Annotated in this window: 43 protein-coding genes; 15 read left to right on the forward strand and 28 right to left on the reverse strand. The window is 44.2% G+C overall.

The window, feature by feature from the left end:
- Positions 1-266: 266 nt before the first annotated feature.
- The 11 genes from AS194_RS03480 to AS194_RS03530 all read right to left on the reverse strand — a co-directional run bounded on the left by AS194_RS03480 (position 267) and on the right by AS194_RS03530 (position 14,486).
- Positions 267-875, reverse strand: coding sequence for a BLUF domain-containing protein (locus tag AS194_RS03480; protein ID WP_058024086.1), 609 nt, complete (start codon positions 873-875; stop codon positions 267-269).
- 357 nt (positions 876-1,232) lie between these two features.
- Entirely contained in the window at positions 1,233-1,967 is a 735-nt protein-coding gene (ispD, locus tag AS194_RS03485; protein ID WP_058024087.1) for a 2-C-methyl-D-erythritol 4-phosphate cytidylyltransferase, read from the reverse strand.
- A 130-nt stretch (positions 1,968-2,097) separates the two neighbouring features.
- Positions 2,098-2,406 (reverse strand): septum formation initiator family protein, encoded by a 309-nt coding sequence (locus AS194_RS03490; protein WP_058024088.1) that lies wholly within the window; start codon positions 2,404-2,406, stop codon positions 2,098-2,100.
- A 161-nt stretch (positions 2,407-2,567) separates the two neighbouring features.
- Positions 2,568-3,884 (reverse strand): phosphopyruvate hydratase, encoded by a 1,317-nt coding sequence (gene eno / locus AS194_RS03495; protein ID WP_058024089.1) that lies wholly within the window; start codon positions 3,882-3,884, stop codon positions 2,568-2,570.
- Positions 3,885-4,209: 325 nt separating this feature from the next.
- The gene (locus tag AS194_RS03500; RefSeq protein ID WP_058024090.1) at positions 4,210-6,567 is read right to left on the reverse strand and encodes a heavy metal translocating P-type ATPase; all 2,358 of its coding nucleotides are present in this window, start codon (positions 6,565-6,567) and stop codon (positions 4,210-4,212) included.
- Positions 6,568-6,912: 345 nt separating this feature from the next.
- The gene (locus AS194_RS03505; RefSeq protein WP_058024091.1) at positions 6,913-7,137 is read right to left on the reverse strand and encodes a heavy-metal-associated domain-containing protein; all 225 of its coding nucleotides are present in this window, start codon (positions 7,135-7,137) and stop codon (positions 6,913-6,915) included.
- A gap of 232 nt (positions 7,138-7,369) precedes the next feature.
- Entirely contained in the window at positions 7,370-7,624 is a 255-nt protein-coding gene (locus AS194_RS03510; RefSeq protein ID WP_058024092.1) for a heavy-metal-associated domain-containing protein, read from the reverse strand.
- Between the two features lie 27 nt (positions 7,625-7,651).
- Positions 7,652-8,527: a 3-deoxy-8-phosphooctulonate synthase gene (gene kdsA / locus AS194_RS03515; protein WP_058024093.1), complete on the reverse strand. Its 876-nt coding sequence runs from the start codon at positions 8,525-8,527 to the stop codon at positions 7,652-7,654.
- Positions 8,528-8,760: 233 nt separating this feature from the next.
- Positions 8,761-10,395: a CTP synthase gene (locus AS194_RS03520; protein ID WP_058024094.1), complete on the reverse strand. Its 1,635-nt coding sequence runs from the start codon at positions 10,393-10,395 to the stop codon at positions 8,761-8,763.
- 192 nt (positions 10,396-10,587) lie between these two features.
- A complete protein-coding gene (locus tag AS194_RS03525) occupies positions 10,588-11,676 on the reverse strand; it encodes a porin (protein ID WP_058024095.1) in 1,089 nt (362 codons plus the stop codon).
- Between the two features lie 611 nt (positions 11,677-12,287).
- A complete protein-coding gene (locus AS194_RS03530; protein WP_058024096.1) occupies positions 12,288-14,486 on the reverse strand; it encodes a malate synthase G in 2,199 nt (732 codons plus the stop codon).
- A gap of 725 nt (positions 14,487-15,211) precedes the next feature.
- On the opposite strand from AS194_RS03530, the gene AS194_RS03535 reads away from it, so the two are divergent.
- Entirely contained in the window at positions 15,212-15,868 is a 657-nt protein-coding gene (locus tag AS194_RS03535) for a tRNA-(ms[2]io[6]A)-hydroxylase (protein WP_058024125.1), read from the forward strand.
- Here AS194_RS03535 and AS194_RS03540 read toward each other — a convergent pair whose 3' ends face one another.
- From AS194_RS03540 to mtgA, 6 genes are all read right to left on the reverse strand, one after another.
- A complete protein-coding gene (locus AS194_RS03540) occupies positions 15,869-16,099 on the reverse strand; it encodes a hypothetical protein (RefSeq protein WP_058024097.1) in 231 nt (76 codons plus the stop codon).
- A gap of 71 nt (positions 16,100-16,170) precedes the next feature.
- Positions 16,171-16,545 (reverse strand): hypothetical protein, encoded by a 375-nt coding sequence (locus AS194_RS03545; RefSeq protein WP_058024098.1) that lies wholly within the window; start codon positions 16,543-16,545, stop codon positions 16,171-16,173.
- Between the two features lie 58 nt (positions 16,546-16,603).
- A complete protein-coding gene (locus AS194_RS03550) occupies positions 16,604-16,849 on the reverse strand; it encodes a hypothetical protein (protein ID WP_058024099.1) in 246 nt (81 codons plus the stop codon).
- Between the two features lie 69 nt (positions 16,850-16,918).
- Positions 16,919-17,089 (reverse strand): hypothetical protein, encoded by a 171-nt coding sequence (locus AS194_RS13760; RefSeq protein ID WP_167337591.1) that lies wholly within the window; start codon positions 17,087-17,089, stop codon positions 16,919-16,921.
- Between the two features lie 360 nt (positions 17,090-17,449).
- On the reverse strand, positions 17,450-19,594 hold the full coding sequence (gene ppk1, locus AS194_RS03555; protein WP_058024126.1) for a polyphosphate kinase 1: 2,145 nt from the start codon (positions 19,592-19,594) through the stop codon (positions 17,450-17,452).
- 212 nt (positions 19,595-19,806) lie between these two features.
- A complete protein-coding gene (gene mtgA / locus AS194_RS03560) occupies positions 19,807-20,493 on the reverse strand; it encodes a monofunctional biosynthetic peptidoglycan transglycosylase (RefSeq protein ID WP_058024100.1) in 687 nt (228 codons plus the stop codon).
- A gap of 289 nt (positions 20,494-20,782) precedes the next feature.
- Here mtgA and AS194_RS03565 point away from each other — a divergent pair, with 289 nt between their 5' ends.
- The 4 genes from AS194_RS03565 (at position 20,783) to AS194_RS03580 (ending at position 24,468) form a co-directional block, all read left to right on the forward strand.
- Entirely contained in the window at positions 20,783-21,094 is a 312-nt protein-coding gene (locus AS194_RS03565; RefSeq protein WP_058024101.1) for a glutaredoxin family protein, read from the forward strand.
- Positions 21,095-21,132: 38 nt separating this feature from the next.
- The gene (locus AS194_RS03570) at positions 21,133-22,320 is read left to right on the forward strand and encodes an alpha-hydroxy acid oxidase (protein WP_058024102.1); all 1,188 of its coding nucleotides are present in this window, start codon (positions 21,133-21,135) and stop codon (positions 22,318-22,320) included.
- Between the two features lie 106 nt (positions 22,321-22,426).
- Positions 22,427-23,518 (forward strand): rhomboid family intramembrane serine protease, encoded by a 1,092-nt coding sequence (locus tag AS194_RS03575; RefSeq protein WP_058024103.1) that lies wholly within the window; start codon positions 22,427-22,429, stop codon positions 23,516-23,518.
- 134 nt (positions 23,519-23,652) lie between these two features.
- On the forward strand, positions 23,653-24,468 hold the full coding sequence (locus AS194_RS03580) for a MipA/OmpV family protein (protein WP_058024104.1): 816 nt from the start codon (positions 23,653-23,655) through the stop codon (positions 24,466-24,468).
- Positions 24,469-24,699: 231 nt separating this feature from the next.
- Here AS194_RS03580 and AS194_RS03585 read toward each other — a convergent pair whose 3' ends face one another.
- From AS194_RS03585 to fumC, 3 genes are all read right to left on the reverse strand, one after another.
- Positions 24,700-25,173 (reverse strand): hypothetical protein, encoded by a 474-nt coding sequence (locus AS194_RS03585; protein WP_058024105.1) that lies wholly within the window; start codon positions 25,171-25,173, stop codon positions 24,700-24,702.
- Positions 25,170-25,403, reverse strand: a complete 234-nt coding sequence (locus AS194_RS03590) for a hypothetical protein (protein WP_058024106.1) — start codon at positions 25,401-25,403, stop codon at positions 25,170-25,172. The genes AS194_RS03585 and AS194_RS03590 overlap by 4 nt, the downstream gene beginning before the upstream one ends.
- A gap of 295 nt (positions 25,404-25,698) precedes the next feature.
- The gene (gene fumC, locus AS194_RS03595) at positions 25,699-27,102 is read right to left on the reverse strand and encodes a class II fumarate hydratase (RefSeq protein WP_058024107.1); all 1,404 of its coding nucleotides are present in this window, start codon (positions 27,100-27,102) and stop codon (positions 25,699-25,701) included.
- A 207-nt stretch (positions 27,103-27,309) separates the two neighbouring features.
- On the opposite strand from fumC, the gene AS194_RS03600 reads away from it, so the two are divergent.
- Positions 27,310-27,975, forward strand: coding sequence for a 5-formyltetrahydrofolate cyclo-ligase (locus tag AS194_RS03600; protein ID WP_227511570.1), 666 nt, complete (start codon positions 27,310-27,312; stop codon positions 27,973-27,975).
- Positions 27,975-28,232: a hypothetical protein gene (locus AS194_RS03605; RefSeq protein WP_058024109.1), complete on the forward strand. Its 258-nt coding sequence runs from the start codon at positions 27,975-27,977 to the stop codon at positions 28,230-28,232. The genes AS194_RS03600 and AS194_RS03605 overlap by 1 nt, the downstream gene beginning before the upstream one ends.
- A gap of 100 nt (positions 28,233-28,332) precedes the next feature.
- On the opposite strand, the gene AS194_RS03610 is transcribed toward AS194_RS03605, so the two are convergent.
- On the reverse strand, positions 28,333-29,694 hold the full coding sequence (locus tag AS194_RS03610) for a Na+/H+ antiporter family protein (protein ID WP_058024110.1): 1,362 nt from the start codon (positions 29,692-29,694) through the stop codon (positions 28,333-28,335).
- A gap of 413 nt (positions 29,695-30,107) precedes the next feature.
- Between AS194_RS03610 and lon the strand changes: the two genes are divergently transcribed.
- From lon to AS194_RS03625, 3 genes are all read left to right on the forward strand, one after another.
- Complete coding sequence (lon, locus tag AS194_RS03615; protein ID WP_227511571.1) at positions 30,108-32,717, forward strand: endopeptidase La; 2,610 nt, start codon at positions 30,108-30,110, stop codon at positions 32,715-32,717.
- Between the two features lie 143 nt (positions 32,718-32,860).
- Positions 32,861-33,913, forward strand: coding sequence for an META domain-containing protein (locus AS194_RS03620; protein WP_058024111.1), 1,053 nt, complete (start codon positions 32,861-32,863; stop codon positions 33,911-33,913).
- A gap of 195 nt (positions 33,914-34,108) precedes the next feature.
- Positions 34,109-34,666 (forward strand): superoxide dismutase family protein, encoded by a 558-nt coding sequence (locus AS194_RS03625; RefSeq protein WP_058024112.1) that lies wholly within the window; start codon positions 34,109-34,111, stop codon positions 34,664-34,666.
- Positions 34,667-34,746: 80 nt separating this feature from the next.
- Here AS194_RS03625 and topA read toward each other — a convergent pair whose 3' ends face one another.
- Both topA and AS194_RS03635 read right to left on the reverse strand, forming a co-directional pair.
- Positions 34,747-37,413 carry a type I DNA topoisomerase gene (gene topA / locus AS194_RS03630; protein ID WP_058024113.1) on the reverse strand — a complete coding sequence of 889 codons (2,667 nt, stop codon included), beginning with the start codon at positions 37,411-37,413 and terminating at the stop codon, positions 34,747-34,749.
- A gap of 253 nt (positions 37,414-37,666) precedes the next feature.
- The gene (locus AS194_RS03635) at positions 37,667-38,269 is read right to left on the reverse strand and encodes a hypothetical protein (protein WP_058024114.1); all 603 of its coding nucleotides are present in this window, start codon (positions 38,267-38,269) and stop codon (positions 37,667-37,669) included.
- Positions 38,270-38,669: 400 nt separating this feature from the next.
- On the opposite strand from AS194_RS03635, the gene AS194_RS03640 reads away from it, so the two are divergent.
- Positions 38,670-39,203, forward strand: a complete 534-nt coding sequence (locus AS194_RS03640; protein WP_058024115.1) for a DUF2799 domain-containing protein — start codon at positions 38,670-38,672, stop codon at positions 39,201-39,203.
- Positions 39,204-39,396: 193 nt separating this feature from the next.
- Here the strand turns inward: AS194_RS03640 and AS194_RS03645 are convergent, their stop codons facing one another.
- The 3 genes from AS194_RS03645 to AS194_RS03655 all read right to left on the reverse strand — a co-directional run bounded on the left by AS194_RS03645 (position 39,397) and on the right by AS194_RS03655 (position 41,624).
- The gene (locus AS194_RS03645) at positions 39,397-39,798 is read right to left on the reverse strand and encodes an ExbD/TolR family protein (RefSeq protein ID WP_058024116.1); all 402 of its coding nucleotides are present in this window, start codon (positions 39,796-39,798) and stop codon (positions 39,397-39,399) included.
- A gap of 50 nt (positions 39,799-39,848) precedes the next feature.
- Positions 39,849-40,535, reverse strand: coding sequence for a MotA/TolQ/ExbB proton channel family protein (locus AS194_RS03650; RefSeq protein ID WP_058024117.1), 687 nt, complete (start codon positions 40,533-40,535; stop codon positions 39,849-39,851).
- 108 nt (positions 40,536-40,643) lie between these two features.
- Positions 40,644-41,624: an energy transducer TonB gene (locus tag AS194_RS03655; protein ID WP_058024118.1), complete on the reverse strand. Its 981-nt coding sequence runs from the start codon at positions 41,622-41,624 to the stop codon at positions 40,644-40,646.
- 558 nt (positions 41,625-42,182) lie between these two features.
- On the opposite strand from AS194_RS03655, the gene AS194_RS03660 reads away from it, so the two are divergent.
- The 4 genes from AS194_RS03660 (at position 42,183) to AS194_RS03680 (ending at position 46,443) form a co-directional block, all read left to right on the forward strand.
- Complete coding sequence (locus AS194_RS03660) at positions 42,183-43,220, forward strand: siderophore ABC transporter substrate-binding protein (RefSeq protein WP_058024119.1); 1,038 nt, start codon at positions 42,183-42,185, stop codon at positions 43,218-43,220.
- Positions 43,221-43,302: 82 nt separating this feature from the next.
- Positions 43,303-44,397: an ABC transporter permease gene (locus tag AS194_RS03670; RefSeq protein ID WP_152978596.1), complete on the forward strand. Its 1,095-nt coding sequence runs from the start codon at positions 43,303-43,305 to the stop codon at positions 44,395-44,397.
- Positions 44,398-44,511: 114 nt separating this feature from the next.
- Complete coding sequence (locus AS194_RS03675) at positions 44,512-45,597, forward strand: iron chelate uptake ABC transporter family permease subunit (protein ID WP_083499584.1); 1,086 nt, start codon at positions 44,512-44,514, stop codon at positions 45,595-45,597.
- Between the two features lie 75 nt (positions 45,598-45,672).
- On the forward strand, positions 45,673-46,443 hold the full coding sequence (locus AS194_RS03680) for an ABC transporter ATP-binding protein (protein WP_058024122.1): 771 nt from the start codon (positions 45,673-45,675) through the stop codon (positions 46,441-46,443).
- Between the two features lie 93 nt (positions 46,444-46,536).
- Here AS194_RS03680 and AS194_RS03685 read toward each other — a convergent pair whose 3' ends face one another.
- Both AS194_RS03685 and AS194_RS03690 read right to left on the reverse strand, forming a co-directional pair.
- Positions 46,537-47,874 carry a PepSY-associated TM helix domain-containing protein gene (locus tag AS194_RS03685; protein ID WP_058024123.1) on the reverse strand — a complete coding sequence of 446 codons (1,338 nt, stop codon included), beginning with the start codon at positions 47,872-47,874 and terminating at the stop codon, positions 46,537-46,539.
- Between the two features lie 161 nt (positions 47,875-48,035).
- Entirely contained in the window at positions 48,036-50,123 is a 2,088-nt protein-coding gene (locus tag AS194_RS03690; RefSeq protein ID WP_058024124.1) for a TonB-dependent receptor domain-containing protein, read from the reverse strand.
- Positions 50,124-50,446: the final 323 nt, after the last annotated feature.

Raw genomic sequence — 50,446 nt, forward strand, 5'->3', positions numbered from 1 at the left:
TGGCGTCACTTGTTAGCATCCAATAAGACTAACAATGGTACCACCGAAACCCCTACTCATAATATGTTATGAGTGGGGGTTTTTTATGTCTGCTCTTAATATCCAAGCTAGTTGTTTAATTAGAAAAAGCCAGCATTGATTCAATGCTGGCTTTTTCTTGTTTGTCTGCTCAACTAGATATAATTAGTATTTAGCTCGATGAGCAATCGTATGAACATACTTAAAATCATAAGAGAATTAACGCCTATAACTATATTATTTATCGATTACAGTATTAGCCATAGCAATGTGGCAGCTATCATCAAGCCGAGTACCGTCTGAATTAAAAAGAATGCTTGGTGTTGACCAACGACCTTACTCAACGTCACCCCTAGCGTACTGTATTTGACAGGAGGCGTATCAACGTTACCTGTTCTCGTTTGCTCTTCATAGTAGCCCTGCAATATTTCCAAGAACTTCTGCCACTCATTAGAATCCCACTCATACGGCTTAAATGGCATTAACTTTTTAAGTTCAGGCTCTTTAGTCATCCAACGCTCAAGGGTAATTGAACGTAATGACCAACTGGCAAAACGACGTTTGGTAATCTCAGAAAAATCTAAAACCTTCAATTCTTTATGTCGATCATCTATCAACAAACGATTTTTTAGGTTGGTTAGTGCCTGCTCTGAGCCTTCGACACACTGCAAAAAGTAGCCATTGCCATAGCAAAGAATACCCGTGATATTATCTATTTGATTGCGTTCGACCGCGGTCTCTGAGATATCATTAAGCGTGCTAGGACTTGAAAGACCAGTAGAGGTAATCCGGCTTATATATACAAGCTGGCAGAGATCTGTCGTTACTGGGTTTGTTGAATCGTTGATTGTTGACAATCAGCTTCTCCCTATTATCAGGTAAATGTCGCTAAAACAATCATACTAACTTCAGAAAATATAGAGACAAAATAACTAAGCGTAATGAATCGGTCTGATATATTATTGATTTTATAAGTTTTTATATTAATTGTATTAAGTTAGTTACATCATAGGTTAGATTGGTCATCAAAGCAACCTTTTATTAATTAATAGTCTTGCTTATATACAAAAAACATGTCTTAAATATATATTATATATTAGATTAATATATATTAACTTTTATTGAATCTAAAACTTGCCGTGAAATTGATGCGATATTGACAGTCATTACCTTGAGCTATCTGATATAAATACGAAGCAAATCTATAAATTTGATTAATGTGAGAATTGGATATCAAGAATTGCTGCCAGTAATATGGCATCATCAGGATACGTAAGCTTGATGTTTTGTCGACTACCCGGCACCAAACGTATAGGTAGCGCTAAGTGCTCAAAAGCACTGGCTTCGTCTGTGATGCTAAGCTGATGTTCAGACACATAGCGTAGGACGCGTTTCAGCTGACCTAAACGAAAAACTTGCGGGGTTTGTGCTTGCCATATGTTGCTACGGTCAATAGTGCATTTCACATAAGAAATGAGTCTATCTTCCTCAGTAGGTGTGATTTTCTGATAGGAGCTCTTCAACGTATCGGCCGCCGGTGTCGCTAAGATAGCACCATAAGGCTCCCTCATCGCCGCTTTAATAACTCGATCGATATCCACACTCGGTACAGCGGGACGTGCCGCATCATGAATGAGTACCAAATCCGAATCATCGGCGCCTGACTCACTGATGGCCTCTACCCCTGCCTGCACTGATTGCCAACGCTCGGCCCCACCAACTGCGTAATATATAGGAAGCTCAAACTCTAGCTCCTGCGCTGTGCTGTCGTCTGCTGCTACGACCAATAGGCATTTATTAATATAATCGCTATGACCAAGCCTAGCCACGCTGTGCTGCAACAACGTCTGCTCTTGTAGCATTGTGTATTGCTTGGCGATAGACGCACCAAAACGGCTGCCGCGACCAGCTGCGACGATCATGGCGTGTATATTAGGGGTTTTATTCATAGTGTGATACTCATGGTTGAACCCATGACGATATATTTAAAGAGAAATAGTGAAAATGATAAGAATGACGGATGGCTTTATAATAAATGATAATGCTTGATATCACATCATACAGACCGATAGCTATAGCTTAATAGCTACTATGCGTCGTTGGTGCAGTTGATACTTGGACAAAAGTTTCATTTGGTTTGATTAAGCCCAAATCTAATCGAGCGTGCTCTTCTACCGCCTCAAGTCCAGTTTTTAGATCTTGCACATCGGTACGTAATAGATTGTTTGCTGCCACTTGGTTATCATTTAAGCGTTGTTGCTCTTCAATTTGAGCCGTCAACTTGTTATGTTCAAAATGGCCATTTTCCCCCAGCCAATACTGATATTGCAATCCCAAAAGCACTGCAACGGCTAGAGCAAGTAGTATAAATTGGCTAAAATATTTCATAAGGTGACAACGCCAAACAACATAGAAAGAATGATATAAGAGTTTTAAGATGATTAGGCGATACACAAATGATTATATATCGCCTAGATTTAATGATAAGTTCGGCTTTTGAGCTTAGACTTTTTGACGCATATTACGCGTTAAAAAGCCAAGTCAGTCTGTTAACCACGTAGACCGATAAACTCTTCACGGCCACGGTAGCTTGCACGTACTTGCTGCTCGATGCGTAGCAATTGGTTGTACTTAGCAACACGGTCTGAGCGGCATAGTGAGCCTGTTTTGATCTGACCGGCAGCGGTACCAACTGCTAAATCTGCAATGGTGCTGTCTTCGGTTTCGCCTGAACGATGCGAGATGATGGTTGCATAGCCATTTTTCTTCGCCATATAAATCGCATCTAGCGTTTCTGACAATGTACCGATTTGGTTGAACTTAATCAAGATAGCATTGGCAATATGCTTATCGATACCTTCTTGCAAGATTGTAGGATTGGTCACAAATAGATCATCACCGACCAACTGGACTTTATCACCAATCTGCTCGGTCAGATACTTCCAACCATCCCAATCTGACTCATCAAGACCGTCTTCGATAGAGATAATAGGATACTGACGCGTGAGCCCAACGAGATAGTCTGAGAACCCTTGGCTATCGAAAGCTTTGTTGCCTTCGCCTGCCAATACGTATTGACCGTTCTTGTAAAATTCACTAGCCGCACAGTCTAGCGCAAGATGAATGTCTTCACCCGCTTTGTAGCCGACTTGTTCGATCGCCTGCATAATAACCGTGATGGCTTCTTCGTTGCTACGTAGATTTGGTGCAAAACCACCTTCATCACCAACAGCGGTATTTAAGCCTTGTGATTTCAATACAGACTTTAAGCTGTGGAAAATCTCTGTACCAGCACGCAGCGCTTCTGAAAAGCTGGTAAAGCCAACTGGCTCAATCATAAACTCTTGAATATCAACGGTATTGTCCGCGTGCTCGCCACCATTTAGGATGTTCATCATTGGCACAGGCATGGTCAATGACGTCTGATTACGCAAGTTAGCAATATACTGATGCAATGGCAGATTCTGCGACTTGGCAGCCGCTTTGGCCGTCGCAAGTGACACCGCTAGCATGGCATTCGCACCCAAGCTCTCTTTGTTTTCTGTGCCGTCTAGCGCAATCATGGCATCATCAATACCCTGCTGTTCAGTCACATCTTTATCAATCAAAGCACTGCGAATCTGACTGTTGACGTTGGAAACGGCTTTTTTGACGCCTTTACCCATATAGCGAGATTTGTCGCCATCACGTAACTCAAGCGCTTCACGTGAGCCTGTTGATGCGCCACTTGGCGCCGCAGCACGGCCGACAGTGCCATCAGCTAAGATCACATCAGCTTCGATGGTTGGGTTGCCGCGCGAGTCTAAAATTTCACGAGCGCGAATGTCTTTAATTGCGGTGACGTTGTTGGTTTCTTCAGCGTACATAATGTCTGTTAATTCCTTTGGTCATGCCAAGTTTGTGAGATAAATAACGGCAGCTAGCATACAAAAAAGATAAAGCAAAATATCATATAGCCAATACATCTAGAATCCCTTCAAGCCTTTCTGCCATATGACTATATTTGCATATGATGGAAGGCTTATTGAACAGATTAACGGTTGGCTATCGTGCTTGGCATCATAGCATATATTTTATCAAACTTCCCTTATCTTACACTGACTTGCGGTCATAAATATCATCATAGATAGGTATATCTCAAATACTCGTTTGGTCTGCGTTGATGAAATATCAGTGCTAATACAGCAATTATTATTTCGCTAAACGCGTTTCATTGGTGTGCGGGGCAGATACCGTATTATCTAGCTCAACCTCTGTTTTAAAGCGTGTCAATCGTAGCGCATTCATCAAGACTGAGATAGAACTAAGCGCCATAGCAGCAGCCGCAATCATCGGATTCAAAAACCCAAACGCAGCAAGTGGAATACCAAGACAGTTATAAATAAAGGCAAAAAATAAATTTTGCTTGATATTGCGTAGCGTTGCTTGCGCGATTTTTTGCGCCGCATCAATATGCATGAGCGACTCGCCCATTAGACGGGCAGAAGCGCTGTGCTGTGCGACATCTGTTCCTTCAAACATTGCAAAGCTGGCATCGGCAGTGGCCATCGCTGGCGCATCATTGACCCCGTCTCCTGCCATCGCCACCTTATGACCAGCAGTTTGCAGTCGTGCAATTTGTCTGGCCTTATCGCGTGGACTCATTTTGCCGTAAGCTTTTTCAATACCCAGCTGCCCTGCCACATGATCGACGACCGACTGCTTATCACCACTCATCAAGATCACATTAATACCCGCATTTTGTAGCGCAGTGATTGCTTGCGGGGTATCCGCTTTCAAGTCATCTGCCAAGGCAAATGCGCCTAGTGGCTCATCATTGATACTAATGGCAACGGTACTGGCAATTTGCCATACTTTTGGCATCAGCTTAGGTAACGTCATATTAGCAAATTCAGCCGTCCCGACGTTTACTCGTCCAAGCCCTTCGATATTCGCTTGTATACCAGCACCTTTTATCACACTGATATCAGTCACGTTGAATAGAGACAATTGACGGTCTTTAGCAGTATTGATCAGAGCTGTTGCTAGTGGATGACTGGCGTGCGCCTCGACACTGGCTGCAATTTGCAATACATCATCAACGGCCAGTGACTTATCCACCATGACCTGATCGACGATAGTCGGCTTACCAATGGTCAGCGTGCCTGTCTTATCGAGCACCACTGTATCAATATTGCCTGCCGCCTCGAGACTTTGCGCGTCTTTGAACCACACGCCATGACGCGCAGCAACCCCCATACCTGCCATAATGGCTGCTGGCGTGGCCAAACCAAGCGCACAAGGACAAGCAATGACCAATACTGAGACGGCATGCATTAAGGCCGTATCGACCATACCAGTCAGCCACCATGTTAGGCCAAAAGTAACCAACGCAATAGTGACCACGATTGGCACAAACACAGCAGTCACTCTATCCGCCAATCTTGCCAAGTTAGCTTTTGAGCCTTGTGCCTCACTCAATGCTTGCACCATATCGCCAAGCTTGGTGTCACTACCCTTGGCACTGACGCGATAGAGCAAACTGCCATTCTCCACCAAAGCACCTGCCAGTAATCCATCGCCCGCTTCTTTTTTGAGCGCTATTGACTCACCTGTTAAGTGACTCTCCACGCACCAGCCGCTACCATCTGTGACGATGCCATCGGTCGCGATACGGCTGCCTTGCTTGGCCCGCAAAATATCACCTACTTGTACATCAGACAGTGCAATATTATGAAAATCACCATTTGGCTGCTGCTGCTCGACTTCATCTGGCGTTAATGACAATAATAAATCAATGCTGTTGAGGCTATGCTTCTTGGTACGTTCCTCTAAGTATTTACCAGTCCGCACAAACGCAATGACCATCACCCCTGCTTCAAAATATACGGCTGGGCTATTGCTAGCACCGTGTCCGCCCATATGTCCACTTTGCAAGAGGCTCCCCAAAGTGCCATCGCCATGAGTAAGCCACAGATAAGTCGAATATGCCCATATCGTCACGGTACCAATCACCACCAGTACATCCATATTGGCAAGACCGCCTTTGATGGATGCCCATGCGCTCTTATAGAATGGTAACGCAAAGCCAAACTGTACAATCGTCGCTAAAATAAACTGAATCCAAATGGGCGGCATCCACGCCATCCCAGCACCCACCAACATGCCTGCCATACCCACCAAAAATGGCACCAAACACAACCATAAACCAATCAATCGCCATGGATATTTGGTGGCTGTGTCTTCATCTGTTTTTGCAAATAAACTGTCGCTGGCCTGTAGATTGGCAACAAAACCCGTCTTGTTTACCCATTCTGTGACCTGTTCTGGCGTCGTTTGCATCGGATCATAATCTACATTTGCCGTCTCACCAGCAAAATTCACACTCACTTCATACACCGAAGGCTTTTTATTCAGCACCTTTTCGATTCGTGAAGCACAGGCCTGACACGTCATGCCATCAATCGCCAATTGCAGATGCGCACGTTGCGGTGCAAGTGGCGTATTTGATTGAATGTCAGTCTCGACATCGTAGGATTCATCACTAGTGGTACGGGTAGTATCATTCATAAAAATAACTCTTTATAGCGTCCATATACTCATAGAAGCCGTAATAAAATATCAGTGGATTGACAAAAAAATCAAATAAAACAAGTAAAACACGATAACAATCAGTATGAATACGCTGTTTAGGCTATCCAGTTATTATAGACAGACATATTGCAATATATTCAGGTAGCGCCTATTAGATGGTCACAACCATCATCTATTCAAGTAAGCCTCAATCATTTAGTAAATAGCAGCAAACTAGGACAGCCATGGACGTAATCTATAATCAGAATTTTTAACCATTAAAAAACCAGCTATCATGCCAGTAATAACATGGTAGCTGGTTTTGTAGATAGATGACGACATTTATGAATTAGCGACAGTCGCCTCAAATCCAGCATCATCAATAGCCGAAGCAATCGCTTCTGCACTGGTTTTGCTATCATCAAAGGTGACCGTCGCTAGATTGTCAGCTAGATCAACGGTGATCGTATCTAAACCGTCAATGTCGGCAGTAGCAGTATGTACACTTGCCACACAGCCGCTGCAAGTCATGCCATCAATTTGAATAATACGTGTTTGGCTTGCCATGGTTGGCTCCTTATTTTTATTAGTGAAAAGTAGCCTTGATAGCTGTTCTTCAATATTTACTTCTCAAAACCTATCAAAGTACCACTAAACAAGCATAAGCCCTATTATCAGCGACAGCAAGACACTTTGGTTGTTACTTTATTAACGAGATGCTATTAACAAGACAGGAACTTCTTAATAAAAACCTGAACGCTACTCATTGCTTATGTAGCATTCAGATCGTCCATATGTTTTAGTCTTTATGATGCGGATTTTGCGGCGCATCGATAGGAAATGGCTGAGTCACATAATCAACCATACTAATCGCCGCCGTCAAAGCATGAATACTCGTATCCGTATCATCATAACTGACCGTTGCAACATCATGCACAGGATCTAGATCGATAGCAGTCACGCCTGAGATATTTTTAAGAGCGGTCATTACACTATCTAGACCATCTTCATCGTCGATATTTTCTATACTGACTTGTGCGGTTTGAATCGCCATTGCATCACCCTCTTATCATTTATAATATCAATGAGTATCTAATGTCTCAAAGCCTTTGACCAGATCATCAATCTGCTTAAGCTGACGCAAAAACGGCTCTAGCTGGCTCATGCGCAGCGCACATGGCCCATCACATTTCGCCGTTTCTGGATTTGGATGTGCTTCTAAAAACAACCCTGCCAATCCTGTCGCCATACCAGCACGTGCCAGTGTCGTAATCTGCTCACGGCGCCCACCTGCACTGTCACTGCGCGCACCTGGCTGCTGTAGGCTATGGGTGACATCAAAGAATACCGGGATGTCCATCTGCTTCATGGTATCAAAACCGAGCATATCCACGACCAGATTGTTATAACCAAAAGCACTACCTCGCTCACACAGTATCAGCTTATCGTTGCCGCCCTCCAAACACTTATTGACAATATGACGCATCTCATGCGGCGCTAAGAACTGCGCTTTTTTGATATTAATAATGGCATCCGTTTTTGCCATGGCATGGACCAAATCTGTCTGACGTGACAAAAACGCTGGTAGCTGAATAATATCCGCAACCTCAGCCACTGGCGCGGCCTGATGTGGTTCATGCACATCGGTAATGATGGGTACATGGAATTTTTCTTTGATTTGCCCGAGCCAATCGATACCTTGCGCGAGTCCCGGCCCTCGGTATGAATGCAGGCTTGAGCGGTTGGCTTTATCAAAACTCGCTTTAAACACATAGCCGATACCCAAGCGCTCACATATCTCAACGTATTGCTCAGCAATCTCAAACGCCAACTCTTTAGATTCTAAGACGTTCATCCCACCAAATAATACAAAGGGTTGATCATTACCAATGTTGATCGTCTTATTATTAGGCGTGTTAAGTGCAATGTGTGATTGCGCCGTTAATAGGTTTTCCATTTAGCCACTACCTCTTATTTTGTTATTAATATCTCCATCCCATATTGTAACCGATAGCCTGATTAAAAAAAGTATGCAAGCGTAATTAGAGATTATTAATGAGGATATTGACTCGTTAATAACAACAAACAACCTGAGTTGAGCAAAAAAAAGACCAATCCGAAGATCAGTCTTTTTTATAATAAATACTTTTACTTTACACTACATTATATAGAGTTACTCTATTATGAAGACTATTTTGCTTCGCTATGGTTCTTCGCCGCTTTGACAAAACTATTAAACAGTGGATGACCACCGCGTGGTGAGCTAGTAAATTCAGGATGGAACTGTACAGCAACAAACCATGGATGCTCGCTAATCTCTACCGACTCTACCAAATGCTGTTTGGCAGAATAACCAGATATAGTCATACCCGCTTGCTCTAATGGCTCAATATAACGGTTATTCATCTCATAACGATGGCGATGGCGCTCAGTGATATTGTTAGCACCATAAATCTGAGCAAGCTTGCTACCAGAAACCAGCTCTGCTTGCTGCGCGCCTAGGCGCATGGTACCGCCGAGGTCTGAGTCATCGCTACGAATCTGTAGCTCGCCGCGCTCATCTAACCATTCGGTGATAAGCCCAATGATAGGCTCAGCTGTCTTACGATCAAACTCAGAAGAGTTGGCATTGATATTCAGTACATTGCGCGCATACTCAATCACAGCCAACTGCATACCAAGGCAAATACCTAGATACGGCACATTATTTTCACGAGCATAGGTGATGGCTTTTATTTTACCCATCGTACCGCGCTCACCGAAACCGCCTGGTACTAAAATAGCATTGGCTTCTTTTAGCTGCGCTAGTAGAGTGTCGTCATCTTCTAAACGCTCAGCATCGATGTAGTCGATTTTGACATCGACTTTATGCGTGATACCTGCGTGTAGCAATGCTTCGTTGATCGATTTATAAGCATCTGGTAGCTCAACGTATTTGCCAACCATCGCAACTGTCACTGTTCCTTCAGGATTTAGCTGGGCTTCAACCACTTTATCCCAATCGCTCAAATCCGCTTCGGGCACATCAAGACCGAAACGCTCACAGATGAGATCATCAAGGTCTTGCTCATGTAGCGTGCGCGGGATCTGATAGATACTTTGCGCATCTTCACACATGATAACGGCACGCTCTTCTACATTGGTGAATAGCGCAATCTTGCGACGGTTATCTTGTGAGATATGATGATCAGAGCGGCAGATTAAGATGTCAGGCTGTAGACCGATTGAGCGTAGCTCTTTTACAGAGTGCTGTGTCGGCTTGGTTTTGGTCTCACCGGCACTGGCAATATAAGGTACTAAAGTAAGATGCATCAGCATGGCACGATTGCGCCCCAGCTCTACTTGCATCTGACGGACAGCTTCCATAAAAGGAAGGGATTCGATATCACCGACGGTACCGCCAATCTCAATAATAGCAATATCATATCCTTCGCCGCTCGCGAGGATTTTGTTTTTGATTTCATCGGTAATATGCGGAATAACCTGTACCGTACCGCCTAGATATTCACCGCGACGTTCTTTATTTAAAACGTTCTGATAAATACGGCCGCTGGTGAAGTTATTACTTTTACTCATTTTTGAGTGACGTAAAAAACGCTCATAATAACCCAAATCTAGATCAGTCTCTGCACCATCTTCGGTGACGAACACCTCGCCATGCTGAAACGGACTCATCGTACCTGGATCGACGTTAATATACGGATCCATTTTGGTCATCGTGACAGTCACGCCACGTGCTTCTAAGACCGCTGCAAGAGAGGCTGCGGTGATACCTTTTCCTAGTGAGGACACTACCCCACCGGTCACGAATATAAACTTGGTCATAGTACTCTGTCGGTAATTGGTAAAGAAGGATTTTACTAAAAATACGCTATAAAATATAGGGCAAAAATGCAAACTATCTGAAACTCTTATTTTTCACGCTGATAATAAACATTTTTCTGTTATTCGTACTCTATACAATAAAAAACTCACCCCGAAGGATGAGTTTTTTTTAACTACATGGTAGCGTTGGTATTAGAATCTGTATTCTAGACCAGTACCCAGTACGAATACTTCTGTATCGCCGATAGTATCGAACATTGCATCATCGCCATTATCATCGATACCGGCTGCTTGAGTACTTACATTGTCAGCTTTGTTCAAGCCAGCGTAAGCGTGCATGATGACGTTGTCTTTAAAGAAGTACTTACCACCAACAACAATCTGATCTGAGTCTGAATTTTCGTTACCATCCAAGCTTTCAGTATTGTTGTACTGAACGTATACGTTTGCTGGACGAGCAAAGTTGTTTAGATCCATGTTTGCACTTAGTACCAGACCTTTTTCGTCTTCTGAAGAGTAGTCAAAGTCAGCTTGCTGATATAACGCGCCCAACTGTACTGGGTATGCCATGTATTTACCTAGATCTACAGTAGCCGTACCACGGATGATCTCACCTGAGATGTTTTGGTCTTTGTCATAAGCAACACCTAGCGTAAAGCCAGTACCTTGGTCAAAAGTTAGTGCTGCACCGTAGCCATCATCATTATCACTAGCGCCATTGTCTTCATTAGCGTCAGAGCTATACATTACCGCTAGGTTTAGTGGTAGGTTGTTGTATTGAGGGGCTTTCCAAATGATAGAGTTGTTAATACGACCACTATCAGCCATGTTTAGACCACCAAGTTTCTGGTTGCTTTCTAGGTTGCTGTCACCTAGGTTATCCCAGTAACCTTCGTTTACGATGACGTTGTTGATGTAGTCTAGGGTAGATTGGTTACGACCTGCGCGGATTTCACCGAAGTCTTTGTTTACTACACCAAGATAGGTATCACGGCTTTTGAAAGTACGATCTTCACCATCAACACGGATGCCATACTCTAACTGATAAACAACATCAGTGTTGGCAGTCATTGCTTCAGAGCCTTTTAGACCAATACGTGAGCTGTATGAGTTAATTTCTACGGTATCTTCATCACGATCAAAAGCATCATTAACGTTTGAATCAAATTCACCATTGACATAATCAGCACTTAAAAATGCTTTACCATAAACGGTTGGTGCTGCATTGGCTGCTGATACAGATAGGGCTGCGATTGCTGTAGCTAAAAGTAGTTTTTTCATGGGGTATCTCCACTTTACAATTGTAGTAATGAGCAAGCTGTTATTAGCTGGCGCCCATAATGGTATCGTCACAAATCCTCAAAGATATAATGTGTAACTGGCTACCGAGATTAGTCAGAAACAAGTGTGGCGAAGTTCTATTACAGTAAGATGAAAAAAACAATAATTTACATGACTGGGATTAAGAGCGTAACTGCTGTGTAACCTGTTGTCTTTATCACTCCATTGCGTAACATCCGTTACCAAACTCATACTTCGAGTACAAGCATAACAACTTTGACATAATTTGCAACATATTTTTTCGCTTTTTCGATACCCCCAGTATCAAATGACAAGTCACCTATAAAATCCAAATAGCTACAAAAAAAAGCGCTATCTACTCAAGCAGATAGCGCTTTTATTGATTAATATCATTACTTATAGTATTAAAATATTTTAATAAAAACAAAATAATTGCCCAAGAAATAGCGCTATCCATTGATAAATAAATAGCGCTTATGAAGAATCGACCAACGTATTTATGACATATTTAGCGTTACAAACGAGCAAGATTAGATACTACACCTTAGACTTCAGCATACGCTAAAATACCCATTGCTAAGCCGGCCTCTCTAAGCATTGGCTTTTAGATCAAGGCGCGCTTGATGCAACAATGGTTCAGTATAGCCGCTAGGTTGCGCGCGTCCTTTAAAGACCAAATCACAGGCTGCTTTAAATGCATAAGAGTTATCAAAGTTATCTGCCATTGGCTGGTAATCACTATCGCCTGCATTTTGCTCATCGACAACTTTTGCCATACGTTTCATTGTGTCCATCACTTGCTGCTCGCTTACCACATCATGATGTAACCAGTTGGCAATATGCTGGCTAGAGATACGTAAGGTAGCACGATCTTCCATCAAGCCAACATCATTGATATCAGGTACTTTGGAACAGCCTACGCCTTGGTTTACCCAACGTACCACATACCCTAAGATACCTTGAGCATTGTTTTCAAGCTCTTGCTGCTTCTCTTCCTCTGTCCAATTGGTATTTTTTGCTAATGGAATGGTCAAAATATCATCTAAGCTCGCACGCTCACGTGATTTTAGGCTATCTTGTACATCGGCCACGCTAACTTGATGATAGTGTATGCTGTGCAAGGTAGCGCCCGTTGGTGAGGGTACCCAAGCCGTACTGGCACCAGATTTCGGATGAGCGGCTTTTGTATCCATCATCTCTTTCATCTCATCAGGTTTTGCCCACATGCCTTTACCAATTTGAGCATGACCTTGCAGACCAGTCTCTAAGCCGATATCAACGTTCCACTGCTCATACGCAGGTAGCCATGCTTGCGACTTCATGTCGCCTTTTGGCACGAATGGACCAGCATTCATACTGGTATGCATCTCATCACCCGTACGATCTAAGAAACCTGTATTAATAAAGATAACACGCTCTTTTGCTTGGCGAATCGCTTCTTTCAGATTGACTGTGGTACGGCGCTCTTCGTCCATGATACCGATTTTGAGCGTATTACGCTCTAGACCCAATAAGTCCTCTGATGCATTGAATAAATCATTGGCCATTTTAACTTCTTCAGGGCCATGCATTTTTGGCTTCACAATATACATTGAGCCTTGGCGGGAGTTTGATAGCTCGTTTTTGCCTTTGATATCATTGAGTGATAATAATGGTGTGATTAAACCATCCATTAAGCCTTCAAATATTTGCTCTTGGCCATTGCCTAAATCAACCAAAATTGCGGGGTTCTGCATGAGATGACCCACGTTACGAATCAAGAGTAGCGAACGACCTGGCAAAATCAGCTTACCGCCATCAGGTGTATTATATTCACGATCTGGGTTTTGTTTGCGAGTACGGGTTTTGCCACCTTTTTCAAAGGTCTCTTGTAGATCGCCGTTCATCAAGCCAAACCAATTGCGATAGACTTCCACTTTTTCTTCTGCATCTACAGCAGCGACCGAATCTTCACAATCTTGAATCGCAGTCATGGCTGACTCAAGTAGCACGTCTTTGATATTTGCTGGGTCATCTTTGCCAACTGGATGATTACTATCGATCTGAATCTCAGCATGCAAGCCGTTGTTCTTTAACAGTACACCTGTAGGAGCTTCAGCGTCACCGACGAAACCGACAAATTTGCTAGTATCTTTTAACTCTGTGCTGCCATCACCCTGTACGACTTCAAGCTTGCCATCGATCACTTTAAAACCATTCACATCATTGTAAGAGCCTGATGCTAGTGTGAAGTGCCCATCTAGGAACGCTTTGGCATAAGCGACAACAGCAGCACCGCGAGTAGGATTATAGCTACCACCCGCTTCTTGACCATTGTCACTACTGATAACATCGGTGCCATACAACGCATCATATAGGCTACCCCAACGTGCGTTGGTCGCGTTAAGCGCATAACGAGCGTTACGTACTGGTACGACTAGCTGCGGCCCTGCGATATGAGCAATTTCATCATCGACATTTTCTGTACTGACCGTAAAGTCATCACCTTCTGGCAGTAGATAACCAATCTCTTGCAAGAACGCCTTATAGGCTGGATAATCGATTTCGCCATCTTTTGCAGGGTGTTGTAGGTGCCACTGGTCAATCTGTGCTTGAATCTTATCTCGAGTTTCTAGCAACGCTTTATTACGTGGCGTAAACTCCTTGATAACCTTCTCAAAACCTGACCAATAACTGTCTGAATCAACACCAACTTTTGGCAGCACTTCGTTTTCAATAAAGTCATACAACTGTTGGTCGATGGCAAGAATGCCTTTTTGAATGCGATTGGCGTTAGAAGACTGGCCCATGTCGTTATCCTTATCTATTGGTGAGGTATATTAATATTAACTTGCTATAACTATTATTCAACGTTGATTTTAAATCAACAATTATTCATACAATAAAAGATATCATTGCTACCTACGACAACCTATGGTATTTAATGCTGATAAATAATTATCCATTAAAGAGTTTTTCATCAGCCCTAAAATAGACTGTATAAATCTTCTGTTTTCATACAAGAATTGTCATTGGTATAATGCTTGCCATTCTCTACTAAGTGCTATTGATAGCAAGACACTGTGACTAAAGAGCAAAATCTCATCCTACTATCAAATAATAAAATAAACAAGCAAACGCCATTTAGAAAATAAATATTGGGGTTGTATAATAATGATATCGTATAAGATGTAAGCCTCACAGACCATGAATACTATCTAGAAATTAATGAATGCTCAGTTAAGACTAAACTGTAAGTAATCATTACCATCTATAGTTACACTTAAATGCTGTCCATTATCCAGACAACTTACTTAGCCGTAGTAACTGCAGCCCATTATTTTGAAAGCATCTACAAATTAGCTGCTTTAAACTCTCATTTATAAAAAAGCCCTTTTAGATTATGACTATAAACCAGCCCGACCTCTCGTCCTTACAATCATCAGCGCATGGTACTGATCACTACGATATTCATAAGGATAACCTCGAAAAAGAAGCGCCCCTTTCACCAGAAAATGTCGTTGACGAAAGCAGTATGGACGTAGGGGAAGACAGCGTCGATATCACTCACCTGCGCACACCTATAAAAGTTGATCTATCCCCTATTTATAATTTTTTGGGTGCGCGCACGACGCAAGCTTGGGTAGATGCGGCTATAGATAACCTACCACTCATCATTCAAGACCATGCCAATTGCGAAAAAAAAGCCGCAGGCACTGCGATGAATTTGATATTTCGGTATGAGTTCTCTTATGATTTGCAACGTAAATTGGCACAGCTCATACGTGAAGAGATGCTGCATTACGAGCAGGTGCTTGGCATCATGAACGAACGTGGCCAGGACTGGAAGTATTTGAGTGCAGGTCGCTATGCCAAGGGCATGCTGAAACATAAACGTACTTATGAGCCAGCAGCGATGGTCGATGTACTGATCATTGGGGCGTTCATTGAAGCGCGCTCTTGTGAGCGTTTTGCAGCGTTGGCGGAAGTCATTGATGATGCGCGTCTAGCAAAATACTATCGCTATCTACTAAAGTCAGAGAGCCGCCATTTTGAGGATTACCTTGCGCTTGCCCAGTCATTATCAGATGATAATATCGATGAGCGCGTTGCGTTTTTTAAAGAAGTAGAAGCAGAATTAATAGATAGTCCAGACGCGGAGCTACGCTTTCATAGTGGTACGCCTGCTTAACTATTTATTGTCTTCCATCAGAGGGCTATCGTACTGTTTATGGTCTTTGGCGACGTGATGCGGGTCGTGATCATCTGTGACACGCTCTGCAGCCGCAGGATTGGCTTTTTGCAGCGCATCATCAGGCACGATACCATCATTGTCGTCAGCATCTTTTAGTTCATGCTGCTGGTGTCTTGGTGACTGCGCTGCCTCTGCTGGTTTTAATGAGTGATTATTGGGATTATTCATAGCATTTCCTTATGATAGAAAGATCAAAGTAAATAAAGTGAATGAAGGATGTGCCCTAGATCATAAAAAAACTATCTGTCTTTTTTATGATCTTTTTCGTCAGGGTTTAGCACCCGTGTCTGGGCATTATCGACAGTGGCATAGCGATTTTTATTGTTAATCTTATGGCTATCAGGCCCTTCGCTTGCAACGGTGCTTTCATTGATATTATCATCAAAGCCATTACCTGGTTGATCGCGGCGGTCGGGCTGTCGAGCAGGATTGTCACCATCATTGACGTGCTCAGACTCTACTATACCCTCTTCAAAAGTGTCGGTACCTTTATTTTCATTGACGTTTTCTTCGAGCTCCTCATGGTTTTTCACCGTTTGAGCACTGTCTAAAGTTTCATGCGTGTCCGTTTCTGCGATTCGAGTTTTACTTAAAGCAGGATCTCTGGTTTCCATTGTTTTGTCCTTATTATAATTATTGTTTGTATCGATAACATATTGTGCTTATCATTTGTTAGTCGTCTCGACTCAGATCATAAGCATTTAGGTCCGATACGTTTTTGCCACCCGCAGGCAGATCTTCTTCTTTGCGCGGGTCGACATAGACCTCGTCTGTCTCCTGTGAGGCTTGTTCCGGCCCGTCTATATTTGGCTGGTACTTTCGGCCTTCGTAGCTGTCTTGAGGATTTTCTTGCGTCGTAACGGCTGGATCCTCTACAAGGAATTTTTCTTCAGTATTGTTTTTTTCTGGCATGGTCATGGCGTCTCCCTCGCATTATTTATTATCGTTATCTGATTAGTGCTTTGGATGTATGCTGCAAACACACTCTTATTTGTCAGTGCGTAGGTCATCCTCAATGAACGCTGTTTGCTCTTCTTCACTTAGTGACTCAGGCGCATCGACTTTTTTGTTGTCTTCTAGATTTTTCTCAATCTCTTGACCGTTTGCTTGCTCTGCTGCTTTTTTGATGTCTGAGGTATCATTGTTCGTCGTACTCATGATTTATTTCCTATTTTTATTGTTGACTGAATTTAGAGTTTCTCCGGTGCGGCATCATTATGTACTCAGCCACTTTTAGTCAGTTGCTTTTGTTCAGTTACTTTTAGATAGATGAGTGATGAGGTTTTTGATAAAAATAATAAACTGCACCAGAACTGATATTAATTATAGGTAGGATACTGTGAGATTCACCAGTGTACTGCCGTATCAATATGTGAATAAATGTGAGGTTACAAGACAGTTTGTAACTTTTACAGCGCATTAACCAGAAAAACCAAGCACTGGCATGTACCAATACTTGGTTAAATAGTGTTTGACTAAATAGTGCTTGGTCAAATGATGAAGATAGCCCTCAATCAGTTAGCTGGACTCGTCGACACCATTGATCACTTTTAGTAGGTGTTCTTGAGCAACGTGTGGCACCTCCCCTGCTGCTGGCTGAAGCTGCTGCCAAACGCCTGTGCCATCCAGTGCCCACGCTTGCGTGTTGTCTTGTAGATAGTTTAGTAGCCCATCCTGATAAATTTGCTTAAACAGCTTTTTGTTTTCAATCGGGAACGCAACTTCGACGCGATGGAACAGGTTACGATCCATCCAGTCTGCGCTGCCGCAATATAAACGCTCATCACCGTCATTATAGAAGTAATAAATACGGGTATGCTCCAAAAATCGGCCAATAATAGAGCGTACAGTGATGTTTTCAGATAGTCCTTTTACTTGCGGACGCAAGCAACACATAGAGCGCAGGATCAGCTCAATTTTGACGCCTGCCTGCGACGCATCATACAATTTGTCAATCAGGCGACGCTCAGTGAGCGCATTGGCTTTGACGATAATATGAGCGCGCTTGCCTGCTTTAGCATGAGCAATCTCATCATCGATAAAGCTCATTAGTTTTTCGTGCAAGGTAAATGGTGCATGTAACAGTTTTTTGAGATTGGCAGGTTTGCCCATACCAGTGAGCTCTTGAAATATCTTATGCACATCTTCTGAGATATCAGGATCGGCACTGAATAAGCCATAATCTGTATAGACCTTGGCATTGGCCGCATGATAGTTGCCTGTGCCTAGGTGGATATAGCGGCGGATTCGATCTTCTTCACGGCGCACGATGAGCATGAGCTTGGCATGGGTCTTGTAGCCGACGATGCCATAAACCACAACCGCACCTGCTTCTTGTAAATAGTTGGCGACAGCAATATTGGAAGCTTCGTCAAAACGCGCACGCAACTCAATGACGGCCGTGACTTCTTTGCCGTTACGGGCGGCAGCGGCTAGTGCCTTAACGATCTCTGAGTTGGTACCTGAGCGGTATAATGTCTGCTTGATCGCCAACACTTTGGGATCGCTAGCTGCCTGCCAAAGCAGATTAATAATGGGTGAAAATGCATGAAACGGATGATGCACGAGCACATCGCTTTTGCGCATAGCGGCAAACATACTGGATGATTTATCTGATTTATCCATCTCTCGGCGAAAGGCTTTTGGCACGGCATGAGTAAATGGCTGATAACGCAGTCCCGGAATATTAAAATCAAACAATAAGCGCGTCAGATTCACAGGGCCATTGACGCGGTACAGCTGATTGTCATGCAACTCAAACTCATTGAGCAAATACTCACTGATGTGCGCTGGGCAGTCAGTTGTCACCTCAAGACGGACTTTGTCACCGAAGCGGCGGTTTTCAAGCTCGCCCTCGAGTGCCTTGGCGATATCCTCTACATCATCCGCCAGATCCAAATCTGCATTACGTGTCAGTCTGAATTGGTGACAACCCGTCACACTCATACCAGGGAACAGCTCACCGATATGCTCATGAATGATGGCGGACAGCATCACATGATGCTCTTTACCACCCGTTAGCTCATCTGGCAGACGAATCACACGCGGCAGACTGCGCGGCGCTGGAACAATCGCCAAATTAATGTCGCGGCCAAAAGCATCTTTGCCTTCTAAAGTGGCAATAAAGTTTAAGCTTTTATTCACCAAACGCGGGAATGGATGCGCAGGATCAATGCTAATCGGTGTCAATACTGGTACAACTTGCTCGGTAAAATAACGCTTCATCCATGCAGACTGCTCGGCATTGAGCTCATCACGTTTTAGGTAGCGGATATCTTCGAGCGCAAGAGCGGGCAAAATATCTTCATTCAGAATACGATATTGCTCATTGATAGCGTCGTGAGTGATCGCAGAGATCTCGTTTAACACCTCGCTTGGGCGCATACCGTGAGCACTGGTCGATACGTCACCGATATTGAGCTTTTGCATGATACCAGCGACACGTATCTCAAAGAATTCATCGAGATTCGATGAAAAAATAATGAGAAAAAACAATCGCTCAAGCAGTGGGTGACGAGGACTGGCTGCCTGCGCCAGTACACGCAGATGAAACTGTAATAAAGACAAATCTCGATTGATATAACTGCTGGGTGAATAGCTGCCGTCTTCTGAGCGTTGCCAATCGATGTCGGTCAGATCATTATAGTTACTGCTTACGCTCATATTTTTATTAACGTTTTCGTTGCCATCTTCACTCACACTATTAACGTCGATCATCTCGTTCATATCACCGCTGTTCTGATTATTATTTATCTCTACCACGTTACTACTCCTTTTGCGTTATCGATACGCCGTCGTCTTTATACTATCGTCTTAAAGGTTATTAACTATTATTCTTTCCCGTTATTCTTGTTGTTAAGGCTTCTTTTAAAAGATTAAGACGCTTGCGGTAATACCGCATTTTTCATACGTTTCTTGATAATACGTTGCTTGTTGCGCAAGCCTCTGTCACCTTGATTGTCTTCATAATACTTCGGATTGGTAAGCATCCCAATGAGGAGCGCTGATTCGTCTCGGTTCAGATTGGCCGCAGATTTATCAAAATAATGATGCGCGGCGGCATCGATACCATAGATACCGTTACCAAATTCTGCCACATTAAGATAAGCGGTCAAGATACGCTGCTTGTCCCACAGCGTTTCTATCATGACAGTAATGACAGCCTCTTCTGCCTTACGCACATAAGAGCGATGCGAAGTCAAAAATAGGTTTTTTGCTAGCTGCTGCGTAATGGTTGAGCCACCAGCGGACATTTTGCCCGTTTCTTCATTTTTCTTTTGTGCCGCTTTGATACCTTTAATATCAAAGCCATTGTGCTGGCTAAACGTGGAATCTTCACTCACGATCGCTGCTTGTTTGACAGACTTGGCGATGGCATCGTACTCAGCCCATGTCTGCGTGACCGTGCCACCCGTTAGGCGATGCGTCAACATAAACATGCTGTTGTTAATCGGCTGCGTTTTCCAGATTAGTAGTAGTCCGGTGACCAAAATATGGAATGCGACAACCAATAACATAATAGCCAATAACAGACGTTTGATGAACTTGCCAAAACTTGTCATGCGCGATATCCGAGTGATTAAAAAAGTAATAAGATAATATAGGTCATCTGCTAATAACTAAAAACAGCAACTATGAACCAATAGTCCTAAAATAGCTGTCATTGCCTTTTATTAACAGGCAGTCATTAGTAATGACCAGTAGCAGGTCATCTTACCTAATCTCACAATCGCTGTCATTATTTACACCACTTCTTTATGATGTAATAATAAACCAACTATTTTTTACTTTTTATCAAAATAGCCTAATAGTCAGCATTTTTCGGCATACTTTAAGCTCAGAGATCTCACCATGCATAATAATAGTATAGAAGTATTACGAGCGCGTGTTATTGCCGCAAGCCCAAACCTCAATACCACTGAAAATAGCAATCAATGGTGGCTACTAGGGACCTCTGGCTGTCATTTATGTGATATCGCTGAGCAAATACTTGCACAGTTTCAGTCGGTACAACCAATCACTTACCAAAATGTCGATATTGCAGACTTTGATGAGGCGCTTATGATGGATTTTGCCACGTCTATCCCTGTGATTTTGACTCCATCACAGCGATTAAATTATCCGTTTTCAGTGATGGATTTGCAGCAACTGCTTACGTCATAACATCAAACCGTCTATACATTATTTGTAGTGAGGATCCTATGATAAATCTAGAAAAAATGACCGATATTGAAGATCTGCGCCGTGTCGCTGAGCGTAAAGTGCCGCGTATGTTCTATGACTATGTCGATTCAGGCTCGTGGACTGAGACCACCTATCGTAATAATGAGACTGACTTTGACCGTATCAAGTTGCGCCAACGAGTATTGGTCGATATGGATAACCGCAGTCTGGCAACGAGTATGATCGGTGAGCCAGTCAAGATGCCTGTAGCCATCGCCCCAACGGGGTTTACCGGCATGATGTGGGCAGATGGTGAGATACATGCCGCACGCGCCGCTGAAAAATTCGGCGTGCCCTTTTCACTATCGACCATGAGCATTTGCTCTATCGAAGATGTCGCCACTCATACTAGTAAGCCGTTTTGGTTTCAGCTGTACGTGATGCGAGATCAAGACTTTATGGCCAATCTGATTCGCCGTGCAAAAGAGGCCAATTGCTCAGCACTTATCTTGACCGCCGACTTACAAGTGCTTGGACAACGTCACAAAGACATCAAAAATGGTCTATCCGCACCGCCTAAGCCAACACTAAGCAATATGATCAACCTCATGACCAAGCCGCAATGGTGTATGAATATGCTGGGCACCAAACGTCGCACGTTTGGTAATATCGTCGGTCATGCACAAAATGTTGAGGATCTGTCATCACTCTCTGCTTGGACGGCAGAGCAATTCGATCCGCGTCTGAGCTGGGACGATGTGGCGCGTATCAAAGACATGTGGGGCGGTAAACTTATCATAAAAGGTATCATGGAGCCTGAAGATGCTATTATGGCGGCTCGCAGTGGCGCGGATGCCCTAGTCGTCTCAAACCATGGCGGTCGTCAGTTGGATGGCGCGTTATCTTCTATCTCTGCCCTCGCAGACATCGTACAGGCAGTACAAGCCGAAAACAGCGATATCGAGGTATGGCTAGACAGTGGCGTTCGCTCTGGTCAAGATGTACTAAAGGCTATCGCATTGGGCGCAAAAGGCACGATGATCGGTCGCGCTTTTCTCTACGGATTGGGAGCGTATGGTGAAGACGGGGTGCGCCGCGCGCTTGAGATTATCTATAAAGAGTGTGATATATCTATGGCATTCTGTGGTCATACCGATATCAATACTGTCACGGATAATATCTTGGTAAAAGGCACGTATGAAAACCTCAAAGTGGGTCGTTTTTAGAGCGGCTGATTGTAGAACAATCAACGTTTAAAACTGGCTATACATAACATAATTTGCTCATACCCTTTATACTGTCTCTATAACATTTTGATGACAGTTAGCCTTTATGACCATTCAACAATTATTAAAAACAGCGCCCGTCACTACCCTGCTATTAGCCTGCTTTATTGGGCTATTTGTCATGCAGATAGTCACTGGCGTCGATGCCAATAACCCGTCAACTGAAGCGTTAGTTAAATGGGGTGCCAACGCCTTACCCTTAACGATGATGGATGACCCATGGCGCTTGGCCAGTAGTGCGTTTTTGCACATTGGTCTCATGCATCTACTATTTAATGGCTTTGCCATGTATTTCTTTGGCCAGATTGCCGAGCCGATGTTTGGCTCAGCCAAGTTTTTGGCATTGTTTTTGTTGGCAGCCATCGGTGGCAACTTGCTCAATAACTATGTCACATGGCAAAGTATCATAGAAGGAACAGGACAGCCCGGCCTATCAGCGGGAGCTTCTGGTGGTATCATGGGTATCGGTGCGGCGTTACTGATCGCTGCCCTGTTTAAAATATCGGTCAATGGCATGATGCTCAATCTCAAGAGCTTGATCATCATCATGGCGATCAACTTGGTTTATGGCTTTGCCGTACCGGGTATCGATAATGCTGGTCATATCGGCGGCGCGATCACAGGGCTTGTTATTGCCTTAGCTTTTGCGATTGGTTACCGTCAGCGTCTCGCGGTCGCTATGCACAATGCCGCTACTCAGCAATCGCAGCGTCTCCACCCTTATCAAACCACCTATCACTGCGGTGACCAAGGCAGCCATCAACATAATAGTCAGTATAATGAGCCACTCGATAACTCAGGCCATCATGGCAGCAGTCCTATCGATCAATCATTTTCCCTCAATACTGATTCGATCAAGCAAAATGCTGAAGTGGATAACAATGACTCTAGACTGGATAACCGCAATATAAATACGCCAGATATGCACGGCAGTGATGTGGAAAAAGTTACTGCTGTAAATTCAGCTTTGAAAGACAATGCAACTCACAGCACAGTCGAGTCTAAAGACCCTATTAAACCTTCGTTTATTTGGCAACTATTGCCATGGCTTGTGATGCTGATTATTAGCATTGGCTTTGTCTGGTGGTGGCAAGATATTCATCAGCAAATCCTACAAGTGCTAAAAGCCATTGAGTAAATGCTCATACTTATCTATCATTGCTAAATAACTACCAATAACAGCCGAATTATTTAGATTATTTATTCGCTTTTTGCTCGTTTTTTACCTAATCTTACTACCCCGTTATTTATACTCACTTACGAGACCCAATTATGTCAAAACTTGCAGCGCAACCTCACTTCTCTACGCGAGCCATGCTGAGCACGTTAACCGCTACGGCATTACTCAGTGTGTCTAGCCTGTCTAGTGCCATCCCTTTTCTTAATAAAAACCTACCGACTGACAAAGACGCCGAATTGAGCGTTGGGGTCAATGTCATGGCGGTCAAATCAGCCTACGATCTTGAAGACAGCACTGAAGTGCGTGTGCTACCGGGCATTTTTTATGATAATAATAGGATCTATGCGCGCGGTGCTCAAGCGGGTGTGTACTTGATCAATGATGGGGTCAATCAGCTCTCTGCTTACGCGCAGCTCGCAGGGAATTCGTTTGATCCTGATGATGCGAATGGTGCCCTGCAAGGTCTCGATGAGCGCAAACTATCTGCAGAAGCAGGTATAAGCTACCAGCGTCGCACGCCTATCGGTGCGTTTCGTGGTCAGTTTGCGACCGATGTGTTGGACGAAAGTGGCGGCAATACGGGGCGCTTAACCTACCTTGCAAAGATCACGAGAAACAAGCTGACGGTCTATCCAAGCATCGGCTTTGAGTATCATGATGCGGCCTACAATGAATACTACTATGGCGTCAGTGAAGAAGAGTCAGCGGAGACAGGCGTTGCCGCTTATAAATCTAACTCAAGCTTGAATCCATATGTCAGCGTTAGTGCCAACTACGACTTCAATGATAAATGGGCAGGGTTTGCCAATCAAAGCGTGAGCTATGTACCCAATGAGCAGTATGATAGCCCAATGGTCGACTCACGTACTGAAGCAGCGACCACGCTTGGTTTGCTTTATAAGTTTTAATTGAAATTAGAATTTTGATAACAAAAAGACCTTGCCGCGTGATGTGGTAAGGTCTTTTTTCAGCTTTGAATGTAGATAAAAAGCGTACCCAACGAGCCTATGAATTATATGCTATTAGAACATATACCTGTTATATATTCCTATAAAGCAGTATCAATGAAAAAAACTATACTCTAGTTCAAACTTATACGTAAAGAAAATCGACTTGAAAAACATACATGATCGTATTTATCACAAAGAAGTCCAAAATATCTCCTCATATTTTTTACCACTTACGTCTTCCCAACTCACCATAGACTGATATTTGCTAGGACTATTCATATGTAAAGAGGCTAAAAGCTTAATTCTTGAACTTGGTTTCATTTCTTGGTAAGGAAATATTTCTGATAACTCGGCATCAAATAGAGGACTGTCTTCGCAGTCAATCAATTCAAAATGAACATTATATGCACTACCCTGTCCTGTATTAGAAATATAGAAATTGTAAGTCTTTCCTAACTTAGTCAGGCTCACATTAAATTTAGGTTTCGTTTTTTCTGTTTTTTGTTCAGTAATACTTTTTATCTGAAGCCGAGATAACTCTGCAGTTACTCTTTCAAGTTCTAACTGTTCCTTAGCTAGCTCTCTTGTACGAACTAAAGAAATAGTTGAAATTATTGCTGCTATAATAGATATTGCTAGACTTAAAACTTCAAATTTGCTCATTTGAAGCCCTTAAATAAATTTTTAACTAATTTCTCAGCTTCTGCTTTCATTTCAGGTATAGCCACATCTTTCGCTTGCTCAAACCCTACTTCTTTTAAATCAGTAAGCATGATTTCAAAGTGACAGTTATCGCATTTAACAAAATCATTTTCTTGTAAGTTTTCTGGATGCTCAAACTCATTGTGACCACATTGAGGACATTTTATTTCTATACGATCAGTTTTAGCCATCTTAGTTCCTTGTTAGCATAATAATCAGTCTTTCTAGAATAATAGCACTTACATCACGTATTTATAAACACCAATCGAGTAGTAAATCCACATAGATTAATAAGTACAAGCAAAACATAGCATTAACCTTAAAAGCGCAAACAAAAAAAAGACCTTGCCACGTGACAAGGTCTTTTTATTTCTAACTTCTCAGTGGAACAAATATGATGCTGCTACCAGAAAGACGAGTGCAAATGGTACTTATCGTACATTAAGCAAGTCTAACGCCGTAGCAGGTCATTATTTGGTCTACTGCTTACTTAGGATGTACCATATCAGCAGGAATGACCCACTCATCGAACTGTGCTTCAGTTAATAGCTCCAGCTCAACCGCCACTTGCTTCAACGTTTTGTTTTCTTTATACGCGGTCTTAGCGATTTTCGCTGCATTTTCATAACCAACATGACGGTTTAATGACGTCACTAGCATCAATGAGTTATGCAAGAAGTCATCGATTTTGTCTTTTACTGGCTCGATACCAACGGCACAGTTTTCGTTGAAGCTATTGCACGCATCGCCCAGCAGTTTGATAGATTGCAATAGGTTGAAGGCAATCACAGGCTTATACACATTTAGCTCAAAGTTACCTGACGCGCCTGCCATGCTGATAGTCGTGTCGTTACCCATGACCTGAGCGACAACCATGGTCATTGCTTCTGACTGCGTTGGGTTTACTTTGCCTGGCATGATAGAAGAGCCTGGCTCATTTTCAGGAATCGTCAACTCGCCCAAACCACAACGAGGACCTGATGCCAACCAGCGTACGTCGTTAGCGATTTTGTTCAAGCTGCCCGCTAGTGTTTTTAGTGCGCCTGAGGCAAATACTTCGGCATCACGAGCCGCTAATGCTTCAAATTTATTTGGGGATGTGACAAATGGCAAGCCAGTCAAAGTCGCTAGTTGCTCAGCTGCTTTTACTGCATAGTCAGGATGGGCGTTTAGACCAGTACCAACCGCGGTACCACCTAGTGGCAATTCATATAGACCTTGTAGCGCGTTGTCGATACGAGTCAATGAATGATCAAGTTGGCTCACATAGCCGCTGAACTCTTGGCCTAGGGTCAAAGGCGTAGCGTCTTGTAGATGCGTACGACCGATTTTTACGATACTATCAAATTCTTTTGCTTTTGCAGCCAATGTATCGCGTAGTGCTTGTACCGCTGGGATCAATAAGCTGTTGATCTGACGAGCAGCCGCCACACGAATCGCCGTTGGGAAGCTGTCGTTGGTAGACTGTGCATGGTTCACATGGTCATTTGGGTGAATAGGCGTGTAGCTGCCACGCTCAGAACCCGCAATTTCATTGGCACGGTTGGCCAATACTTCGTTCATGTTCATGTTTGACTGCGTACCAGAACCTGTCTGCCATACGACCAACGGGAACTGATCGACCAGACCACCATTGATGATTTCGTCAGCGGCTTGTACGATGAGATCACGCTTGTCGCCTTCGATACGCTCTAGGCTTGCATTGGTAATCGCAGCGGCTTTTTTGACCAGTGCCATCGCTTCAATCATCGGACGCGGCAAAGTCTCGCCACCGATTTTGAAGTTTTCGCGGCTACGCTGAGTTTGCGCGCCCCAATAAGCATCAGCTGGAACTTCTACGTTGCCCATGGTATCTTTTTCGGTACGAGTTGCCTGATTCTGTGTCGACATAACTACCCTCTTTACTGGTTTGTTGTTTTATGACTGCTCTAAAAAGTGCAACATCTGCTGCACATAAAGGAGAATACGATATAAAGTGGCGTTATGATAGCATGACTAGGACGTGTTGAATATTCACAAATCGCTTTGGTCAACACCTAAAAACGAATGTCTAAAAGCGCCCCTCATCAATCTGATATGTCATTGGATAAGATACCTATGCACTCTGAAACCATGCCCACTGAGCCAAAAATTCTTAACTCACAAGAACCTACGTTAAGCAATCCGCCCAGACGGCACTTTACTCGCCAGCGTCGTCAATTAAGTGATGGCGCGCGTAGAAATTTGGCGCAAGCAGCGAGCTTGCATTTGAGCAAATTACAGCAGCGGCTATCAAAAAATGCGCGTATTGGCCTATATTATAACGGCTTTGGTGAGTTGCCCACTCAGCCACTGCTGGATTGGTGTAAATGCTTAGGCTATTTACCTTATTTACCTGTCGTTGGCTCACTCGGTCGTACTAGTAATGGCAGTGATGATAAACGATTGCGTTTTGTGCCTGTTTATCATTCAAAATTGGTCAATGTCCCCACTCGCATTCATCAGCTCGGCATGAAACAAAATCACAGCCGCGCTCTGCTCTGGGCATCAGAATTAGACGTTATTATCTGTCCGTTAGTCGCGGTAGATAAACACGGCAACCGCATGGGCATGGGTGGCGGCTTTTATGATACAACGCTTGGCAAAAGCTATCGATCAGGGGCTTCAAGGCCGTTAAAGATAGGCTGGTGTTATGATTTTCAGGTAGTTGAACAATTAGCGCATCAACCGTGGGATGTGCCATTAGATGGCTTAATTACACCAAACGGGATAAGGTGGTTTTGATGAAAGATAACCATAAAAAGTCTAAAAAAAATTCTAGCGCTGCTGATTCCAGTGCAGACAATGTGGATGAATATTTACAGACATTAGGCAATGAGGAAGCTAGAGAGCGACGTTACTACAGCCAAGAGCAGCCGTTTAGCGCTGATGAAATGACACGGCTCGTTAATGAAGAACGCTTAAATGTGCTGCTTGCGCAAAGTGATGCGTTTTTGAGTAGTTTGAATGGTGAGTTGAGAGATTTTGATGATGAGTATTAAAAAGTATATCGATTAAATAATGAATAAAAACGAAAAAAGGCGAGCATAGCTTATAGCTATACTCGCCATTTATATCAAACCTAGTCATTCAAATTATTTACTAAAGCACCATCGCCGCAATCCAACCAAATGCGAGTAGCGGAATGTTGTAGTGCAAGAATGTCGGTATCACACTGTCTTTAATATGGTCATGTTGACCATCGATATTTAGACCAGACGTTGGTCCCAATGTCGAGTCTGACGCAGGCGAACCCGCATCACCTAGTGCGCCAGCAGTACCAATAATCGCTACAGTAGCCAACGGCGAAAACCCTAAAGAGATACATAGCGGCACATAAATCGCAGCCAAAATAGGAATGGTCGAGAATGACGAACCGATACCCATGGTCACAATCAAACCAATGAGGAGCATGATAAAGGCCGCCATCGCTTTATTACCACCGAACAGTGACGCCGCCCCATCAACGAGTGGCTGAATCTGCTCAGTGGCTTTCATCACTTCAGCGAAGCCTTGCGCGGTAATCATGATAAAGCCAATCATCGCCATCAGCTTGATACCGTCATTGAATACGCCATCCGCATCACGCCATTTCACCACGCCTGTCGCCATAAACACGCCAAAGCCAAACATCGAGCCAAGTAATAGCGAATCAGTGTATAGCTGCACGACGAAAGCCGTCACGATAGCAGCCAATGCAACCAGCGTCTTTAGCTTGCTTTGCGACTGAGCGCCAGCGGCGGTTTTACTTAATGCATCGCCTTCTACGACGGCATCATGCGCTTGCTGATCTATCGCAATCTGCTGATACTCGCGCGGCTTACGGTAGCTTATAAATACCGCAACCAGCAAACCAATTAGCATACCTAACGCAGGAATCGCCATGGCTTGCACCACAGAAATATTGGCAACATCAATACCCGCTTCACCCACGTTTTTTAGCATAATCTGATTGAGATAGATATCACCAAAACCATAAGGAATAAACATATAGGTGGTGACCAGTCCAAAAGTAATCAGACAAGCAATCAAGCGTCTATCAATCTGCATTCGATTAAATGCCAATAATAGTGGCGGTACAAGCAGCGGAATAAAGGCAATATGAATGGGGATTAAGTTTTGGCTAAAGCAGCTCATGGTAATGAGACCTGCAAACAGCATGTACTTAATCATCCCGCTCGTGCCAGCGGCGTCAATGCGTCTAATCACTGTCCCTGCCAACGATTGCGGCAAGCCCGAATGCGCAATCGCTACCGCAAAAGCCCCCAGTAAGGCATACGATAGCGCAATCTGTGCGCCATTACGGATACCTTCTTGAAAAGCATTGAGCGTATCGGTAATACCCAGACCCGCTAACAGACCACCTGCCAGCGCCCCGATTAATAAACTGAGCACCACGTGCACGCGCGAAAGTGACAGTCCTAGCATAATAATAACTGCCAGCAGTACCGCATTGATGGCCATGTATTGCCCCTTGCTCTTTATAACTTGGTCTCATTGAGACTGATGAATAGTAACACTGATGAATAGCGCTATGATGTCTAAAATACTGCCCTAACAACCCCTGTTTTTAGACGGGCGTCAGTTTACCTTATTTTGGGTATAAAGCCCATGCATAGAACCGATTAGACACCCGCATCTCACACACGCTCTCGCTATCTAATGGTGAGATTTTACTTATTTAATCCAGACACAGCATTTTTAATCCAACTTTTTAATCCAATAACCGCATTGAAACGTCGGCGTTTGTCGCACTATTTAACAAAGATAACTGTGCATCTTTGCCAATGAGACTTGCAATTTTATATGCGGACACCATTTATCTAGACATGAACCACGAACTTGACTTTACAAGTCTGGGGAACGAGGAAAAATATATGAGTGAACATAAAATTACCCAAGACAATATCGACATTGATGTCGACGTTTCAACGACTGACGTAGAAAACAATGAGGTAGACACCTCGTCAACTGATACACGAGAAGCAGCAACAATTGATGTCAAAGATACTGATCTTGATGACAGTACGCTTACTGATACTGACAACAAAAAAGCAAGCGATGATCAAGATGAAAGCTACTTGCCACTCTTGGCATTACGAGATGTCGTCGTCTATCCACACATGCAGATCGCCTTGTTTGTGGGACGCGCGCCATCGGTCAAAGCCGTTGAGCTGGCACAAGCTGAGTATGGCAACAAAGTACTGGTCGTCGCCCAAAAAGACTCATTGACCGAAGACATTGATCAAGACAACTTGTATCAATACGGTACGGTGTGCCGCATCGTCAGCACCATGCCGCATGACAGCGATGAGAACTGCATCAAAGTACTCATCGAAGGTCAATATCGCGCCCGTGTCGACAATATCGAAAGTCATGACGACTTATTGATGGCGAGATTTGAGCGTGCTGATCTTGATGTCAGCATGGATGAGAGCCAGAAGAAAAACACTATTCAAGCGCTGACTACCCTGTTTGAAGGCTATGCGGATGCGCGTCTGCGTAATGCCCGTGAGCTGACCCGCGTGGCCAAACGTATCGATGATTTGCTTGAGCTTGTGTACTTTATCTCAACCCGCGTCTCGATGGACCTTGATATCAAGCAGTCGTTCTTAGAAGAAAACGATGTCAAAACGCACATCAACACCTTGACGGAATATCTGGTCAAGCAAAGTGCTGAGCAAAATATCGAACAAGATATCCAAGATGCCGTTCGTCAGCAAATGGAAGACAATCAGCGCGAATACTTCTTGAATGAAAAAATGAAAGCGATCAAAAACGAGCTATCAGATCTCAATGATGGCGCGTTTGATGGCGAAGATGATGTCGCTGAGCTAGAGCAGCGTCTAGAAGATGCTGACTTGCCAGACGATGTGCGCAAAAAAGCAGAGCAAGAGTTTAAAAAGCTCAAAATGATGCCACCTGCATCAAGCGAATCGTCAGTGGTACGCAACTACATTGAGTGGATTTTGGATACGCCGTGGAATGCGACGACCAAAGTCTCAATCAATTTAGATAAGGCAAAAACGGTGCTGGACGAAGATCATTATGGCTTGCAAGATGTCAAAGACCGCATCTTAGAATATCTCGCCGTACAATCTCGGATGAAAAAACTGCGTGGCCCGATTCTTTGTTTAGTTGGCCCTCCAGGTGTGGGTAAAACTTCATTAGGTGAGTCGATTGCTCGTGCAACGGGTCGTAAATTTGTCCGTATGGCACTGGGCGGTGTACGTGATGAAGCTGAGATTCGCGGTCATCGCCGTACCTATATCGGTGCGATGCCGGGTAAAATCGTGCAGTCATTGGCAAAAGTAGAAGTCAAAAACCCGCTGTTCTTATTGGATGAAATCGATAAGATGGCGCAAGACTTCCGCGGTGATCCAGCATCAGCATTGCTTGAAGTATTAGACCCATCACAGAACGACACCTTTAACGATCATTATTTAGATATGGACTTAGACTTGTCGCAAGTGATGTTCATCTGTACGGCTAACAGCATGGATATTCCACCTGCGCTACTTGACCGTATGGAAGTCATTCGTCTGCCGGGTTATACCGAAGAAGAAAAGGTCAATATCGCACAGAAATACCTCGTGCCAAAAGCGATCAAGAATAACGGCCTTAAAGAAGGTGAAATTGAAATCGTTGAAGCGGCCCTACACAGTATCGTACGAAGCTATACGCGTGAAGCGGGTGTGCGTAACCTTGAGCGTGAAGTCAATAAAATCTGCCGCAAAGTAGTACGCGGTTCGGTTGAGACTCATGGCGCGCGCGCTCCGAAAAAAGCGGAACGTCAGCTAGTGACCGTCGATGACAAGAACATCGATGACTATCTAGGTGTACATCAGTACGACTACGGTCTGGCGGAAGAAGAGCCTGAGATTGGACGTATCACTGGTCTTGCGTGGACACAAGTGGGCGGCGAGCTGCTTACTATTGAAGCGGTCGCTATGAAAGGTAAAGGTGAGCTTAGCTTCACCGGCTCACTTGGCGATGTGATGAAAGAGTCGATTCGTGCGGCGATGAGTGTGGTGCGTGCTCGCGGTGACAGTCTTGGCATTGACTATGAGACAGTCAAAACCACAGATATCCATGTGCACATGCCAGAAGGCGCCACGCCAAAAGACGGTCCTTCTGCTGGTGGTGCATTGACGACTGCACTGGTCTCTGCCTTGACAGGTATTGCCATTCGTCCAGATATCGCCATGACAGGTGAGATCACCTTGCGCGGCAAAATCCTACGTATCGGTGGTCTCAAAGAGAAGCTACTGGCAGCGCATCGCGGCGGTATCAAGCATGTCTTGATTCCAGAAAGTAATGAGCGTGATTTGGCCGATATCCCTGATAATGTCAAAGAAGGCTTGACTATTCAGCCAGTTGCGACGATTGAAGAGATTTTAAAGGTTGCTTTGGTAGATATGCCAAAACCGCTCAAGCCTGCAAAAGTGACGGTTGATAAAACGGCAGGCAAAGCGCTACACAACTAATTGAGTATTCGTTAGTCAATGCTTAAAACATAAAAGCCGCTCATCACTATGATGGGCGGCTTTTTTTTGGCAATAATAAACAACAATCTCTCTAGAATCTTGTGATATATTTTAGACAAATGTTTATTTATTGGAAAGTTATAATGTCAAATAATTTACAGATGCCTTTAGCGATAATAAGCGCCTTATTACCTCTCGCCCTACTAGGTTGCCAAACAAACAACCTCAATCATTCAGCGCAAACCAGTACCGTCATTGACGATAAAAACTGGTCAGCTGATACGCCAGTACCTAGGCTACTTCAAACGCTCACCAAATATGAATGGCAATTGACTCGCGTCAGTAATGACGATGAAAAAATCAGCCCTTTTAATTATAAGGCACCATTGGTCATGAATGTGCGTCCCGATACTTTGTTATTCCAAGAAGGCTGTCACCGCTATAAAGGTAATTTTAAGGCTTTGCGCCCACTACCTTATCCTTACTCGCTGCCTGATATGTCAGATATGTCTGATAATTGTGAGGTAGCGACGACCAGCTCAGGTAAAAGCAACTCAAATAAAGGCGAGGTTCAGCAAGCTTTAGATATCGTATTTGCGCGCTATTCGAATTCTTACTTTAGATTTGACCCTATATTACCAAACGATCCGCTTTTCTCTAAAAAAGTATCGAAACAAATGAGGTTGACTACAGATAAAGGCAAAGTATTTATTTTTTCTGGTAGAGCAAAACCTATTAAACAGACCTCAGGATTAGCTATCACTAATGAGTTATTAGAGCGCTATGACTGGCACCTTATACGCGCAACTGATAATGCCAATACTTTGATTCATGAGCTTAATAATCCCAATGTACCTATCACCGCAAGCTTTCGGCTTGATACTCATGACCAAGGTGTTAGCTTTTTAACTGGATGTAATGGCGTTGGTGGGTCTTATTCTCTATCGACTAACCATATATTGCTAATCGGTGCATCACCATCAACATTGATGGGATGTGGTGAGTTGGTGAATGGTATTGAGGACTACCTTGATCGTATTATGCATAACAGCACTAGCCACCTAACCTTGACTCATACCGATAATAACCCGATAGCTAATTCTGTTAATGAGATAAAATCTAGCTACTTACTCACCCAAACCCTAGATTCTAGCGAAACCTTAATTTGGAAAAATGAGCCAAAGAAAATCCCTTAATACATTTTCAATCCTATACGTTACTTACATTTATTAACCGATTGTTGCGCATTTAATGAATAACTATAGGGTTTGCTTGGCTATACTGACGATGACGTTAACGAATATCGATACGCGCTCTAACAGAACAATAAATACAGATATTTGTGACTTTAACCACGTTCTAAATAATGAATAAAATAACTGGAGATAATAATGAATAAGACAATGCTTGCAAGTGCCCTACTATGCGGATCAGCGTTAGCCATGACTGGTTGCCAAACGGTCGAAGGTCAAATGCAAACAGGCAATCCTGTCAATCAGCCAGCACTAAAATCTACCATCAAAGCGGTGAGCGGTGATAAGAACGAAGTCGGACAGATGTTCCTGCGTCCTGTCGATGGCGGTGTACAAGTCTACGGTAAGCTCATGAATCTACAGCCGGGCCAAACGGTTGCACTACATATTCATGAGACAGGTAGCTGTGCTGATATGGGTAAAGCGGCAGGCGGTCACTTCAATCCTGACAACAAACCACATTCTAATCCCGATGACATGAATGGTCATGCAGGTGACCTACCTAACCTGACAGCAAACGAAGATGGTGTCGCTACTATCAATTATGTAAACAAAAAAATCACTGCTGATGAAGCCGGTAAGTATAGTGTGAATCGCCTAGCCTTTATCGTCCATGCAGGCGCAGATGATTATACTAGCCAGCCTTCAGGCGCATCAGGCGATCGCGTTGCTTGTGGTATTATCGAAATGAACTAATACTATATATATTAGCCATAAAAAACCTCTTAACTATTGTATATGGTTAAGAGGTTTTTTTATGACCGGTAGAAAAGTGGTTACTCTTCTACCCACTCGCCTTTACGCCAGTACACACCCCAACGGGTGGCCTTGCCGTTTTTCTCAGAGCCGATATACTGCTCTTTTTTCTTACGTGACCAGCGCAAGATGGTTGGGTTACCCTCAGGATCTTCATCTGGTCCCTCAAACAGATATTGGAACTTGTCTTCCATTTTATCTTTTATTTCACGTAGCTCAGCGAGCTTGGGCGCACGAGTCTCACGCACCTTTGGAAATTTAGAAGCCGCTAAGAACATGCCAGCCGCCCCTTCACGCAAAATGAAGTAATCATCATGCTTGGTCGATTTTAGCTCTGGCAGATGTATGGGATCCATACGCGGCGGTGCAGCTTCACCGGTTTTTAGCACTTTACGGGTGTTGTCACACTGCTGACAGGCAAAGTAAGGACCAAAGCGTCCGGTCTTTAGCTCCATTTGTCCATCGCACTTATCACAATCAATGGTTGGCGCATCTGAGCCTGGTACTTCAAACTTACCTTCTTCTAGAATATAACCGTCACAATCAGGGTTATTACCGCAGATGTGTAGCTTGAGACCACCATCGACGATATAACCATTCATGGCGGTGCCGCATTTCGGGCAGCGTTTTTTCTCCATCAAATCTTTGACTTCTGCCGCTTCGTCATCACCTTCTGCATCATCTAAGTTGGCAAACGCTTCGACTGGCATTAGATTTTTGGTGCCTTTACAGCGCTCTTTCGGCGGCAAGTTATAGCCAGTACACCCTAAGAATACACCTGTTGAGCCTGTACGCAGCTGCATCGGACGATCACAAATATCGCAATGCACATCTGGCACATCGGTTGGATCATTCGGACGCATACCATCTTTGCCTTTGGCATGCTCAAGGGTGGTTTTGAACTCACCATAGAAATTATCGAGCACGTCTTTCCAGTCTTGCTCACCCTCTGCCACGTGATCGAGTTTGTCTTCAAGCGCAGCAGTAAAGGTGTAATCCATCAAGTCTGGGAAGCTAGCCGTCAATCTATCGGTGACAATATCGCCCATTTTTTCGGCAAATAGTCGCTTGTTCTCAAGCTTCACATAACCGCGATCTTGAATGGTCGAGATAATTGACGCATAAGTCGATGGACGACCGATACCTTTTTTCTCAAGCTCTTTTACTAGGCTTGCTTCAGTATAGCGAGGCGCAGGCTTGGTAAAATGCTGACTTGGATCAAGCTTGTCTAAGTTTAATTTGTCGCCTTTTTTGACATCAGGGAGTAAGGTATCATCGGTCTTGGCTGGTGGCATGACTTTTGTATAGCCATCAAACACCATGGTGCGACCGCGCGCTTTTAACTCGATATCGCTTGCACCGACAAACAGGTTCACTGATAGATATTTGGCAGGCAACATCTGACACGCCACAAACTGACGCCAGATCAGCTCGTATAAACGAATAGCATCACGCTCAACACCTTTGAGCTGCGTTGATTTCATGTTGACATTAGAAGGACGAATCGCTTCATGCGCTTCTTGAGCACCTTGCTTATTGCCATAGAAATTTGGCTTTTCTGGCACGTATTTTACGCCATAGTTGTCTTCGATATGACCACGGACAGCCGCGAGCGCATCACCAGACAAGAACGTCGAATCGGTACGCATATAAGTGATGTGACCCGCTTCATACAGACGCTGCGCCAAAATCATGGTCTTTTTAACAGAAAATCCCAAACGTGTACTGGCGGCTTGCTGCAAAGTTGAAGTAATAAAAGGCGCGCTTGGACGCGACTGCGTTGGCTTTTCTTCACGCTCTTTAACGATAAAGTCACTCGCTTTGAGTATCTCTAAGACTTTATCGGTCTGCTCTTTATTGCCAAGCTTTAGCGTTTTACCGCCTTGTTTGGTCGCCTCTAAACGGATACCGATTTGCTCCGCATCTGAAGTTTTTTTGGCTTTACCATTAGCAATGTGCGTGTCTGCATGGATTTGCCAGTATTCTTCTGGAATGAACGCGCGAATTTCATGCTCACGCTCAACAACCAGACGCATGGCGACTGACTGTACGCGGCCTGCTGATAGTCCGCGAGCAATCTTTTGCCATAATAGTGGCGATACCATAAAGCCAACGACACGGTCCAAAAACCGACGAGCTTGCTGCGCGTTCACGCGGTCAATGTCTAATTTTGAAGGCTGCTTAAAGGCGCTTTGAATGGCTGATTTGGTAATCTCGTTAAAGACCACACGTTGATACTTGCTATCAGGCCCACCGATAACTTCTTTTAGATGCCAAGCGATCGCTTCCCCTTCTCTATCCATATCCGTTGCCAGATAGATTTTGTCAGCGTCTTTGGCCAGTGCTTTGAGCTCTTTGATGACCTTGGTTTTGTTTGGCAGTACTTCATAGACGGCCGCCCAATCATGCTCTGGATCTACGCCCATACGGCGCACCAGTGCTTGCTGTGCTTTTTCTTCTTTGGTCAGACTGTCATCTTTTTTAGCGGTCGTTGTCTTCTTTGCACTTTTGCTCGCACTGACCGGCAAATCACGGACGTGGCCGATACTTGAGCGTACAATAAAGTCATCGCCAAGATATTTATTAATCGTTTTTGCCTTGGCTGGTGATTCTACAATCACCAAAGACTTGCCCTTTGGGCTGTCAGCAGCTGATGCTGCGGCTTTTTTGGTTGTGGTTTTTGCCATATTCGACGACACCATAATATAGGTAAATTAAAAAATATAAGTAAACTAAAGGAGAAATTACAGTCAGCAGTAAAGTGATTTATAGTAATAATGGCTGCTGATAAAAAAGGTTATAAAACAAATTATAACCATAAAATAAAGATATAGTTATAAAGACGTTACACTGCTAAGCGTTAAACTGTCAACTTTAAATAAATTGAATATGAAAAACTACTTGCATATCGCCCTTTAATGGAGACAAAAAAGCGCTTTACTAGCCTTTCACATCTTTTTGCATTTGTATCGCCCACTTCTCAAGGTTTGTTTTGAGCACTAACAGATCTGCCTCAATCCGTTGCTGATGATACGTGGGATTAGAGTTTGGGCGCACGTAAGCAATGTCTTCCCAATAGATGATAATGCTATTTGCCTTGGTCATCAGCCCTTTAACAAACGGCTCAATGCTCACTGGTAGCTCTAATGGCGCTTTGTCCAAGCTAAAATCGGTTTTTTTCACCGTCACATTATTGCTGCTTTGCGTAGAGCGAATGGCACTTGGAATATGGAGTGTTTTCGCATCATCGCTGGTATCAACAAAACTGCTATCTGGTCGCCATTGTCCATCGATCACTTGATAGCGTGTGTGCGGCAGTTTGGTCTCTTCTAATATCAGACAATACTGTCCAAGCATACCGCGGCCATATTCATTATCACGACCTTTGATCCAATCAGGGCAAGCAACGAGCTTTGGATTAAGCTGCAAACGGCGTGCGGTCATACGCAGCTTGTCTAAACGCTGATCGATACCATTCGGTTTGAGCGCCATCATACTCCCTAAGACGAATAGTACAATGATAACGCCAATCAATGTTCCCATGATGCTCTGGCCTTTTAACTAAATAAAAATGATGCTAAACAATATTAATATAACTGCCACGGCTGATAACCGCTGTCTACGCTAACAGTAAAAATAACGGCTTTATAAATAACTATCCTATAAATCGTTAACGTGAACTGGCTGCTACTCACATGACAGATAACGATATAGCAAGACTTATAATGAGCTCGAACCCGCAAAAATCAAGCACTGCCACTCAACTACTATTCAAAAACTGGCAGTATGGCTCACTCTTTATTTGTCAGTTATACTGTTAAATCAGACATTTAGCGTGCCTAATCATCAGTAGCATAGCCACATACAAAAACCAGATACAAAAAGTGGTCGGCGTAAAAAAGTGCTATGATAAACCATAATTTTAAACGCGCGCAGGTTTATTATGAATTATCTTATTAAGTCAAACTCATCAAGCGCTTATATCGCTAGCAAGCTGACAGGTAAACTCCTGAGCAACACTGGCATAAGCTTATCATTACTTGGCGCAATCGTGCTAACAGTGTCAGGCTGTGCCACCACCCAAAGCCTGACCCCGCAGCAATGTCAAAGCAGTAACTGGCAAGAAGTCGGTTATGCCGATGGTCTACAAGGTCGTTCAGGGGCTTACTTTGGGCACTATACCAACAGCTGCGCCAGTGTCGGCGGCGCCAGTCCTAACCGCATACAGTGGGAGCAAGGACGACAGCAAGGTCTCAAAAACTACTGTACCGAGCTGAATGCTTATAAGCTCGGTCGCGAAGGCTATGACTGGCAGCCAGTCTGTCCATTAGAAGGTATTGAGAAATTAGAAGAAGCTTACTCTCAAGGACGCTACTACTATATCCGTCAGCGCGATCTGGATTACTTGCGCTCGCCTTATCCGTTTGGTTACGGACATCTGGGCTTTGGCTACCGTCCATTTGGGTATGGCTGGTAAAAAGAAAACCTCAGTGATGACTTAATTTGAGGTTTAAGTCGTCACTGAGGTCGGAGAAAAGCTTATTATTTTAATCGTTCTTATTATTGTTATGGCGCTCGTGCTATTCATTGGCTTATTGATTTATATCGCCAATTTTTTGCTGTAACGGACGTTGCATTTCGCTACTTATTACTATCGTTTATCGCTGCTATTATTCATTGACAAAGGCAATCTTGGTGAGTCCTGCTTGACTGGCAGCCGCCAAGACCTGAGCGACCGTATCATACTTACCTTCTTTATCGGCGCGCAGTTGCACTGAAGGATCTTTGCCGGTTGCGCCTTGCTCTTGCAGACGCGCCTCTAGCGCTTCCATGCTGATGGGATCGCTGTCCCAAAATATACCCGCGTCTTTATCAATACTGATTTGAATGGCTTCTGGCGGCGTTTGATTGACCTCAGCATTAGTCTTTGGCAAGTCTAAAGGAACCGTCGGATTCAGCACGGTCGCTGTCAATAAAAAGATAATCATCAATACCAGCATGATATCGATAAGCGGAATGAGGTTCATCTCATTCATACCTTGAATGTCATCATCACCCAGTTGAAATGCCATAATTATTCTCAATACTTGTGTTTGTTGTCATGCCGCCAAGAGGTGCTTTTTTATTCTGCCACAGAGCTGCTGTAGTGGCGCGCTTGCTGCGTGTCTACTGCTGCATCGATAGTATTTGAGCGATTGCCTTTAACCGCCTGCACCGATGTTGCGCCCGCATTCGGGCTAGTAGACGATGGCACAGGCTCAGCAGACCCGGACAACAGATCATGTGCTCTATCATTGGCTTGATACATCACACGGCGATTGATACGTACTGCTAGGTTGTAAAACACCACAGCTGGAATAGCCACAGCGATACCAAGACCCGTCATAATTAGTGCCTCACCAACGGGGCCTGCCACTTGTCCCAATCCTGCCTGTCCACTCATACCAATATTATGCAGCGCGTGGAAAATGCCCCACACTGTGCCAAATAAGCCGATAAATGGCGCGATCGCTGCCGTCGTTCCAAGAATAGGTAAGCCGCGCTCGCTCGCAAAACGATATCGTCCTATGTGCTTGAGTAACGTCTGTTCAGTGACCAAACGACGAGCGGCAGCATCGGAGCCGACCAAATCGGCCTGCTTTGCTTTTAGTTGTTGACTCAAGTCATCTGCCACACTGGTCGCCAGTTTGCGACTTTGCAATACGCGGACGATACCTGTCACCCAAGAGAGAATAGATAACGCAAGTAACGAAAAGAATAACGTCTTTGTCACCATGTCGCTGATCTGCCAATATTGCATAAAGTCCATATCAGACTCCTTAATGTTTTATGCCATCACATGCTACTAAAATGAGTATCATGCCTTGTCTTATTATGAAAGATTATCAATAAATACGTTGTTATAAAATACAAATACTTAAGGAACCGCATAGCTGATCGGCAAGGTCACATTGCCCACTACTGGTGCGCCATTCTTGGTAAAGGGTTTGAACTTGCCAGAGCGTACTTGACGCTGGGCTTCTTTATCCAGCAAAGTATTGCCTGAAGACTGCGCCACTCGCACGCTATCGATACCACCTTGTTTATTGACACGCAATACCAATACCACGTTGAGCGTATCACCTGAACGCGCTCTGCGTGCCGCACGATCAGGAAAGCTAAAGTTTGGCGCAGAGGCCCAATTGGCAGCGCTCGCAGTAAAGCTCACAGGCTCATTACTCTGTGCTCGAGCAGCAGCTTCCGCAGCTGCCTCAGCTGCTTCTCTAGCGGCTTGTGCTTGGGCGGCGGCTTCTGCTTCTCTAGCAGCTTTTGCTTGTGCCGCAGCCTTAGCATCCGCGACTCTTTTAGCTTCTTGCGCTGCTCTGTCTTGTGCTTCTTGAGCGGCTTTTTTGGCTCGAGCAGCAGCCTCTTTGCGCTGTTCATCAGCAGCCGATGTATCGACTATCGGTTCTGGGCTGATCTTTTTGGGTGCTGCTTCTTTTGGTACAGGCTTTTGACTACTCTCAGTAGATGTTTTTTCGGTTGCGATGATTGGCGGTGTTTCAGATACTTTTTTCACCACAGGCTTCGCTGGTTCTATAGGTGTCTCGACACGCTTCTTAGGCGGTGGCTCTGCTTTTGGCTTTTGTACAGGCTTAGGTTGCACTTCTTTTTTGACCGTGACCTTTTTGACCTGCTGCACAGGTTCTTTCGTTTCTGCTATAGGCGCTGCGCTTTTAGTCGGTAGCGTAACGAACTCTATTTCGATCGGCGGTATGTCTTGTTTTGGCTCAGGCTGTAATTTGGGCGCTTTTATGCTCACCAATGCGACTGCTGTTAGCAAATGCAGCCCTACCACTATTAAAATGGAGAGTAGGATCGATCTGATTGGTGGGGCCTCTAAATCCGTTGAACTCATAACAGCCTAATATTTATTGTCCGGGATGGAATGGCGTAGATAATAATGCAAACGATAATTATTATCAATAATAATTTACAATATTTCTTTGCTTGCAAGCTTTTTTAAGTCTCTTTTGCTTAGCTTATTTGATCAATCCATACCTCTATTTCAATATGTGTGACTCACCTATTACCTATCTTTAGGAGAAAACACTAACTATTTAGTGATACGAATACTGACTCATCCTGTAGACAATTATTTATAGATAGCTATCCATTGCTAATAAAAACCATTATCATTTATATTGATAATGAGTCTCAACTACTTTATCATAGCGACTGTTTGGTTTTCCGTATCATGATCAAAAACTGATGCGCATAAAAATATCCAAACCATAAAACGCTCAACTCAAAAGAATAAGGCTAGAGAGTAAAACTGACAGGCGCTCTATCGGCACGCCTTTGATATGAGCATTACTCTGCTCAGTTGCTCTCATCATTTTCTATTTTTATTGTGCTACCTGTGCAGTTGTCTTATTAACAGACTGCTTAAACATCCTGATATACCGAGTCCCTTATGTCTACTACCCCATTATCACACCGTCGTACTAATCCTATTTTTAAACGTCCATTATTGATGATGACAGCTTTAATCGCTGCTATCAGTGTGACAGGTTGTAGCTCACCTGAGTCTGAATCAGCTGATGCTACAGCTACCAATCAAACGGCCAATGAGTCTGCAAACGTTGCCAATAACGATGCCGTATCTGCTGAAAAAATCACGGTGAATACGGTTAAGGGTGATGTTGAATTGGCAATGAGTCCCTCACCGTTGGTGGTTTATGACATGACCTTGATGCAAGACTTGGCAGCGCTAGATGTGGCTGTTGACGGTATGCCAGGCAGTTTGCTGTTAGACAATTTACACTCAAAAACGCAGCCTGAACCAAAAGCGGTCGGCACTGTGTTTGAGCCAGATCTTGAGGCATTGAATGCCATGCAACCACAAGCAATATTGGTGGGCTCACGCATGGCAGAAAAGTATAATGAGCTGTCAAACATCGCGCCGACGTTGGATATGTCTATCGACACGGCTAATATTTATGAGTCGAGTAAGCAGCGTTTGCATGATTTGGGTGCGTTGTTTGGCAAAAGCGATCAGGCCGCTAGATTGCAACAAGACATAGATACGCTTATCGACGAGACAAAGGGTGTCACTAAAGATAAAGGCACTGGTCTGGTCGTTATGGTTAATGGCAATAAAATGTCAGCATATGGCGATAAATCTCGTTACGGGTTTATCCATACAGTGCTAGATGTGCCAATGGCAGATAAGCAAATTGCCGATGCCCCTCATGGACAGCCGGTCTCTTTTGAATATATCCAAAAAGCCAACCCAGACTGGTTGTTTGTTATCGATCGCAGCGCCGCGATTGGTGAAGATGGTATCGGTGCCAAAGCCGTATTGGACAATCCGCTGGTCGCGCAAACCAACGCTTGGAGCAAGCAGCAAGTGGTTTATCTAAGCCCAGACTCTTACCTAGCGTTTGGTGGCTATTACCAATGGATGCAGGATCTCACAACGATTAAAGATGCCTTTGCTAACGCTAAATAACGTCGTTCTCTATACAAACGATTGTTTCACAAGTAGGTAATTATTACCGTTAACCTTGCTCATTTTTAAGCCAGTAGAGATTATGTCGTTATTTTCACACCGTGCTCGTGTTAGGCTCAAACCTAACGCTTCTCTGCCAGTATCAAATTGGCAAGGAAGCGCTAGCCATACTTTAGGCTCGAAATATCGACGTGCTGCCATACCACCGTGGTTAATCAACACCGCAAGCCTCATTATCATGGGGCTTTTGGTGTTATTGAGCTTATCTATTGGTGTGGCTGACTTTTCGTGGTCGGGTATCTTACAAAGTATCATTAGTCATAGTGCAAACTCTGATAGCTCGCTACTACTGGTCAGCCGTATCCCGCGCACCGTTGCGATTATTTTGACGGGCATTGCGATGGCAGTGGCAGGAATGATCATCCAAGTGGTGCTCAAAAATCGCTTTGTAGAGCCGTCCATGGTCGGTGCTACCCAAAGCGCCGCGCTCGGTTTACTAGTGGTCAGTCTGCTATTTCCTGCCAGTGCGCTCATTGTGAAGATGAGCGTAGCGACCATTGCAGCCATGCTGGGTATGATGCTCTTTATGCTGCTGATTCATCGTATTCCGCCGACGGATTTTTTGATGGTTCCGCTGATTGGTATTGTCTTCGGCGGCATTATCGAAGCAGTCACTACCTTTATCGCCTATCAAACTGAGTCGCTACAGATGCTAAGCGTGTGGCAGTTTGGGGATTTCTCAGGCGTATTGGCAGGTCGTTATGAACTGCTGTGGCTCACGGGCGCGCTGTGTGTGCTAGCTTATATCATCGCCGATAAGCTAACCATCGTCGGTCTGGGTGACAATATCGCCTTGAACTTGGGTATTAGTAAACGCCAAGTCACATGGATTGGCGTCGGTATGGTGGCCATGATGAGTGCCATTGTGGTCGTGACGGTCGGTATGATTCCTTTTATCGGGCTGGTCGTGCCAAATATTGTGAGCCGTCTAATGGGAGATAAGTTGCGGCGTAGCTTGCCCGCAGTCGCGCTACTTGGCGCTTCAGCCGTATTGCTGTGCGATATTATCGGTCGCTCGATTCGCTATCCATTCGAAGTCCCTGTTGCCACCGTATTTGGCGTGGTCGGTACAGTGCTGTTTTTATGGCTATTATTGCGCGCGCCAGCTGAGCAATAAGACTAAGCAGTAAAGCTGAATAATAAAACAGCAATCTTTAATCGATTAACCACTCACTTACCGTCGTTCATTTTTTGCCTTATTTAGATAAGCTTGGCATCATAGGATTTATTTATGTTCTCATCAACTAAGCTTAGTGCCACAAAGGCTCGTTCTACGGAAACCAACACAGCGATAGATAACTCATCTGCAGCAGATGGTCAGTATTCAGCTGCTGCCCAAGGTCAGTTGGCAAAGCTTTGGGCATGGATAGCTGCGCATCCAAAGTCCATTGCAGCTATTATTCTACTGATCTCGATGACCTTGTTTATGACACTCAATGTCAATGGCTATTGGGACTTTGCGCTACCGCTACGCGGCAAAAAACTGCTGGCACTGATGGTGGTTGGCTATGCGATTGGCGTGTCGACGTTATTGTTTCAAACGTTGACTCACAATCCAATTCTAACGCCCTCCCTACTCGGGTTTGATTCGCTCTATGTTTTGCTACAAAGCTTACTGGTTTTCTTTTTAGGGGCAATTAGCTTTACCAGTCTCGATCCTATTGCCAAGTTCACGCTTGAGATTGTCCTGATGTTTGGGGCATCTTTATTATTGTTTAAGCTATTATTTTCTAAAAGCAGTCAGGATCTGACACGCTTGATATTGGTGGGCGTTATCTTTGGTGTGTTGTTCCGCAGTTTATCAGCACTCATTGCACGGCTGATTAACCCTGATGATTTTGTGGTTGTACAATCTGCTAGCTACGCACAGTTCAATACGGTCAATCCTCAGCTATTAGGCATTAGCCTATTTATCTGTATCATCACTGCGGTGTTTGTCTGGCGCTGGCGCTACCAATGCGATGTGCTGATGCTCGGACAAGCCCAAGCCATTAACCTTGGTATCAATTATCAACGTCTGGCATTTGGCCTATTAACTGTTATCGCAGTGCTAGTCGCCACAGCCACTGCACTGGTCGGTCCAGTGACTTTCTTTGGTCTATTGGTTTGTGCATTGACCAATCGTATCGCTCGACACATGTATCATACTGAGCGGCTGATATTGGTCAGTTTGGTCGCTATGATTTGCTTGGTGTTGGGTCAGACACTCTTTGAGCAAGTGCTAGATATGGCAGGCGTATTGTCCGTTGTGATAGAGCTAGCAGGTGGCCTCGTGTTCTTGGCATTGATATTTATGTCTCAACGCCGTTCGTTATAACTACTTAGCCGACATTGTTTATTTAGCTGATGCTGTTGATAAAGAAAGCCCTAAGACTTTTTAAATAAGACGATTATGATTAAACTGAATAATATCTCTCACCATATTGGCAAACAAAAAATCTTGCATGACATTACGTTATCCCTACCAACGGCGCAGGTCATTGCTTTGATTGGGCCTAACGGCGCTGGAAAATCGACGTTGTTTTCTGTCATGGCTCGCTTGCAACCGTTACAGGATGGGCAAGTGAGCTTTGCTGTAGATAATGAGGAACGTGATATTGTCAGCTGTCAGGCGCGCACACTGGCCAAGACGGTCGCGATGCTTGGGCAAGACAACCATGTACAAGGACGACTGCGCGTGCATGAGCTGCTGATGTTTGGTCGTTACCCTTATCATCAAGGACAACCAACCGTAGGCGATCAGCAAAAAGTACAAGAAATCCTCGAACGCTTTGAGCTGGAGCCACTTGCCGAGCGTTTCTTGTCAACGCTATCAGGTGGACAGCGTCAGCGCGTGCTGATTGCGATGATTGTCTGCCAAGATACGCCCTATCTATTGCTCGATGAGCCACTCAACAACCTAGATATGTATCATGCTGGTCGACTCATGCGTGAGCTACGTACGCTTAGCCACAGCCAGCAAAAAACCGTGGTGATCGTCCTACATGATATCAATCAAGCAGCACAATTTGCCGATACGGTCGTTACAATGAAAGCAGGAGAAGTGATGGCTGTTGGTCGCCCTGCTGATGTTATTACTCAAGAGACAATGAAAGATTTATACAATGTCGACGTCACTGTGCTCAATCATCAGGGTCGTCCTGTGATTGTGGATACGGTGTAAAACCCCACTTTTTCTTATGTAAAAAAGCTCAATATAATGCTAGTACATTGGTACTAGCACTATATTGAGCACATCAATTTTATGTTTTAATATCTATTTGAGCTTTTGCAATGCCTTTAAACGCTGTTGTCGGCCTTTCCACCATAGATACACACCTGTCCCTGATAGCACCGCAACTGCCAGTCCAATCATTGCCAAAAATGCTTGATACAGTCGATGGCTCCAACCTTGACCGATATGTCCCATATGAAGCGTTGACAGCCATTGGTCTACTTTGTTACCAAAACCGCTTTGATAACCAAAACTAACGCGCGCAACCTCTCCTGTGGCAGCATCAACCGTAATGGATGACGCACCGCTGTGTGTACCAATATCTCTATCTGTTTTGAAACGCATTTGCCATTGCTCGTCCTCTGCAACCCAGCGGATACCCAATAACTGCTGTACAGCCGTGCCATTCTGCCGCGCCGCAATATCGGCTTGGGCACTCAGATAGGCAATGCTGTTGCTCTTATTGACTGCTTGAGCAATGGCATCCGCTGTATTGCGGCTATCGTTAACAGTCGTATTTGAGTTTATAGACTTATCTGCCCTACCCTGATTTTCTACTGTTTTATTCGGTTCAGGCTTGGTTGGCGGTCGCCCTCTTTCTCTTGGCGTCAGTCCGACCACTGCCTGCATCACAGGCTGATAAACGGGTTTTAGATTAAACCCAACGCTCGACCAAGCGATGACAAATAGCATAACCCATAGCCACAGACCAAAAGCATGATGCAAATCATAGTTAAGCTTAAAGGTATTGGTTTTGCGGCGAATTTTCCATGCAGGTAGCCAGCGCTTAAACAGCGAGGCGCGTTTTTTGATAGAGACTTGTTTTGACTGACTCGATTTGACTGCTCGAGGAAAGGTCAAATAAAAGCCAATAAAACAATTAATCGTCCAAACTAGCGAGACAATGCCCAAGACCCATTTACCAATATCACCAAGCAATAAGTCACGGTGCAGCCAAAATACCTTCCACATGGTATTATGCCATGCCCAAGTATCTTTATTCCGTGTTCCAATGACTGCGCCAGTATAAGGGTTGACATAAACCTCATTAAAAGCAGGCTCAGGCGTGGTAGGCTTGCCGCTGCGCCATCTATCTACCGAAAACACCGCTGACTTGCCCGCCTCAATGGTCGTCGGCAAACTTGAAAAACCATACTGCGGATAGGTACGGATCACACTATCATGCAGCGCAGCGACAGACTGTATCGGCGTGTTTTGTGCCTCGACACGCGCCAGTTTATGGTTAAACAAGTCATCTAACTCATGATGAAAAGCGAGCAGCGCACCCGTGAGACTGGCAATGATTAAAAAGGCTGCCATAGCAAGCCCAGTATAACGGTGAATCCACAAGCAGGCTTGACGAGGATTGAATGTAATCATTGGTCTTGGTTCTTTATTATATGTTGTTTGGGTAGGTATTTATCCGTTAGCGTCATTGCTGCTATAGCCAATCCAAAAGCCAGTAGGCAATAAAAAGCCAGCTCCCATGTACAGACAGCTGACTCTATAAGTACGATTAGACTCAAACCAGATAAGCTATATTAGAACTGATATGTTAAAGACGTTTTGATATTACGTCCCATTTCAAAATCAGTATAGGCATCATCGATAGAGTTGCGCGATGCATGACTTGCATAAGTCTCATCAAAGATATTGTAGACACCTAGCGTGGCTTTTAGACCTTCGATTTGAGTTGGCGCATAAGTCATAAAGATATCATGCACGTCATAGCCTGGTTTTTCGTTGTCATCACCGGCGGTATTTGGTGTCACATCGGCGACATAAGTACTGCGCCAGCCAAGCTCGGTGGTGCTGGTTGGAGCGTAACCAAGATTGACCATGTACTTGTCACCAGACTCTGAGCCACTGCCGCTGACAGAAGAGATATTGTAACCCGTATCTTCGCCTTTGCTACGTGCACGAGCATAGCTTAGACCCATGTTGAAATTATCTGCGCGATAATCAGCTGATAACTCTACGCCTTTGATCTTAAAATCTTCGTCATTATTAATGACACCTTGGCAGGCTTCAGGGGCAGCACTTGTACCTAGTTGCCCAGTGGTACAATTCATACCAGTTCTACTGCCACCTGCACGTACGAACTCAATATAGTTTTCGATATTGGTTTCAAAGTACTTAGCGCTCAGCTTTAAAGAGTCATCAGCCATGGTCAAACCACGCAGCGTTGTCGCAATACCGACTTCTGCATTGTCACCTTCTTCTGCTTTTAGGTCATTGTTCACATAGGTATCAACACCGTCGGAATTAAAGATCGCTTGGCTAAGATCTGGACCATTAAATAACTGAGTATAGCTTGCAAATAGCTGGGTACGCGGTGCAATCTCATAACTGGCAGCCAATGCGCCAACGACATTGTCATAAGTCTTGCCAGCCGATACATACTCTGGTGACTCATAACGGTCATAACGGACGCCTGGCGTTAAACTAAGCTTACCCATCTGCCATTGGTCTTCTAGATACACTGAGGTATTGGTTGCCTCATCAGTGCTCGCCTTGCCGAAATTGCGTGCCATCTCAGATTCTTTTTTGTAATGCTCAACCCCAGCGATGAACTTATGAACCCCTGGTACACCGTTGATAATACTGCTATCAACGATACTGGTGTTCTGTACTTTGCCGCCTGTGGTTTTGACCTCCGCATCAAACTCAAACCCAGGTACGCCGTCAGAGTTACGCAAAATCTGCGTGCTGGTCTGATATACATTGGCGTCTACATCGACCAACTGGTTGGCAGGATTGTAAGCGTAGTCAAGCGCATAGGTATCGCGTTTGACTTCCTGCGGGATGATTGGGTTCCAGCCACCAGCAGGAAAATCTGGACGTAATGGGAACTTGCCTTTGTTTTCGGTACGGCTAAAGCTAGCGCCTACATGATGATCACTACCGACATACGCACCCGCTTTTAATAAGATGTTTTCGCCTTCGCTGTTTTCAGTTTGGATTTTACGGCCTTTACCATCTTCACCAGCGTCCGCATCACGTTTACCATAATAAGCCAGTAAATCAACATTTTCTGTTGGCGCACCATACACAGTAGCTGAGGTTAGCAGTTCATCATTGTTGCTGCCGTAGCCTGCATGCAGCTTAGCACCTATTTTTTGACCAGGCTTAAGTAAATCTGCCGCGTCGACTGTCTCAAAAGCAACCGCACCGCCGATAGCATCATTACCGAGCGTCACTGAGTTATTGCCCACTGACACCTCTGCTTGTTTTAGCAGATCTGGATCAATCGTGACATCACCCATGTGGTAGAACAACGCGCCTTCTTGACGTGCGCCATCAATCGTTACTTTTAGGTTGGTATCATCAAGACCACGTACACGAATACGTTGGTTGACCGATGAGGTACCGCCTACGCTTACCCCCGGTACGACGTCCAGAAAATCGCTCAGATGGCTTGCTTGAGCTGCTGGCGTATAGTCATCTATATAGACAGAGTCTTCTTGTACACTATCGCGGACAGAGCTATTTGCTGTCACGGTAATCGTTTGCAACGTCGTATTTGGCATATCTGCTGCCGTTGCAGCACTGGCCGCTTGTGCACACAATACCGCTGCTACACCCATAGATAGCACAGTCAATCTGCTAGATAACTTTACTTCGCGCATAACACATTTACTCACTTTTACTGTCAAAAATTAGAATTATTTGTAAAACCTGTCATAGAATAGTCCTGAAAATAGCGCCTATCAGAAGATTCAACACCTTAAAAACACTCAATCATATCGTGCAAATAACACTATTAATGCTAATGATAATGATTAGCGTTTAAATAAAGAGAGGCATAATAACTAAGTATTAACAATTTGGCAATAATTAATATCATACATTCTCAATTCTAGTACTTAGTACGCCAAGTGGACGTAGCAATACAACGCAGCAACGCTTGGTATTAACTATAAACATACCCCACTCTCAACTTGAAATAAGC

The organism is Psychrobacter piscatorii (assembly GCF_001444505.1).
Classification (GTDB): Bacteria; Pseudomonadota; Gammaproteobacteria; order Pseudomonadales; family Moraxellaceae; genus Psychrobacter; species Psychrobacter piscatorii_B.

Coding starts and splice junctions, on each gene's coding strand:
- AS194_RS03640 (WP_058024115.1), top strand. CDS start 38,670: ATGAATTATCTTATTAAGTCAAACTCATCAAGCGCTTATATCGCTAGC.
- AS194_RS03570 (WP_058024102.1), top strand. CDS start 21,133: ATGATAAATCTAGAAAAAATGACCGATATTGAAGATCTGCGCCGTGTC.
- AS194_RS03660 (WP_058024119.1), top strand. CDS start 42,183: ATGTCTACTACCCCATTATCACACCGTCGTACTAATCCTATTTTTAAA.
- AS194_RS03520 (WP_058024094.1), bottom strand. CDS start 10,395: ATGACCAAGTTTATATTCGTGACCGGTGGGGTAGTGTCCTCACTAGGA.
- AS194_RS03500 (WP_058024090.1), bottom strand. CDS start 6,567: ATGAATGATACTACCCGTACCACTAGTGATGAATCCTACGATGTCGAG.
- AS194_RS03490 (WP_058024088.1), bottom strand. CDS start 2,406: ATGAAATATTTTAGCCAATTTATACTACTTGCTCTAGCCGTTGCAGTG.
- AS194_RS03625 (WP_058024112.1), top strand. CDS start 34,109: ATGAATAAGACAATGCTTGCAAGTGCCCTACTATGCGGATCAGCGTTA.
- AS194_RS13760 (WP_167337591.1), bottom strand. CDS start 17,089: ATGAGTACGACGAACAATGATACCTCAGACATCAAAAAAGCAGCAGAG.
- AS194_RS03545 (WP_058024098.1), bottom strand. CDS start 16,545: ATGGAAACCAGAGATCCTGCTTTAAGTAAAACTCGAATCGCAGAAACG.
- eno (WP_058024089.1), bottom strand. CDS start 3,884: ATGTACGCTGAAGAAACCAACAACGTCACCGCAATTAAAGACATTCGC.
- AS194_RS03535 (WP_058024125.1), top strand. CDS start 15,212: ATGGACGTAGGGGAAGACAGCGTCGATATCACTCACCTGCGCACACCT.
- AS194_RS03550 (WP_058024099.1), bottom strand. CDS start 16,849: ATGACCATGCCAGAAAAAAACAATACTGAAGAAAAATTCCTTGTAGAG.
- AS194_RS03690 (WP_058024124.1), bottom strand. CDS start 50,123: ATGCGCGAAGTAAAGTTATCTAGCAGATTGACTGTGCTATCTATGGGT.
- kdsA (WP_058024093.1), bottom strand. CDS start 8,527: ATGGAAAACCTATTAACGGCGCAATCACACATTGCACTTAACACGCCT.
- AS194_RS03655 (WP_058024118.1), bottom strand. CDS start 41,624: ATGAGTTCAACGGATTTAGAGGCCCCACCAATCAGATCGATCCTACTC.
- AS194_RS03580 (WP_058024104.1), top strand. CDS start 23,653: ATGTCAAAACTTGCAGCGCAACCTCACTTCTCTACGCGAGCCATGCTG.
- AS194_RS03635 (WP_058024114.1), bottom strand. CDS start 38,269: ATGGGAACATTGATTGGCGTTATCATTGTACTATTCGTCTTAGGGAGT.
- AS194_RS03510 (WP_058024092.1), bottom strand. CDS start 7,624: ATGGCGATTCAAACCGCACAAGTCAGTATAGAAAATATCGACGATGAA.
- AS194_RS03505 (WP_058024091.1), bottom strand. CDS start 7,137: ATGGCAAGCCAAACACGTATTATTCAAATTGATGGCATGACTTGCAGC.
- AS194_RS03675 (WP_083499584.1), top strand. CDS start 44,512: ATGTTCTCATCAACTAAGCTTAGTGCCACAAAGGCTCGTTCTACGGAA.
- lon (WP_227511571.1), top strand. CDS start 30,108: ATGAGTGAACATAAAATTACCCAAGACAATATCGACATTGATGTCGAC.
- AS194_RS03605 (WP_058024109.1), top strand. CDS start 27,975: ATGAAAGATAACCATAAAAAGTCTAAAAAAAATTCTAGCGCTGCTGAT.
- ispD (WP_058024087.1), bottom strand. CDS start 1,967: ATGAATAAAACCCCTAATATACACGCCATGATCGTCGCAGCTGGTCGC.
- AS194_RS03585 (WP_058024105.1), bottom strand. CDS start 25,173: ATGAGCAAATTTGAAGTTTTAAGTCTAGCAATATCTATTATAGCAGCA.
- AS194_RS03530 (WP_058024096.1), bottom strand. CDS start 14,486: ATGGGCCAGTCTTCTAACGCCAATCGCATTCAAAAAGGCATTCTTGCC.
- AS194_RS03685 (WP_058024123.1), bottom strand. CDS start 47,874: ATGATTACATTCAATCCTCGTCAAGCCTGCTTGTGGATTCACCGTTAT.
- fumC (WP_058024107.1), bottom strand. CDS start 27,102: ATGTCGACACAGAATCAGGCAACTCGTACCGAAAAAGATACCATGGGC.
- topA (WP_058024113.1), bottom strand. CDS start 37,413: ATGGCAAAAACCACAACCAAAAAAGCCGCAGCATCAGCTGCTGACAGC.
- AS194_RS03590 (WP_058024106.1), bottom strand. CDS start 25,403: ATGGCTAAAACTGATCGTATAGAAATAAAATGTCCTCAATGTGGTCAC.
- AS194_RS03575 (WP_058024103.1), top strand. CDS start 22,427: ATGACCATTCAACAATTATTAAAAACAGCGCCCGTCACTACCCTGCTA.
- AS194_RS03680 (WP_058024122.1), top strand. CDS start 45,673: ATGATTAAACTGAATAATATCTCTCACCATATTGGCAAACAAAAAATC.
- AS194_RS03565 (WP_058024101.1), top strand. CDS start 20,783: ATGCATAATAATAGTATAGAAGTATTACGAGCGCGTGTTATTGCCGCA.
- AS194_RS03670 (WP_152978596.1), top strand. CDS start 43,303: ATGTCGTTATTTTCACACCGTGCTCGTGTTAGGCTCAAACCTAACGCT.
- AS194_RS03620 (WP_058024111.1), top strand. CDS start 32,861: ATGTCAAATAATTTACAGATGCCTTTAGCGATAATAAGCGCCTTATTA.
- ppk1 (WP_058024126.1), bottom strand. CDS start 19,594: ATGAGCGTAAGCAGTAACTATAATGATCTGACCGACATCGATTGGCAA.
- AS194_RS03525 (WP_058024095.1), bottom strand. CDS start 11,676: ATGAAAAAACTACTTTTAGCTACAGCAATCGCAGCCCTATCTGTATCA.
- AS194_RS03600 (WP_227511570.1), top strand. CDS start 27,310: ATGCACTCTGAAACCATGCCCACTGAGCCAAAAATTCTTAACTCACAA.
- AS194_RS03540 (WP_058024097.1), bottom strand. CDS start 16,099: ATGAATAATCCCAATAATCACTCATTAAAACCAGCAGAGGCAGCGCAG.
- AS194_RS03650 (WP_058024117.1), bottom strand. CDS start 40,535: ATGGACTTTATGCAATATTGGCAGATCAGCGACATGGTGACAAAGACG.
- mtgA (WP_058024100.1), bottom strand. CDS start 20,493: ATGACAAGTTTTGGCAAGTTCATCAAACGTCTGTTATTGGCTATTATG.
- AS194_RS03610 (WP_058024110.1), bottom strand. CDS start 29,694: ATGGCCATCAATGCGGTACTGCTGGCAGTTATTATTATGCTAGGACTG.
- AS194_RS03645 (WP_058024116.1), bottom strand. CDS start 39,798: ATGGCATTTCAACTGGGTGATGATGACATTCAAGGTATGAATGAGATG.